This window comes from Maribellus sp. YY47 (genome assembly GCF_023111095.1).
Lineage (GTDB): Bacteria > Bacteroidota > Bacteroidia > Bacteroidales > Prolixibacteraceae > Draconibacterium.
Genome location: NZ_JALGYW010000016.1, coordinates 1 through 57,671 on the forward strand (window position 1 = coordinate 1; position 57,671 = coordinate 57,671).

The window sequence follows — 57,671 nt, forward strand, 5'->3', positions numbered from 1 at the left end:
ACAAACAAGATACCATTAAAATTAAAAGCTATAAAAGAACAGACCGTTTCAAAGCTAGCTTTGAAACGGTCTGTGAATCTATTAACTTAGTCCAATAATCTGTAACGCTTATTTAGGACTAGTCAGTTTTGAAATTTTAGCAATCTCCTGGTTTTCCATCAGCTTTTTCTTTAAACCAACTCATTGGGAACGAGCTTGGACGTTCGATCGGCAAACCGTACAAACGGTCGTAAACCAGCGAAGCCAATACTCCAAGCGATCGCGAAACGCCAAACAGTACCGTGTAAAAGTTGTGTTCCACAATGCCGTAGTGGTTCAGCAGCGAACCGCTGATTGCATCTACGTTTGGCCAAGGATTTTTGATCTTTCCGGTAGCTTCCAGAATAGGAGGGGCAACGCGATAAATCTGGTTCACCACATCAATCGTTTTATCGTGTTTGATGTATTTTTCGGCAAACTGTTGCTGAACCGTAAAGCGCGGGTCAGTGATCCGTAGAACCGCATGTCCGTATCCGGGAACCACACGTCCGTTTTTAAGCGTGTTTTCGATATAATCGGCAATCTGCTCGTCGGTTGGTACGTCGGTGCCGATTTGCTCCAGCATTTCGTTGATCCACGAAATCACTTCCTGGTTGGCAAAACCGTGCAACGGACCTGCAAGTCCTGTCATTCCGGCCCCAAACGAATAGTACGCGTTACTTAGTGCCGAGCCAACCAAATGGGTGGTATGTGCCGAAACGTTTCCTCCTTCATGGTCGGCGTGGATCACCATATACAGACGCAAAAGGCGTTTTACTTCCACCGAGTCGAAACCCATCATGTGGGCAAGGTTACCTGCCCAGTCGAGGTTCGGATTGGGGTCGATGTGTTTGCCATTGTGGTACATGCGGCGGTAAATGTAGGCGGCAATCCTTGGAAGACGGGCAATCAATGTCATCACATCTTCGTACATAAAATCCCAGTAATACTTTTTACCCACACCGGCACGATAGGCTTTCTGGAAAACCGAATCGTACGCCATTGCGATAATCGCTGTAGTGAACTGTGTCATTGGGCGGCTGTTTTTAGGCAGCGCGTCAATCACATCAAAAACGTGTTGTGGCACGTGGGCACGTGTTGCCCAATCTTTTGAAAGGTTTTCCACGTCTTCCTGCGTTGGTATCTCACCGATTAGCATCAGGTAGAATAAACCTTCCGGAAGCGGTTCACCATCAGCGTCGAGCTTTGGCAGTTTTTGCTGCAATTCCTGGATTGAATATCCTCTGAAACGAATCCCTTCGTTGGCATCGAGTTTCGAAGTCTCTGTCAACAAAGCGGGAATTCCTTTCATACCCGATAATACCTGATCGATGGTGACTTGTCCGAGAACGACATCGCCATGGTCTTTTCTGATTCTTTGAAATTCGGCCATACACTTGCTGGCCCTATCGAAAAATCTATTCTTAATGTATTCCATCTGTTATAATATTTGTTTGATTATTATTGATTAATGCATGTTTTTGATAATCTCGTCCGCAAACTCTGAGGTTGTCAGCAAAGTGGCTCCTTCCATCTGAGAATGCAAATCGGATGTTACTTTTCGTTTGGCAAATACGTGCTCCATGGCATCGTAAACATGTTCGGCAGCTTCGTTCCAGCCCAGGTATTCCAGCATCATCACTCCCGAAAGGATCAGCGAGCCGGGATTGGCTTTTCCGGTGCCAGCAATATTTGGCGCCGTTCCGTGAGTGGCTTCAAAAATGGCATAGCCGCTTTGGTAGTTGATGTTTGCACCGGGAGAAATTCCGATTCCGCCAACCATTGCTGCCAACTGATCCGAAATATAGTCTCCGTTCAGGTTCATGGTGGCAATTACCGAGTGGTCCCACGGGTGTAACAGCGATTCCTGTAAAAAAGCGTCGGTGATGCAATCTTTTACGATCACCTTACCGTCTTTCTTGGCTTCATCGAGTGCTTTGTCGGCATCCAGTTGGCCTTTTTCTTTTTTGATCTTTTCGTACTGTCTCCAGGTGAAGGTTTGCAGCTTGAACTCCGTTTCAGCCAGGTCGTAACTCCAGTTTTTGAAAGCTCCTTCGGTGTATTTCATGATGTTCCCTTTGTGAACGATCGTTACCGAAGGCAGTTTTCGCTGAATGGCGTATTCAATGGCCGATTTGGTCAGTCGTACCGAGCCGTCTTTTGAAATCGGTTTTACACCGAAAGAAGAACTTTCCGGAAAACGGATCTTGTCCACACCCATTTCGTTGATCAGGAAATCACGAAACTTTTTACTCTTTTCGTCTCCAGCCATGTATTCGATGCCGGCATAAATATCCTCGGTATTTTCACGGAAAATATGCATGTCGACCATCGACGGGTAGCGAATGGGAGAGGGCACACCTTTGAACCAACGCACCGGGCGAAGGCAAACGTACAAATCCAGCGTTTGGCGTAGTGCAACGTTCAGCGAACGAATTCCTTCCCCAACCGGAGTCTGCAGCGGGCCTTTAATCCCGATTAAATGCTCCTTAAAAGCGTCAAGCGTTTCCTGCGGAAGATAATTTCCGGTTTCCTTGTAGGCTTTTTCCCCGGCCAGCACCTCTTTCCATATCAGTCTTTTCTCATCGCCGTAGGCTTTGGCAACCGCTGCATCGAGCACCCGCTGCGAGGGGCCTGTAATGTCTTTGCCAATTCCGTCTCCTTCAATGAATGGAATCACCGGCTGGTCCGGTACAAAAAGCTTTCCGTTGACTATTTTGGTTTTATTTGTCATCTCATTTCTTTTAAATTTCTCTTTCACGCAGATTACACAGAAAAACGCAGATTTATATATTGTTAGCTATTCGTTGTATTGCACTTGAGATATTATCGGTGTTGAAATTAACCAGTATGCCTAATTTTTTGTCGGCTAATTTCAGGTACGAAACTGTTTGTTTAAAGTACAGTTTATTCATCGTTTCAACCGATTTTATTTCAATTATTACTTTGTTCTCCACCAATATATCAATACGAAATCCTTTTTCCAGGTTTTTACCTTTATAGTTTACTGGTAATTCAACCTGATGATCTACATCATAACCCATTTCCCGGAGTTCATAGATTAGAGCTGCCTCATAAACAGACTCCAACAGACCTGGCCCAAGTGTATTGTAAACTTCAAATATTGCTCCTCTGATGTCGTAAGATATTTGATTTTCACTTAATTCCATAACTAATTTTCACTTAAGTCAGGATAGTTTCTTGTTTTTGTCTGCGTACATCAGCGAAATCCGCGTGCACACTTATTTAATTCAATTTAGCCTGAAGATTTTCATCCAGCGCTTCCAGGAATTGTTCGGTAGTCAGGTAGTGTTCTGCTTTTAATTCTGCACCGTAAACGATCAATGCAAGGTCCTTGGTCATTTTTCCTGATTCCACCGTTTCAATACAAACTTCTTCCAATGCATTGGCAAAATCGATCAACGGCTGGTTGTCATCCAGCTTGCCGCGGAAAGCGAGTCCACGTGTCCAGGCAAAAATCGATGCGATCGGGTTGGTCGAAGTCGGTTTGCCTTGCTGGTGCTGACGGTAGTGGCGCGTAACCGTCCCGTGAGCGGCTTCGGCTTCCATCGTTTTTCCATCCGGAGTAATCAATACGGATGTCATCAGTCCAAGAGAGCCGAATCCCTGCGCAACGGTGTCGCTTTGTACGTCGCCGTCGTAGTTTTTACAAGCCCATACAAAGCCTCCGTCCCATTTCAATGCAGCAGCCACCATGTCATCGATCAAGCGATGTTCGTAGGTAATGCCGGCCGCAGCAAATTTATCCTTGAATTCTTCTTCGTAGATTTTCTGAAAAATATCTTTAAAACGACCATCGTATTTTTTCAGGATGGTGTTTTTGGTTGACATGTACAAAGGCCATCCTTTATCCAGCGCCTGGTTCATACACGAACGGGCAAATCCGGTAATCGATTCGTCGGTGTTGTACATGGCCATGGCCACTCCGTCGCCTTCAAAATCATAAACCTCGTGCGAAACGGTTTCGCCACCGTCTTCCGGTGTAAAGGTGATGGTTAGTTTGCCTCTTCCTTTTGTTACGAAATCAGTTGCTTTGTACTGGTCGCCAAACGCATGACGTCCGATGCAGATAGGCTGTTTCCATCCCGGTACAAGGCGTGGAATATTAGAGATCATAATCGGTTCGCGAAATACCGTTCCTCCCAGAATGTTACGAATGGTACCGTTGGGCGATTTCCACATGTGTTTTAACCCAAACTCTTCCACACGGGCTTCGTCGGGTGTGATAGTGGCACATTTTACGCCCACACCGTATTTTTTGATGGCATTGGCGGCATCCACCGTAATTTGGTCGTCAGTAGCGTCACGACTTTCAACTCCGAGATCGTAATATTTTAAATCGATGTCGAGATAGGGAAGAATTAACTTTTGTTTGATGAAATCCCAAATAACCCTGGTCATTTCATCTCCGTCGAGCTCTACTACCGGGTTTTGAACCTTGATCTTTTGCATGGTCTTAAATTTAATTTACTGATTATTATTGGTTTTTTATGGTGTTCCAATTTATGTTATATCCCCGGGCTTCAGCCCGGGGTTATTTATGTTTAATCCTTTCAGGATTGTTTTTGCTTAATGGTTATTAAGCGTTTTGTTGTTTGATCAAATTAAGCGCTGATCCTGCCTTGAACCATTCAATCTGTTGCTGATTGTAGGTGTGATTCAGTTTAATGCTGTCTTTTGACCCATCGGCGTGAACCACTTCAAGTGTCAGCTGCTTGCCCGGTGCAAAATCAACCAAATCAACAAAGTTGAAGGTATCGTCTTCCTGGATCAAATCGTAGTCGTTCTCGTTGGCAAAGGTTAATCCAAGCATGCCCTGTTTTTTCAGGTTGGTTTCGTGAATACGTGCAAAAGACTTCACAATTACAGCCCGAACGCCCAAATGACGTGGTTCCATCGCTGCATGTTCGCGTGAAGAGCCTTCACCGTAATTCTGGTCTCCAATCACTACTGTCGGGATACCCGCAGCTTTATACTGACGCTGAACTTTTGGGACTTCTTCGTAAGCACCGGTCAGCTGGTTTTTTACCTTGTTGGTTTCCTGGTTGAATGCATTTACTGCACCAATCAGCATATTGTTCGAAATATTGTCGAGGTGTCCGCGGTAACGCAACCATGGTCCGGCCATTGAAATATGGTCGGTGGTACATTTCCCAAATGCTTTGATCAGCAATTTGACGCCAGTAATGTTTTTGCCGTCCCATGCTTCGAAAGGCGACAGTAATTGAAGACGATTTGAATCGGGAGCAACATTTACCACTACGTGTGAACCGTCTTCTGCGGGAGCCTGAAATCCTGCGTCTTCCACATCAAAACCTTTTGGCGGAAGTTCAAAACCCGAAGGTTCATCCAGTTTTACTTCTTCACCATTTTTGTTGGTCAAAGTATCGGTTTGCGGATTAAAGTCGAGACGACCGGCAATGGCCAGCGCTGTTACCATCTCGGGTGAGGTAACAAAAGCATGCGTATTGGGATTGCCGTCGGCACGTTTCGAGAAGTTCCGGTTAAAGGAGTGAACGATGGTGTTCTTTTCCTGCTTGTCGGCTCCTTCGCGCGCCCACTGACCAATACACGGGCCACAGGCATTGGCAAATACTTTTCCACCAATTTTTTCAAACGTATCGATAAATCCGTCGCGTTCGATGGTAAAACGAACCTGCTCCGATCCCGGAGTGATCGTAAATTCTGCTTTGGTGATCAAACCTTTTTCCTCTGCCTGTTTGGCAATCGATGCTGCTCTTGAAATATCTTCGTACGAAGAGTTGGTACAACTTCCGATCAAACCAACCGATATTTCAACCGGCCAGCCGTTTTCTTCGGCCACCTTTTTCATTTCCGAAACCGGTGTTGCACGGTCGGGTGTGAACGGTCCGTTCAAATGCGGCGCCAGTTCCGAAAGGTTGATCTCAATGAGCTGGTCGTAATATTTCTCAGGATTTGCATACACTTCCGGGTCGGCATCCAGCACATCTTTCATCTGGTTAGCGATCGCTGCTACTTCCGATCTTCCGGTTGCGTTCAGGTAGCGCTCCATACTTTCGTCGTAAGCAAAAATACTGGTGGTAGCGCCCACTTCGGCACCCATGTTACAAATGGTTCCTTTTCCGGTGGCAGAAAGCGATTTGGCGCCTTCTCCGAAATATTCGATAATGGCTCCGGTTCCACCTTTTACGGTAAGAATTCCGGCCACCTTTAATATAATGTCTTTAGGTGAAGTCCAACCGCTCAGTTTGCCGGTAAGTTTCACCCCAATCATTTTAGGCATTTTCAGTTCCCAGGCCATTCCGGCCATTACATCCACGGCATCGGCACCACCAACGCCAATGGCCACCATTCCGAGTCCACCTGCGTTTACGGTGTGCGAGTCGGTTCCGATCATCATTCCCCCGGGGAAAGCATAATTTTCCAAAACTACCTGGTGAATAATACCGGCGCCTGGTTTCCAGAATCCGATTCCATATTTGTTGGATACCGATTCCAGAAAATCAAAAACCTCTTTGTTGGCATCTTTTGCCACCGAAAGGTCGGTTTTTCCTTCCACCTGCGCCTGAATAAGGTGGTCGCAGTGAACCGTAGAAGGAACTGCGGTTCTTTTCTTCCCTGAATTTATAAATTGGAGCAGTGCCATTTGTGCTGTTGCATCCTGCATGGCCACCCGGTCGGGTGCAAAATCCACATAATCTGTACCTCTTCCAAAAGCTGCCAGTTCCTGAGTCTCAAAAAGATGTGCATATAAAATCTTTTCGGCATAAGTCATAGGGCGGTTTAAAAGTTCTTTTGCTTTTTGAACTCTTTTCGGTAGCTCTGAATACACTTTTTTGATAAGGTCTGAATCAAACATAAGATATTTAGTTTTTTTGAATATTATCAAGATTTATTCTGTCGCAATTTCTTAACAACAATACGCTATAAATGTTGATGAAAAGCCGATAGAATTTTACTATATTATTTTAGTTAAATCGATTGACTGATCTCATAAATTAAACCATTTTGTAAACAATGGTTTGTAATGTTGGTCACAGTTCTTTCAGCTTTTGTTTTTGCCGTCTGTTTAGCTTTAAAGGGTTTTAATATACTAATTTCTTCCCTTTTCCTGAAACCAATCCCAAACTAAATTTTGAAGGTCAGTATTGCTTTGAAAATGATAGTGAAGCACCCGGATTGAGATGTAAAATGACGGTGGAGAAGCGTCGCTAAAAAACATAAAAAAAGACTGCCGAAACGAGCGACAGCCTTTTTTTCGAGCTTTACTGATCAGTACAAGTCCGGCGTGTTAAAAATCAGTGACCTTATCTTGAACGTATTTCACGACGCATAAATTGCAAATATGCCAGGCCAAAGAAAACCAGAGTTCCGGCCAGTAATGCGGTTATTTGCGGCCACACCAGCATCATGCTTTGTCCCAATGGAAGCGGACTGGGAATGGCACCACTCATTTGTTCCATGGTAAGCGGACCAAGGCTACGCACACCGGGAACAAGCAGGGTAGTGGTGGCATCGTCAAACAACTGTCCCGGGTTAAGGCGCATGATGTTTTGAATCAGTTTCTGAAGCGAAATCAACTGGTTCTCACTGATCATCTGCGCAGGCGAAATGCCTTTGGCAATCACGTTCACAATCATATTATAGAATATGCTGAAGAATAACCAGATGGAAATTCCTGCAAGCGCCGAGGTAGTTGCCTGCCGGAACCTGACAGAAAACAGGATGGACAGGTTCAGCCAGAAAGCGACGTACACAATACTGACAATGGAGAACATCAGGATTCTGAGGACTTCCTCAGCAGTTGGCGGAATGCCTATGATGACGAGTCCAAATCCCAAAACCAGCAGATTTAGCGAGAAAAACAGGATGCTCAACACGATAAGAGATGCCAGAAATTTGGCATTCAATACATAATCGCGGTAAATGGGTTGCGATAAAACGCGGCTAAGCGTTCCCTTGTTTTGTTCTGAGTTGATCGCGTCAAAACCCATGCTGATTCCCAGCAATGGCCCCAGAAAACTGATGAAGACAATAAATGGCGGAAGCGTTCCGTCGGAAATCGTAAACAGTTTCAGGAAGAAAAAGGACTCTTCGGGATCGTTGCCTGGTTTGGCTGATGCAAAACCTGTAAAAGCCGTGTATAGCGAGCCGGTACAGGTAAGCAACACAATGGCCAGCATAATGATAAACCGCCAGCTTTTTATGGTGTCCGAGATCTCCTTGTTCACGATCACCCAAAACGGACGAACGATTGAATAGTTAGTTTGCATAAGCCGTTCCTCCTTCCATTAAATGATTATAAATGGCTTCAATGCCAAATTCCTTTTTATTCAGAAAATTAAGGTTGTAGCCTTCTTCCATGATCTTTTTTGAAAGCACGAGCGAAATATCTTCCGAAGAAAGCACTTTGAACAAGCCATTTTCTTCGCTTACCGAATCAATTTCACTCATGTTGGCAGCCAGGTTTTGAAACCAGCCGAGCGTCAGTTTTTTACCAGCTTCACGTGAATTATCGGCTCCCAGTTCGATCAGGTATCTTCCGCTTGTCAGTAATTTTTCCGACAAAGAGCGAATATCGCCGATAGCCATAAGTTTTCCTTCCAGAAAAATTCCGATACGGTCGCAAACCTGCTGGACATGCTGCAAATCGTGCGACGAAAGCAGAATGCTGATTCCATGCTCGTCGCGGAGTTCAACGACTAAGTTCAGAAAATCCTGCACGCCTTTTGGATCGATTCCGGAAGTAGGTTCATCCAGAATGATCACTTCGGGATCTTTGATCAGCACATCAGCCAGACCGAGTCGTTGCCGCATTCCTTTTGAGAATTTCCCGGTCTTTTTGTTTTTAACTCCTGTTAAGCCCACGCGTTCAATCAGTTCTTCTGCCTTTTTTGTTGCTTCTTTTCTTGGGATTCCGTTTAGCATGGCAGAATAAACCAGGTTTTCAAGAGCCGTCTGATCATCATAAAAACCAACGTCTTCAGCGAGATAACCCACCTTTCTTTTCACCTCTATGGGGTGACTGGTTGAATCGATTCCACACACTTTTACTTCGCCGGCGCTTGGATCGGTCAGTCCCAGCATCATCAAAATGGTGGTTGATTTCCCCGAACCGTTGGGTCCGAGCAATCCAAATATTTCGCCTTTTCCGATGGTCAGGCTGAGATTGTCGACCGCGGTAAAATCGCCGTACTTTTTACTAATGTTTTGTAATTGGATAATTGGTTCGGCCACGGCTTACCTCCTTCCGTATTTTTTAAACAGAATTACAATACCCAGCAGTACCAGCACCACTATTACAATCCCGACCAATCCAACGGTTATCGGAGTTCTGACCGAAACCCGGAACGATGCAGATGAATTTACTTCGGGTGTTTTGGCGTCCATTTGAACCACATAGTCGCCCGGAATCGCTTTTTTAGCGGCTGTGATGGTTGCATAAACCGTTTCGGTTTGTCCCGGACCGATTTTGCTGATTTTGGCCGGCTCAAAAGTTACGCTCCAGTCTTTGGGTTTCGATGCTTTTAATTCCACGTTTTCGAGATCTGTTGTGCCTCCGTTTTTGACCGTCAGTTCTATTTTCTTTTCCGATCCTGCAGTAATGTGCGCACTTAGCAAGCCCGACGGCGTGCTCAGATCCATTTCGTAAGTACCGGTGATCACTACTTCAAATTCCAGGTCGGCAGAGGTGGAACCCGAAACCGCTTTTACCGGAATTTTGTAGGTACCGGCTTTTACTGAAGGCGAAGGTTTTACTTCGTAGCTGATGCTTTTGGTGCCGTTGGCTTCCACTTCGGTGGAGGTGGCCTGCTTGTAATTGGGTTTTATAATCACACTCCAGCCACGCGGGGCATCTGCCATTAACGCATATTGCTGGTTGGTGGCGGTTTTGTTTTTGAGTGTGGTATTAAAGGTAAACGACGAACTTGAAGTTCCCTCCATGTTTCTCTGGTCGCAGGTAAATTCTGTTACGCTCGAACCCGCCGATGAAACATTGATGGTTAAGGGCAAAGAAACACTGCCTGCTTTCGCATAAAAAGTGTAATTGCCTTTCTTTATCTGGTAAGGAACGTCCACTTTCAACGTGAGTGTTTTCTTTTCGCCCGGCAAAGTAGCCAGTTTGTCGATGTTGTAACCTCCTGCGGTGATGCTGTGATCCCAGGAGCGGGGAATGTTACTCGCCGAGATGTCTTCGTTCCGGATCTTTGATCCATTGTTGATCACATCAATCGAGTAGCTAACCGAATTTCCCGGAGAGACTGAAACTTTTGTGTAAGGCGTATAAAGAACCAGGCTGTCGGTTTGTGCCTTACTTTGGCTGAATGAAAAGAACACCAAAAAAGTGCTAACGATAAAAGATTTGAGAAGTAGTAATTTGTTCATGTCACTGATTTTTAGTTTTACATATTTATTGATTCAATAATAGTTTTCCGATGGCCGATAATTGCTTACAAGCAACCTGTATTACTGCGTTAATAAATTGAAATCCGTTTAATAATAATGGAGTGATGGGAGGCGATAAAATGGATTAACAGTGACTGTATGGGGGAGGAAGATCGTAAAAAAGCGGGTGATACATCGTCCTGGTTTTAGCTGCAGGACGATTGGTTGCTAAATTACCTTGAGTGGTTTCAGTGTATCGTTTTACCGGACTTTCGGTAAGTTCAATGTCCGGATTATCGTAATCGTCGGTTCTGAAAGCTGGGGTGTCGATGTTTTCGGAGAAGACATGCCCCGTGTAGACGCCTACATAAACTGTTGAACTATTCCCCTGAATTTTTGAGATACTCTCAACTTCCGATCGGAGAAGAAAGCTAAATGCAAGAAATATTAAAACCAGTTTTTCCATTCAAAATCTCTTTATTAAATCCACAGTTGAACGTAATAATTGCCTTTTTGAAGTGGTACAAATTTATTTAGTTTTTAATCTGAAAAGTGTAAAACAAAGTTAACGCGCGTTAAAAAATCTTGAATATGTTTAGTAGAAATGAGTGGCATATTTTTCATCAAGCAATAAAATGGGCAACAAATGGAGAGCCCTTTCGATGGAAACTCCGATTATTCCTTAATTTGATTACGCATCAGCACAACGCTGAACCTAGATGGTAACAATACACGAATCGGGTAACCAGCCTTTGTTGCCGTCGGCCAATTTAATTTCTTTCCAGTTGTCAAGGCTGTCGGTTACATCAATTTTAACTCCTTCGTAAATCAGGAATAAATCGGTTCCGGTTTGCGATGGCGAGCTTTTCACGGTTACCCGCGGACAAAATACGATGGCCTGGTTACGCTTGTTGATGACCGCTTTCTGATGTGCGGCCCACGAAAACGTAAATCCTGAAAACACAACAGCCAGTATTCCGAACCAAAAGGCAAAACGTTTGGCGGTGGAGTTCTTGCTAAACAAAAACAAACCCAGCAGCAAAAGGAAAAGTATAAAGGCACCAACACTGATGGCCGCCCAGGTATCTGTCGGGTATTTGTTGATGATCGATGATTTCCAGCGCAAAAAGAACGGCTTGGGCAATGCTTCGATTTTGGTTACCACAAACTGGTTGGCAATTTGCAGGTTAAAAGCGATATCTTCATCCTGCGGAGCCAGTTTTTTTGCACGCTCGAAATTTAGTATGGCGTTATTGATATCTCCGGCTTTGTAATACGCATTCCCGAGGTTGAAATACAGCTTGGCCGATTCCTGTCCGTTGGTCAGAATTTGTTCGTAAGCCGAAATGGCCTGTTGGTATTCTTCAGCTGTATAATGATTGTTGGCCTGCTCCCACAGTTCGGTGTTGTTTACCTGGGCGTTCAGGAAAGAGGGGAGAGCAAATAATATGATAGCAATTAACTTCTTCATTTCTTCTGTTGTAAACGGTGAATGAACACTATTTCTTAATTTGTTTCTCGAACCGGCTCATCGTAGCTTCTGCCTTTTTATAAAGCTCATGACGTGCTTCAGAGCCTCCCGACGGTGCATAACGTGCAAATTCGCACTGATCGATCACATCTTCAAAATCAGTGATTACCTGCTGGTCCACATTTTTGTTGATCAGCCCGGCAACGGCGCTTTCGCGGTTCAGATCGGCCACCGGAATGCCCAGCTTGTCGCTGAGGTATCCCCAGAAGGCTTTCAGAATGGCATCGTGGAAAGCTTCGTTGTTGTTTTGCTTCATAAAGCCTGCTGCGGCCTTCAAACGTTTTGTGGCAACGCGGTTGGCCTTTTTGTTACGCACCAGCGCAATGTTGGCGTTTTCGCGTGCTTTCTTCCGGTAGATAATGTATAAGATGACAAACAACAAAGCACTTGCAGCATAGATCAGGTAAAACAATGCACTTCCGTAGAACGTGTCTCCTTTGGCCCGAAGCGACGGATTTCCCTGCTGGATGTAGCGGATGTCTTTGCCAATCAGCTGCAGGTCTTCTTTTCGCAACGAACTAACCACAGTGGCAGATTGCTCTTCCGTTCCCTTTTTCACATGCAGCGTGTATTCTGGCGTAGCTGCCGATTCGTAGCTCCCGGATGCGGGATTATACCAGGTGAACCTGATCGATGGGATGGTGTAATCTCCCTCAAAACGCGGCTGGAACAGGTATTCTATGGTTTTGGTGCCCGATGCTCCGCTGTCGCTGGCTTTTACGTTGTCGGTAGTACGCGGATCATATACTTCAAAGTCGCTGGGCAATTGAAGTTCGGGTGTACGAACCAGGCGGATGTTCCCGCTGCCGTTTATTTTTAGCGTAAGTGTTACCGCATCGTTGGTGGTAACGTTCTCGCTGCTGAGCTGCGAACTGATACTGAAATTACCAACGCCTCCCATAAAATCCTTGGGAGCTGCCGGCAGGTCTTTGACGTTTACCGTTACCTGATCGCTGGTTACATGCGCTTTTACGTTGGTGTAATTATCGAAAAAGTCATCAAAAAAACTGCGTGCTTTTACCCGTTGCCGTACCAAAACCGACAGGCTGAACGGTTTAATCTGTAATTGACCGTTTTGTTGCGGGAACAAGATGGTTTTTTTCAGAATACCGACCTGGTAGATTTTGTTGTTGTATACTTCGCGCGTAAAATTGATCTGCTGCGGAATATCGATATCCTGGGTGTAAAATCCTTCGTAAGTCGGAAGGTTTACTTCGTCAAAATTATAAATCGGGATGTTGGGATCGACATAAAGTTTTACGGTAGAGATGATCTGCTCTCCGCGGTATACGTTTCTTTTGCTGAGTTCAGCACGTACAAATATGTTGTCTTTTCCCAGATCGATATTTTTTGTGGCTTCCTGTTGGGCTTGTCCACCACTGTTTTGTTGCTGTTGTTGCCGGGCAGGCTGCGATTGGGCTTTTACTACCTGTATGGTTAGCGAATTGGATTCAATCACCTTCCCTTTTACCTCAACAGAAGCAGGCCTGATTTCGAAAGTACCTTCTTTTTTGGAACGTAAAATATAGGTGTACGAGTACGTCGTTTCAGAAGTAGTACGTCCGTTTATGCTCTGAATACTGGTCGACTGACCGGTACTTGGCCCCATTAGTATCTGGAAATTATCGCTCAGTCCCGGGGGGAGCTGAAGTTTGTCACCCCGTTCGTTGAGTGTAAAACTTAATCTGAATTGCTGTCCGTTTTCCACGGCATTGGGAGCCGACATGGTAAAACGGGTGTCCTGTGCATGGGCAATTCCAAGTATGCTTACCAGAAAAATGTATGTTATCAGTGTCCTCATTGTCTTGTAAAGCCTACAAAATTATTATTTTTTAGCTACGAGCCTCAAGCTGCGAGCTACGAGCTTTCTTATTTAATACAGGCGCAATTTTCTTTACGTTCCTCGCCTTAGACTTAGCCTTCGCCTTCGCCTTCTCTTCTACCACTCCTTCTCTGTCTGAACTTTTTTTGCCAGAGCAGCTTTTTCTTTTTTTACCTTATCCTGGATCTTACGCTCATCGTTTTGCAGCGCCTGCAGCAACTGTTCAGCATCCTGTCTCGAAATTTTGTTCTGCTGCGGTTGTTGTTGCTGTTGCTGATCTTTATTTTGCTGATCCTTGTTCTGGTCCTGCTTGTTTTGATCCTGGTTTTTATTCTGATCCTGCTGATCTTTATTCTGATCTTGCTGGTCCTTGTTTTGGTCCTTATTCTGATCTTTATTTTGATCCTGCTGATCTTTGTTTTGGTCTTTGTTCTGATCCTGGTTTTGCTGATTTTGTTGTTGCTGCTGTTCCTGTTGTTTTTTCAGCATTTGTGCATAGGCCAGGTTGTATTTTGTTTCCAGATCAGAAGGATTTTCGCGCAGGGCTTTTTTGTACGATTCGATACTTTCATCCAGTTTGTTTTGCATCAGCTGGGTATTTCCCAGGTTGTGGTTGGCAAATGCACGTTCTACCGGTTCTTCCATTTTTTCGGCCAGTTCGCTGAATTTACCTTCCGCATCTTCAAAACGCTGTTGTTTGTACATCGCATCTGCCAGGTTGTAATTCCATTTCAGATCGTTGGGGCGTTCGTTCAGCGCTTTCCGGTATTCGGTTTCGGCATTGCTGAATTTTACCGAATCAATCTTGCTGGTATCCTGCACGGCTTCCATAAACAGCTTGTTGCCGTTACGGATGAATTTCCGCTCGTTCTGTGCAAATACACTGAGCGATATTGCTGTTAACAGTGCTATGAAATAGATTCGTTTCATCATCTTAACTCCTTTCTCTTTTAAACTCAACGATTTTAAACCGCTGATCTTGCTTTTGCCTTTCCTAATTGGTCTTAAACAAATGAATGTTTTTCAGGAATTTGTTCTTCCTTTCGAGGATTACAAATTCGAGTAACAAAAGAAACAGACCCACCGCAAAGAAATACTGGAACTGGTCGTCGTATTCCGAATAGCTGCGCGATTCCATTTCCTGTTTTTCCATTTTATTGATCTCGTCGAAAAGCGAATTCAGTCCCACTTGTGCATTGTTGGCGCGAATGTAGATACCGCCGCCGGCTCCCGAGATTTGTTCCAGCATCTGTTCATTCAGTTTGGTGATCACTACTTTTCCGTCGCGGTCTTTCATGTAGTCGGTTTGCCCGTTCTTCAAAACCGGGATCGGAGAACCGGCCGGTAGTCCCATTCCGATGGTGTGCACTACGATGCCTTCTTCGAGTGCCGATTTGGCAGAGGCAATGGCATCGTCTTCGTGGTTTTCACCATCGGTAATTACGATGATCGCCTTGTTGGCTTTGTCGCCCGGAGTGAACGAACGGTGTGCCAGGTCGATGGCAGCGCCGATGGCTGTCCCTTGCTTGGGAACAATCTGCGTATTTACCGAGTTCAAAAACAATTTGGCTGAATTGTAGTCGGCAGTGATCGGCAGCTGGGTATAAGCATCGCCCGCAAATACGATCAGCCCGATTTTATCGTCTTCCAAACGGTCGATCAAACGTGAGATAGCCCGTTTGGCCCGTTCCAGACGGTTGGGCTGAATGTCTTCGGCCATCATACTGTTCGATACGTCAAGTGCAATGATCAGCTCAACGCCTTCGCGTTTTTCGGTTTTTAATTTTGAACCAAACTGCGGACGGGCAATTCCGGTAATAATGAAAGCCAGCGCCAGCATCAGTATAATAAATTTCACCACCGGACGGGTACGTGAGCTGAAGGGCATCAGTTGCTCCAGCATTTCCCTTTTTCCAAATTTTTTCAATGCCCGGCGGCGTGCAATACGCGACCACGCAAAAAACAGGGTGAGTAGAGGAATGAGTAACAATCCCCATAAATATTCGCTATTTCCAAACCTAAACATTTCCATATTCAATCTTTATTTATGGGATGGTTCTGAAAACCGTAATTCTCAAAAATAAACTCACGATCAAAAACAATGCCCCCAGTAACGCGAACGGCATAAATTCTTCCGATTTGCGGCTAAATTCGCGCACTTCGATCTTGGACTTTTCCAGGGCATCGATCTCCTTGTAAATCTCTTCCAGTTTTGAGTTGCTGGTCGCCCTGAAATATTTTCCGTCGGTAAGCGCCGATATTTTTTGCAGCGTTTCCTCGTCGATTTTTACTTCCATATCGCGCAACTGTACTTGTTCGCCAAAGGGAGTTTGCACGCGGAAAGGGTAGGGTGCGGTTCCTATCGATCCCACACCAACCGTGTAAACGCGTATTCCGAAGGTTTTGGCAATTTCGGCTGCCGTAACCGGAGCAACTTCTCCGCGGTTGTTTTCACCGTCGGTCAGCAGAATGACAACGCGGCTCACAGCTTCGCTGTCTTTCAAACGGGCCACGGCAGTTGCCAGTCCGTTTCCGATAGCAGTACCGTCTTCGATCATATTGCTGTGGATATCCTTGAACAGGTTCAGCAACACGGCGCGGTCGGTGGTCAGCGGACATTGGGTAAACGCCTCGCCGGCAAAAACAACCAGCCCCATGCGGTCGTACTCACGTCCGGAGATAAATTCCATGGCCACATTTTTGGCTGCTTCCAGCCGGTCGGGCTGAAAATCCTGTGCCAGCATACTGCTCGAAATATCGAGTGCCACCACAATGTCGATCCCTTCTGTTTCACTTGTTTCCCAGTTTTTCGACGATTGCGGACGGGCCAGTACCACTACAAAAAAGGCCAGTGCAATTACAAAGCAAACATACACCAGGTGACGCAGGTAATGACGAATCGTCAACGGCGCCTTAAATACAGGTGCTGTAGTTGAAACCTGGATGCTTGCCGTATTTTTTTTCTGCCGGAAAATATACCAGATCGTCATGGGGATCAATACCCACAAAATATGTAACAGTTCCGGGTTCTTAAATGTCAATCCTTCCAACATCCTTCTCTATTTTATTTCAACTTCTTCCACGTTATCATCTTCTTCGCTTTTCTCTTCCGGCTTTTTCGCCACTTCCTTTTTGGTATCGTTAACAAAGAAGTAAGCATTCACCAGAGCCATGTTGTCGTCGTCGGGCAGCGGCTGATATTTTGCAAATTTCACGAGGTCGGCCAGTTGCAGTATTTGCCCCAGGTTGCCCAGCAATTTGTCGTTTAACAGACCTTTCTGTATCCGGAAACTTTCGAGGATTTCATCGGTCACCTGTTCCATGGCACGGATTTCAAAACGATCCTCAATGTACACACGCAGGGCATCGGTGAGTTCGCTGTAATACTGCTTGGTTTTGCCTTGCTGCCATATTTTTTCCGATTTGATGCGGTCGAGCTCGCGAAGCGCCACCACATGCGCGGGTTCCTTTGGCTTTTGCGGCCGGGCAAAAATCGGCTGGTTTTTCTTCTTCCGTTTAATCGAATACAACAGGAAGAAAATAATGGCGCCGATCAAGATGACCCCCAATATATACGGAGTAACCTCCTTCAGGGTCAGCGGAGCATCGTAAGGCATTTTTATATCGGTCGGTCCCTTGGTGGTGTCGATTTCCATCGAATACACATTTAAGGTTACACCGTTGGTGGGTACCGAATCGTTGAGCCCCTCAGTGGCTATTTTAAACCAGTAGGGCGGAATGCGGTAACTTCCACTGTCGAAACAGGTAATGGTGTACGACTGTATCTGTTTGATGTAATCTTCCTGGTCGGCTTCAAAAGTGTCGATGGCCGAGCGGTTCAGCACTTCGATTAATCCTGCAATGGTATCCGGCACCTGCGGAAACTGAACATCCACATCTTTCGGATGATCGATCTGCAGGAAAAGTTTTACCTGGTCTCCCAGCAGGATATTGGTTGAATCGAGGCTGGCAGTGGCTTTTATCCGCTGCGCACTCACCTGACCATTTGCCAGAAAGAAAAGTAAAAGAACAAGCAAACCCGCCCATGAAATCAGCCTTCGACTCCGCTCAGGCTGACGGTCACAGTGAGCGTAGTCGAACTGTGGATTGCTTTTCAGTATTGTTTTTCGTATAGCGTTCATTTCTTCTATTTTAATGCCCGTTTCCGAAACAGGGTCATTAACGATTTCACATAATCTTCGTTGGTATTGATGGCTACATAATCCACGCCGCATTTTTTGAACATTACGTCAAGGCGCGTGGTGTGCTTTCTCCACCAGTCGGAATACATATTTCGGGTTCTGCGCGAACTGCTGTCGACCCACACATAATCGCCGGTTTCGGCATCCTTTAGTTTGATCATCCCGATCGAAGGCAGCTCGGTTTCCCGTTCGTCGAAAATTTTCAGTGCCACCACATCGTGTTTGTTGTTCGCGATCGACAAAGCCATTTCCAGCTCCTTGTTTTCGTCCATAAAATCGGAAATCACAAAGGCCGTGCAACGCTTTTTGATGGCGTTGGTGAGGTAACGAATGGCTTCGGTAATGTCGGTGCCGCGGTCTTCGGGCTGAAAATCGATCAACTCGCGAATGATGCGCAGAATATGGCTTTTCCCTTTTTTCGGCGGAATGAATTTCTCGATTTTGTCCGAGAAAAAGATCACCCCGATTTTATCGTTGTTTTGAATCGCTGAAAACGAAAGCACGGCTGACAATTCGGTGATCACATTCTTTTTGAGTTTTTCAAAAGTTCCAAACTCGCGCGATCCGCTCACGTCGATCAGCAGCATAACCGTAAGTTCGCGTTCTTCTTCAAAAACCTTTACGTAGGGATGGTTGTACCGGGCGGTCACATTCCAGTCGATGTTCCGGATGTCGTCGCCAAACTGGTATTCGCGAACTTCCGAAAAAGCCATACCCCGTCCTTTAAAGGCGCTGTGGTATTCTCCCGCAAAAATATTCCGCGAAAGCCCCCGCGTCTTGATCTCAATCTTCCGTACCTTTTTTAATAAATCCGTTGTTTCCATACCAGAGTTCAAAGTTTAAAGTTCAGCGTTCAACGCAGTGTTTGAACAACTGTTAACTGCGACTGTCAACTGCGACTCGTTACGGAACCTCAACCGTATTCAAAATGTCGGTAATAATTTCTTCCGAAGTAATGTTGTTGGCTTCGGCTTCGTAGCTTAAACCAATACGGTGACGCAACACATCGGGACAAACCGCGCGCACATCTTCCGGAATTACATAACCGCGGCGTTTGATAAACGCATAGGCTTTGGCGGCCTGTGCCAGGCTGATTCCCGCCCTTGGCGAAGCTCCGTACGAAATCATGCTCGCATATTTCTCCAGTTTGTATTCCCTGGGTTCGCGGGTGGCAAACACAATGTCAACAATGTATTTCTGGATTTTTTCGTCCATGTACACATCTTTCACCACGTTGCGGGCTTTGATAATGTCTTCCGGTTTCAGAATGGTACTGGTTTCGGGGAACTGACGCAACAGGTTCTGGTTGATGATCTGGCGTTCTTCTTCCTTTTTCGGGTAGTTGATCACCACTTTCAGCATAAAACGGTCAACCTGTGCTTCGGGCAGCGGGTAAGTACCTTCCTGCTCGATCGGGTTCTGCGTAGCCATTACCAGGAAAGGCTCTTCCAGCTTAAAGGTGTTGTCGCTGATGGTAACCTGGCGTTCCTGCATGGCTTCGAGCAAGGCCGATTGCACTTTGGCGGGCGCACGGTTAATCTCGTCGGCCAAAATAAAGTTGGCAAAGATCGGCCCCTTTTTTATGCTGAATTCTTCTTTTTTCTGACTGTAAATCATGGTTCCCAGCAAGTCGGCAGGCAACAGGTCGGGCGTAAACTGAATACGCGCGAACTTGGCGCTGATGGTTTGTGCCAGCGACTTAATGGCCAGCGTTTTTGCCAGCCCCGGTACACCTTCAAGTAAAATATGGCCGTTCGACAAAAGACCGATCATTAAACTTTCTACCAGGTGTTTCTGACCCACAATTACTTTGTTCATTTCCATGGTAACCATGTCGACAAATGAACTTTCTTTCTGAATCCTTTCGTTCAATTCTTTAATATCAACTGCTTGATTCATATCTGTTTTGTATTAATCTTATTATTTGTTCAGAATTATTTCGAGATTCTTCGGTTAAATGAGTTAAAGACTAAGATCAGCATATTCTTTAGTGTGCAATATCTAAATTTCGGTTGGAACAAGGTGCCGACTGAAATCTCAATATTTCTTCGCCTTTTGCGGGCTCATGACCAAAAAATCGATTCGCCTTTAAATTCGAAGCACGAAAATAAAGTTTTGAATAGATTTATTGTCCCTTATTGTGTTAAAAAGTTTTAAGGATGGCGGTTAACAAAAGAAAGTTAAACACGGATGTTGCCCCCCGGAGTATAGCCTTTGCAGATGACAGTTTAAATTACATTCAAATGTTTCGGAACCTTCTTTTTAGAGGAAAGAAATAATGAAGGTTTTCCTATCTTGGCACGCTGAAAAAATAAGGGGAGGCAGTTTTTTCATTTATTTCTTAATCATAAAAGTAGTGTTGAAATTATTCTTTTCGGTATTTGTTTTTGTTCTATTGAGTGCTGCATGTTGGGCGCAGAGCAGTTTAAACGGCAATGAATCGTATTTCGAAAACAGCTTCTTCGAGGTGGAGCATATGAACGATGTCGATTTGCTTTTCCCCAAAGGATCAGACGATATGGCGTTTACCTCCTCGTTTCTGTTAAAGGGTTTTATTAACCAGAAAGAAAGCCGCAACAGGCTGTTGTCGTTTGGGATCCGCTCCGATTTGTACACCAAAAGAGTGTGGGACAATTATTATTTCGATTATACCGGAAGACTTCATGTAAGCGAATATTTTACCGAAATCAGCACCGCCGAGGTTTCGATGGTGAAATTTTTCAAACGAAATTTTGGTTTACAATTGGCCGGGGGAGTGGGCTTGTTAAACAAAAAGAAAGCCATTCCCGGGTTGGCCTTGTGGATACAGGGCGGAAGCGATGGTGCCGGCGGTTTTCACAAAATCCTGGACAATATGGGAAAACAGCACGGGCAAATTAATGTGGGCCGCGATACCCTGACTGCCTTTGTGGTGTTTAGTCCTTCGGTGGCCTATTACCTGAATGTATTTACCCGGCAGGGGCGTGCCCCGCATACCCTGGTTAGCGAAATCGGCCTGAATGTATGTACGAAACGCAACGGCAACTGGGCCTATTTTAATAACGATTTAAGCCTCCATATGCTGCGCTTTCAGCTTTTAAACCGTTTGTTTATGATGAACCTCACCGGTGCCGGAGATTTTCGCCTTCACCGGGCAGGACTAAAACTCGATGCCCGCATCGGAACAGAGCTTTCATACGGGAGGGTTTCGTTCGGATACGAGATTACCAAACAATACGGCAAGGAAAACATCGACTGGGTGGATTATACCGACGACGAAAATTTGTATAAACTCTACCTCAAAGTACGCTTAGGAAAGCACCGGTCGGCCTATTTCGATCCCGGAAAAGATAAGGCGATGTAGTTTAGAGTTCAGGGTTTAAAGTTCAGAGTTGAGTTCGTGGCGAATTTACAATTTCACAATTTAGCCATTTCTTCGCTCTCTGCTCCATGCTCCATGCCCTTCAAGTTCAAAGTTCAGGGTTTAAAGTTCAGAGTTAGTTCGTGGCGTATTTACAATTTATCAATTTTACAATTTAGCCATTTCTTCGTGTAAAGAGTTGGCTTCGGTCTCCGTCCGTTCGTCAACGGTCGGCTCCCTCGCCATGACGCCCAATACGGGGTGTTCCGGCAGCGGACAGCAGCCGACAATCTCCAGTCACGACACCTTGTGTCCGCTGCCCCATGAAAATAGAAAGGAACGTCTTTGCGATTCGTCGGTCAGCCGACCGGCGGAGAAGCAATCTCATAAGAGCGTGCTGCTTTATTGTGCATACTGCCTGCTTCGCCCTTCGAGTTCAAAGTTCAGGGTTTAAAGTTCAGAGTTAGTTAGTAGCGAATTTACAATTTATCAATTTCACAGTTTAGCCATACTTCGCTTTGCTCTCTGCTCCATGCTCTTCGCCCTTCGAGTTCAAAGTTCAGGGTTTAAAGTTCAGAGTTAGTTCGTGGCGTGTTTGCAATTTATCAATTTCACAATTTAGCCACTGCTTCGCTCTCTGCTCCATGCTCTTTGCCCTTCGAGTTCAAAGTTCAGGGTTTAAAGTTCAGAGTTAGTTCGTGGCGTGTTTGCAATTTATCAATTTTACAATTTAGCCATTGCTTCGCTCTCTGCTCTCTGCTCCATGCTCTTTGCCCTTCGAGTTCAAAGTTCAGGGTTTAAAGTTCAGAGTTAGTTCGTGGCGTGTTTACAATTTATCAATTTTACAATTTAGCCATTTCTTCGCTCTCTGCCCCATGCCCTTCGCTCTCTGCCCTCATCTCCCTGCTCAACAACACTTTATTGCCTATTGCGAGGTTTAAAAAGCTTCGCTACTTTTATAAGCATTAGTTTATCATCTTAACCCGGGCCACAGCAATTGTCGGATTTTTTAGGAGAAGGAGCCCCAACTCGAAACAGTTATTACACTTTTAATGATGAGTAGTATGAATTGTTACCGAATTAATAAAAACACATTATGGAAATTCTAGCTAAACTGAAAGTCTTGTCCGAGAAAATCGACACGATGAAAAATCAAATCCAGACGGAAGAAGCAACCAAAACAGCTTTTACCTTACCTTTTATCAATTTGTTGGGCTACGATATTTTCAACCCGATGGAAGTAGTGCCCGAGTTTACTGCCGACATAGGACTAAAAAAAGGCGAAAAAGTGGATTACGCTATATTTCAGAACGGAGCCCCGATTTTAATCATTGAATGTAAGCACTGGCAGGAAGATTTGAATGTGCACAATTCGCAGCTGTTTCGGTATTTTCATGTCACAAAGGCAAGATTTGCATTGCTGACCAACGGCATTGAATACCGCTTTTATACCGACCTGGAAGAGGCCAATAAAATGGATGAAAAACCATTCCTGGAGTTTAACATCACGCAGCTGAAAGATTCGGTGGTGAGCGAGATTGTAAAGTTTCATAAGTCTAATTTCGATGAAGAGAAGATATTCTCCAACGCCAGTTCGCTGAAATATACCAAAGAGATCCGGAAGGTTTTTAACCAGGAACTGGCCGAACCCAGCGATGAATTTGTACGGTTTTTTGCATCGAAAGTGTACAACGGGAGGCTCACCGAAAAAGTAATGGTACAATTTAAGGAACTGGTGCAAAAAGCCACTAACCAGCAAATAAGCGAGCGGGTTAACGATCGGCTTCAGAGTGCGCTAAACAAGGAAGAAGAAAAACAGACCGAACAGGAAATTCCGGTTGTAGAAGATGAAAACAAAGTAATTACCACCGAGGAGGAAATGGAGGCTTTCAGGATCGTGGTGGCTATTTTAAGAAGAAAGATTGGCAAGGAACGAATTTCTGCACGCGATACCCAGTCGTATTTTGGGGTGCTGCTCGACGATAATAACCGCAAGCCCATCTGCCGGCTGCACTTTAACAGCAGCAACAACTACATCGGTTTATTCGATGCCAACAAAAAGGAAACCCGGCACCCGCTCGGGAGCCTCGACGATATTTACGATTTCGAAAAACAGTTGTTGGAAACGGTTGGGTATTATGAATAGAAAATAATCACTTTCAGATGTTGTGAATCATCTCAAAATAAAAAAACAACGGCATAAAATACAATAACGACCCAAAGCTGCCCGTCATTGAGGCTTCGGAATGGAAAAACGACCCGAAATACCGCCCAGCAAGCGGAAGGAGTGCATGGGAGGCGGAAGGAAAGGATGGGAGGCCGGAAGGAACCGACGGTAGGCGCGAAGGGATGCACGGGAGCGCGAAGGAACGGACGGGAGAACGGAAGGAACGCATGGTAAGTGGGAAGGAACGCACGGGAGGCACGAAGCCGTGCCCCGGAATACTGAAAAGAAGCCGCTTTGCCGCATAGGGCAGGCGGTGCCAGATAAACACTTAAATTAAAACGATTTACTATGGTAACCAACACAAAAACATCGGAAGCGTCGAGCCTCGAACAATGGAGGGTGGCGCTTGAAAATGCAACGCAACAGCCCCAGATCGCTACGCTGATCGGGGAAATGGGGTACGACTCCACCGTTATTGAACAGGGAAAGAACCTGCTGACCGAAACCCGCACCTTGTACGATGCGAACAAAACCGAAGACGACGAAACCACCGAAGCTTCGGAGGCCTTTAAAAACGCGCGTAACGAACTCTCAAAACTTTATACCCGGCACCGGAAAAGAGCCCGGGTGGTTTTCCTCGACGAAGTGGTGCTGCTTCGCCGGCTGGCGCTCGACACAGATGTGCCGCGGCCCTATGTAAAATGGCTGGAAGCGGTTAAGAAATTTTACGCTGAAGCGGCCGATAGAGAAATTCAAACGCGGCTGGCCCTGCTGAAAATAACGCCCGAAGAAATTACGGCGGCTACCGACCTGATTGCCGTGGTGGAAGCCGCCCGCGCCAATTACCTGCGCGAAGCGGGCGAGTCGCAGGATGCCACTAAAATAAAAGACGAGGCGATGAACCGGATGGCCAACTGGATGAGCCGGTTTTATTCCGTGGCACGCATCGCACTCGAAGATAATCCGCAGTTGCTCGAAGTACTCGGCAAACCTGTAAAAAGTTAGTATTTGTTGGGGGTATACATGGGAAAGACCGTGAAAGTGATCCTTTCCGGTCAGCGTTTTCGCTTAAGCCGTCCTTTCCGTTAGGGCGGCTTTTCTTTGCCGCTTCTCAGAGTTCAAAGGGAAAAGTTCAAAGTTCAGGGTTTAAAGTTCAGAGTTAGTTCGTGGCATATTTACAATTTATCAATTTCACAGTTTAGCCATTTTCTCATTCTTCCCGCTTTGCCCTCTGCTCCATGCTCTCTGCTCTCTGCCCTTGTAGTTCAAAGTTCAGGGTTTAAAGTTCAGAGTTAGTTTGTGGCATATTTACAATTTATCAATTTCACAGTTTAGCCATACTTCGCTTTGCCCTCTGCTCCATGCTCCATGCTCCATGCCCTTTGCCCTTCGCCCTCTGCTCTTCTCCCTGCCAATAAAATATTACCTTTGCGCAAAAGCAGGAAAGCATGTCACACCGGTATTTTTTACAACTGAGTTACAACGGCACACGTTACCATGGCTGGCAGATTCAGCCCAATGCGGTGTCGGTGCAGGAAACGATCGAAAAGGCGCTGTCGACACTATTGCGCGAGTCGGTGGCGGTTGTTGGCGCCGGGCGCACCGATACGGGAGTACATGCTTCGTACTTCATCCTGCATTTCGATTTGCAAAAGCCTGTTCCCAGCGGGCACGACCTGGTGTACAAGCTCAACAGCTTTTTGCCCAACGATATTGCGGTACAACGCTGCTGGCCCGTGAGCGAAGAAGCGCACGCCCGTTTTAGCGCCACTTCGCGTACTTATCACTACTTCATAACTACCGAGAAAGATCCTTTCTCCATTGAGACAGCCTATCGTTACACGCTTCCGCTGGATGTGGATAAAATGAATGAAGCGGCAGAAACACTTTTCCAGTACGAAGATTTTACCAGCTTTAGCCGCCTTCACACCGATGTAAAAACCAATAATTGCAAAATTTACCAGGCCGAGTGGAAAAGAGAAGGCACCGGGTTGGTGTTTGTCGTAAAAGCCGACCGCTTTCTCCGGAACATGGTGCGGGCCATTGTGGGCACCCTGCTCGAAGTGGGTAAGGGAAAGCTTTCGGTAGAGGGCTTTCAACAAATCATCGAACTACAGGACCGCGGCGCTGCAGGGGCTTCTGCACCCGCACACGGTTTGTTTTTGGTGGATATTGAATATCCCGAAGCAATGATCAATTCAAAAATGTAGGAATAGCTGCAAGCTATGAGCTTTTGGCCATGAGTCATGAGCTGTAAGTTGCTGACAAACTGCTGTTTTTCATCCTTATTCAATCCTAAGCTATAAATGGTTAGAGCAAAAAGGGTGAAAATCTGTGAAATTAAAAGGCCCGGAAGAGTCAATTCTTTCGGGCCTTTTATTGCATTATTTACTTAGTGCCACCAGATGTTCTTTCCAATGATCCGGAATTTCCGTTAATTGATATATTTGGAGGCTGGTCTGATCTGCCGTTGTATTTTTAGGGGTAAGTGTTTCAGTGATAAAGTCATCATCGAGTTTATACATTGCACCTGTGGCTGGGTCAACAATCAGCATTCCGATAAGTCCGCCAAAAAGAATATTTCCCCAATACCATCCGTCAAGCTTGAAGTAAATAGGGACCACTTTTTCTTCATATCCCGATTTTGAGAATTTAACACTGTAGCTGGCTTTTTTGAAAAAGCCGTCACCTGCCTTAAGATCAACTACAGCAGGAGTGTTTCCATTGTAAACTTCTTTTCCTTTTTCTGAGGTAATAGAAATATTTGCTTCAGACGGGGTGCTGTTAATGCTAACGGAATAGATGCTCTTGCTTACAATACTTGCACAACTGGTAAGTAGCAATACTGCCAGAATAAAGGCTGTTGTTTTTAGTTTCATTTGATTAGGATTAAAATTAATAATAGTGCCTACTCCCGTTTATAGTCTTGTTTCGGCGTTTTTCAGACTTTATATCCTTTGATTTTTTGATGATGCAATGAAAAAGATTGTGTGCTTTAATTGTTGTTTATTGAGTTTTCAATTGCAGGTGAATATAACGAATTTTCCATTCAAAATTTGGCGGATAAACCAGTGTTATGTAACATAGATTTTTACAAATTCACCCCAAACATATAGCCCACAAAGGCTGTCATTCCCATGGCTGCCGTTCCCCAAAAGGTAATACGAAGAATGGCTTTCCAGATTTTAGACCCGCCTGTTCGGGCAGAAACGGCTCCCATGACCGCTAGGAACAATATCGAAAATGCGTAAAGCGAATATTCCATATGTTTCAGGGGGAAAAAGATGGCGACCAGCACGGGCAAAATTCCTCCGGCCAAAAACGACAGGGCCGAAGCCAGTGCAGCCTGAATAGGATTCGCCTGGTTGATTTCATGTATGCCTAGTTCGTCGCGCACATGAGCCGCCAATGCGTCATTTTCTGTCATCTCGGTGGCAACCAGCAGCGCGGTTTCTTTTTTAAGTCCGCGTTTTTCATAAATGGCAGCCAAATAGTTTAATTCTCCAACCGGATCTTCTTCCAACTCCAGTTTTTCGCGCTCTATGTCTGCTTTTTCCAAGTCGGTTTGCGAACTTACCGAAACATACTCGCCGGCAGCCATCGATAAGGCTCCGGCCACCAGTCCTGCAACAGCTGCCAAAACTACAGGTTCGCGGGTACTGCTGGCAGCAGCAACTCCAATGGCAATACTGGCGGTTGATAAAATGCCGTCGTTGGCTCCAAGAACAGCTGCCCTGAGCCAGTTGCTTCGGTGTACAAAATGCGGTGACAAATAATCGTCGAGGTCAAGTTTGATATGCGCCATTTTTCCTTTCAGTTTTGTTGAATCAAAAGTGCAAATATTTTTCATTTCTTAATTCCGGCGGAAACAAAGAATCAGGTTTTATTAACAAAGTATAAGCATTCATATAGAATTGTTTGAGCGGTTTTTCCGGATGAAATGTTTACAATAAACAGCAAAGACCTCAATTATAACAAGCCGGGAAATAAGTTTGATCGCTATATTTGCTTCCGAATTTTGGTTCAAAGCTCATCAATCATGAGCAAGATGAAAAGGGAATCCGGTGCAAAACCGGAGCTGTACCCGCAGCTGTAAATCCCAATCGCTAAATGCGATTCGTGTTGTTGAACTGCAAGCCACTGTCCGTCAGCCGACGGATGGGAAGGCATCAACAACCGGGATAAGCCAGAAGACCTGCCACAATTCTTAGTTGTTAATTAAGCTTCGGGATAAAAGCTTGAGAAATATTCGAAAAGTATTTTTCACCGGTTTATCCAAAGCTCCTTAAAAATGTTTATATGAGGAGGTTTGTAGTATTTTTTCTTTTGCTGGTTTCAGTTTCTGTGTTTTCACAGGATGCGAAACGGATTGTATCGCTTGCTCCGTCGGTAACCGATAATATTTACCTGATCGGAGGAGAAACGAAGTTGGTGGGCTGCACCAGCTATTGCACAAAAGCAGTGAGTGACGGAATTCAACAGGTTGGATCGGCCGTTCAGGTAAATGTTGAAAAGGTTTTTTCACTTCATCCTGATTTGGTTATTACGATGAAACTGACCAAGCCGCAGGATATCGAAAGCCTGCGAAAATTGGGGATAAAGGTGGAAGTGATGGAAACCCCCCGGAGCTTTGAAGAGATTTGTGCGCAAACGATGCACCTGGCCGGTTTGTTGGGATTGACAGCCCAAGCCGGTGAGATTGTTACTGCCGCAAAAAATCGGGTCGCGGAAATCAAGCATGAGTCATGTTCTTTACCGGCCACGAAAGTCTTTTTTCAGATTGGTGCCAACCCGATTTACACGGTACTTCAGCATACGTATTTAAACGACTTTATCACGTTTTGCAATGCACAAAATATTGCTGAGGGGTTAACGGTTGGAACCGTATCGAGGGAAAGTGTTTTACTAAAGGCTCCCGATGTGATCATTATTGCCGAAATGGGCGGTTACGGCAAAACCGAAAAGGAAATATGGGAGACTTATCGTTCGATTCCGGCGGTAAAAAACAAAAAAGTATGTTTGATTTCCTCGGAAACGTCGTGTAGCCCGACTCCCGCAAATTTTGTAAGCGCATTGGAGGATGTTTTTCAATTTATAAACGACTAGGGAAATGGAAAAGGGATTGGTACATATTTACACCGGCGATGGAAAAGGAAAAACAAGTGCAGCGGTTGGTTTGGCTATTCGGGCCTACGGACATGATTTAAACGTTGCTTATGCCTGTTTCCTGAAGCGACCTGGTTTGTACGGTTATAACGAGATAAATGTGCTGCGAAAACTCGGTGCAATGGTATTTGTTTTTACCGAAGGGCATCCGTTTTTTAACCGGAGTATTAACCTGGAAAAATTAAAACAGGATATCGAAATTGCCTTGCAACAACTTCAGTTGCTTATTCATTCAGAAAAGACCGACTTGCTGATTATGGATGAAATACTGGTAGCTGTAAGGGATGGCTTCCTGGAAGAGCAAAGACTAATCGATTTTATCGGGGATAAACCCGCGACCTGCGAACTGGTGCTTACCGGAAGGGGAGCTACACCCGGATTAAAGGAAACGGCGGATTATGTTACAAATTTAACCAAGGAAAAACATCCCTTCGACCGGGGAATCCGTAGCCGGGAAGGAATAGAGTATTGATTGATTTTCAGAATAAAAGATAGCAGGGGATTGGTTTTGCTGACCTTTAAAATTTCGAGTTTTGCCGAATAAAACATTGTTAACAAAAGAAGGAAACAATGAACAATCCTTGCACAGAAGAAAAGTTTGTGTTTATCTTTGTCGGTGAATTTTGGTTCGACTGTTCATGTATCATGAACTCGATGAAAAGGGAATCCGGTGTAAAACCGGAGCTGTACCCGCAGCTGTAAGTTCCAATCGCTAAAAGCGATTTGTGTTGTTGAACTACAAGCCACTTTTCCGTATAAGCGGAGAGGGAAGGCATCAACAACCGGAGCAAGCCAGAAGACCTGCCACAATTCCTGTTAAATAATTAAGCTTCGGGATAAAAGCTTGAGAAATATTCGAAAAAGTATTTTTCACCAGTTTATCCAAAGCTCCTTAAAAAATTTTATATGAGGAGGTTTGTAATTTTTGGGATTTTAATGTTGGCTTCGGTCTGTGTTTTTGGCCAGGGGCTATTTACCGTGTTCGACACGGTTCACATTGGTGAGGTTGTTAGCTACGGGAGTTTGCAAAAGTACCAGTCGGGTGCGAAAATTGAGCAGATCAGTACCCGTCAGTTTGAGCAATCAAAAGACGGAAACCTGGAGCAGCTGCTTTCGCGTACCCTGCCGATTGCGTTTAAGGCCGACGCAGGTGGTTTAGCTACCATTCGTATTCGCGGATCGGCTCCCGATCACACCAGCATCAATTTTGGAGGAATAAACATTAACTCGCTTACCCTTGGTCAGACAAACGTAAGTAACGTTCCGCTTTATTTGTTCGACAACGTAAGCGTTCAGTTTGGCAGCGCCAGTTCTGTCAACGGATCGGGTAGTATTGGCGGTGCCATTCATTTGGGGATTCAAAATAAGTGGACCGATGGTTTTCGGGGAGAAGCCCGTGTATCTCATGGTTCGTTTGGCGAACAATTGTACGGCACAAAATTGTTTTTTGGAAATGGAAAGTTTGAGTCAGGAACACGCTTTTATTATTACGCCAAAAAGAACAATTTCCCGTTTATGAATCCTAACTACCGCGATTTTGAAAACCAGATCTTCGAAATAAAAGACCGGCAGCAAAACGCCAATGTCGAGAATTATGGCCTTTTGCAGGAATTAAACTACCGTTTTAACCGGGATGAATATTTTACTTTCAATATTTGGCTCGAAAAAGACTGGCATTTGATTCAGCAAAATATGCAAACCAATCTTTCCAGTCCCGAAATGAGGGAGGATTTAACTGACGATCATATTCGGGCTTTGGCAGCCTATAAAAACCGGAAGAAGCCATTCAAATTTGAGATTAGTGGCGGTTATGTGTACGATAATTCTGTGAACAATCATAATACCGCCGATACCATTCAAACACAGCGTATTATTGGAGAGGCATTTGCCGAACACGATTTCAGGAAAAATGCGAGCTACAAAGTAGGGGCAAAGGCAACCCGGATTTACCCTACTGTTTATGCTTATTCCGCCTCGCTGGATCACGAGGACAGAATTGACTTTTATGCTTCGTATTACCAGCGCTTTTTTCAGAAACTGACAGCCACGGTAAATCTTCGGCAGGGATTTGTTACGGGTTTCGATGTGCCTTTCACTCCTGCCTTGGGACTGAGTTATCTCGCTTTTTCAAAAGAGAAATATGTTTTGAGCATCAGCGGAAATATCTCGCGCAGCTATCGTGTTCCAACGTTTAACGATCGTTTTTGGGTTCCGGGTGGAGATCCGGATTTAAAGCCTGAAAAAGGAATGAGTTATGAGTTGGGAGCCAAATGGAGTTACTGCACTGCAGGCGTTTCCGGAAATATACAGGTAAATGCCTTTTGGATGGATGTTGATAACTGGTTGCTTTGGAAAAATGGCGGGGCATTCTGGTATGCTGAAAATGTTCAGAAAGTGGAAAGTAAGGGAATCGAATTAATGACCGACTGGCATTACCAAATTTTGGGATTGTCTTTTGAATCGGGGCTGAATTATTCATACAACCCGGCAGAAAGGGTAGAATCGATCAACGAAACAAACGCTTTGAACCGGCAACTGGAATATGTTCCCCTGCACAGCGGAAATATTTATACCACGGCCAACCTCCATTCATTCGATTTTACAATCGACGGAAGATATTCCGATAGCATGTACACCGACGAAGAAGTGAAAAATGTGCTTGATCCCTACTTTCTTTTAAATGCAACAGTCGGATACAAACTCAAAATAAATGATCAAAATAAACTACGTATTTCAGGAATGGTAAGAAACCTGCTTGATACTGCTTATCAAACAAGCTGGGGATATGCTATGCCGGGAATCAATTACAGAATAAGTGTTACATACAATTTTAAATAATCAACCTTTCAATAATTTACGAATAATGAAAAAATTAAATTTTAGAATCTGGGCGCTACTGGTTTTGGCCACAGCATTTTTTACTGCTTGTACCGACGATGACGACCCAAAAGATGTAAAAGCTTGTTTTACTTTTTCTCCTGAAGAAAATATTCGCGTTGGAGATACTGTATATTTCTCCAACTGCTCGCAGGAAGCAACTGAATATGCCTGGAATTTCGGTGGTTCGGAAACTTCAAGCGAAGCCGAACCGTTTCATGTTTTTACTGAACCGGGAAGTTACGAAGTAAGTCTGGTTGCTACAAACGGAAGCCTGCAGAATAAAGCAACTTCCACAATTGAAGTTACTGCTGATCTGGCGTTTATTATCAATGCCGGAAGCTGGTCGGGCGATAAGTCAACCATTACAGCTTATAATAAATACGCTGATGAGGTGATCAACGGCTACTACAAATCGGCCAACGGACTTGACATTGTATCCAACATTCAGTTTGCCTACCATTACAACGGAAATATCTATTTTATGGGGAATGAAGTGGATGAAGTTTTCTATGTGAACGAAAATACTTTTGTGCAAACCAAAAACTCGATTAATGAAAACATTGTATCGCCGCGATATTGCCAGGGAAAAGGCAATTACCTGTATGTTTCGTGTTGGGGCGGAAGTGTTTGGGCCGATCAAAGTGTGTCGTATATCGCAAAAGTTAACGTGACTACCAACACGGTAGAAAAGAAAATTCCAATGGCAGGTGGGCCGGAAGGACTCGCCATTGCCAACAATAAACTGTACGCTGCCCTGAATTACAAAGACAGCGTGGCCGTAATGGATTTGACAACAGAGGCAATTTCATACATTGCTTTACCTGCCGGAAATACACCTTCTTATTTTGAAAAAGATAATCACGATAACCTCTACCTGAACCTGGGAAGAAGATTGTCAGACTACACTACTCAAACCGGATTAGGATACATAAACACCACTACCGATCAGATCGAAGCAACATTTTCGCTGGATGGTGTAAGCAGTACTTCGTATGTGGATGTTATGGCCTTCAATGCCGATTTTTCCAAAATTTATGTGATGACATCGGGTTTTGATGCCAACTGGAATGTGAGCGGGAGTGTGGCCGTTTTTGATGTGGCTACCAAAACTTTTGACGCCAGCAATCTGGTGGAAGGTATTTCAGGAATCAATGGTGTTGGCTTTTACGACGATAAAGTGATGTATTTCGTTGCGCCAAGTGTTACCGGAAACGGAAAAATGGTGGCCTACCGTGAAGATGGAACCAAATTAAAGGAATATGGAACCGGTATTGCTCCGTTTATGATTCTTTCAGCAGAATAAGAATAGTAAAGTTTTTTTTGAAAATCGCAGAAACCGGAATATCGCGGTCGTTCAAGGCCGCTCCCGGTTTTTTAGAATGAAATATTGCGACAAAATTTAAAATATGATTGCTTAATTGGGTACTGAAAAGTACCGGATTGTGAAATTGCCCCCGACAGCGGTCGGGGGCTTTTACTACTGAAGTATGGCTGAAATTATTTTTGTTACAGGCGGGCAACGTTCGGGGAAAAGCAGCTACGGACAAACTTTGGCCGAGCAACGTTCTGATGCTCCGGTTTATCTGGCAACAGCACACATTTGGGACGAAGACTTTCAACAGCGCGTTAACCGTCATAAATCGGATCGCGGACAACAGTGGACCACACTGGAAGAGGAGGTAGAAATAAGTAAGCTGGATCTCGATGGGAAAGTTGTATTGCTCGACTGCATTACGCTTTGGCTCACTAATATTTTTTACCAAAACAACAGCGATGTGAACGGGAGTCTGGAGCTGGCAAAAGCCGAATGGAACCGCTTGCTAAAGCAGGATTTTACCGCCATTGTAGTCAGCAATGAATTGGGGATGGGGGTTCATCCCGAAAATGAACTGGCCCGAAAATTTGCCGACCTGCAGGGCTGGATGAATCAGTACATCGCTTCTTTAGCCAATGAAGTAGTGCTGATGGTTTCAGGAATACCCGTAAAAATCAAAGCCTCCTCCGGCCCCTCCAAAGGAGGGGAGTACGAGACATCACATGTATTTAATTCATAAATGCCAAAATAATAAACCTTATTAAAATGAAAGATAGAACCGAGTATACCGAAATTAGAAACGCACCCGTTTCAAGCGGCGACAGCGGCCAGAACTCTTCCCTTAGGGGAGATTTCGAGGGGCTTCTTCAGCAAAAGATTAATCTTAAAACCAAACCGCTCGGATCACTCGGCCGGCTCGAAGAGCTTGCTTTCCAGACAGGTATGATTCAGCAAACGCTATCGCCGCGCATTTATAATCCGTCAATGGTAGTTTTTGCCGCAGATCACGGCCTGGCCGATGAGGGAATCAGTCCGTACCCCAAGGACGTAACCTGGCAAATGGTGATGAATTTCTGTGCAGGCGGTGCTGCCATCAATGTTTTTTGCAAGCAAAACGGTCTCGAACTGAAAGTTGTGGATGCTGGGGTGGATCATGATTTTCCCGCTGATCTTCCTATTGTTTATGCAAAAATCCGGAAAGGCAGCCGAAACATGTACCGGGAACCTGCAATGACAATGGATGAATGCCGGGAAGCAATGAAGCTCGGTGCCGCAATGGTGGTGACAGAAGCAAAAACCGGCTGTAATACCATCGCTTTTGGTGAAATGGGAATCGGAAATACATCGGCTTCTTCACTGCTGATGCACAAATTTACGGGTATTTCGGTGGAGGAATGTACGGGGCGTGGCGCCGGTCTGGACGATAAGCAGTTGGATAAAAAAGCATGTCTGTTAAAGGAAATAGCGGATAAATACCGGGCAGAAACCCCTGAAGAAATACTGGCTGCTTTTGGCGGATTGGAAATTGCGGCGATGGTGGGTGCATTTTTGGAAGCTAAAAAGCAAAACATGCTTATTTTAGTGGATGGTTTTATTGCTACTGTGGCTGCACTTACTGCTTCAAAAATGAATGCCGAGATGCTTCAGAATTGTATTTTTTGCCATCAATCGGATGAAAAAGGGCATAAACTGTTGCTGGATCATCTGAATGTAAAACCACTTGTAAATCTTGGTTTAAGATTGGGCGAAGGAACCGGTGCAGCTGTTGCTCTTCCGTTGGTTCGCTCGGCAGTTTCGTTCCTGAATGAAATGGCCAGTTTTGAGGATGCCGGAGTGAGTAACAAGTAGTGTTCAGAGGCCAGAGTTCAAAGTTCAAAGTTTAGAGTTCAGAGTTCAGAGCAGTCGCAGTTTACAGGATGTCATCCTGAGCGGAGTCGAAGGATGGGGATGTATTGATTGAAGAATGATGATTAACGATTTACGAGTGAAGAAGTATTGAGTGATCAGTTATAGTTTCAGTATTCAGTCTCAGAACTCAGTAAGGGAATTTAAATAGCGGATTAAAAATGAACCGGCCATTGGCAAATAGCAGTAGGGAAACAGACAAATCTTCAGGAGTTTTAAACCATCTGCTGTGCCCTATGTGCCTGGTGTGGTTCAATAAAACTTCGTTCCTTCGAGTCTTTGTGTTCAGTTTTACAATTTAACAGTTTAACAATTTAGCGATTCATGATAAAAGAGTGGAAAATATTTTTGACAGCCGTGATGTTTTATTCGCGGGTTCCTGTGGGTAACATCGTTGGATGGAACGAGGAATTGCTAAACAAAGCCACGCGCTATTTTCCGCTGGTTGGTTGGATGGTGGGTGCCTTTGGGGCGTTGGTCTTTTGGGCCTCGTCGATGCTGCTTCCGGTATCGCTGGCAGTTTTGCTAAGCATGGTGGCCACGATTTTGTTTACAGGCGCTTTTCACGAAGATGGCTTTGCCGATTTCTGCGATGGTTTTGGTGGCGGGTACACACCCGAGCGTATTCTCGAAATAATGAAAGACAGTCGCATCGGAACCTACGGCTCAATCGGATTAATTTCAATGTTGGGAATTAAATTTCTGGCCTTGTCGCACATCGATGTTATGCGAATTCCCTTCATCCTGATTGCCGGACATGCGGTGAGTCGCATTTTCCCTGTGCTGTTGATTTATTCCTCGGTTTACGCGCGTTTGGATGCCACCAGTAAAACCAAGCCTGTTGGAAAAGCCGATTCCGCTTTATCGCTGCTGATAGCGGTAGTTTTTGGTGCAGTAGCTTTTGTTTTTCTGGGATGGAAAGAGATGGTTATAGTTTTGGCTGTTTTGTTATTGCTTACTTTCTTCTTCCGAAATTACATTACCCGAAAGCTGGGAGGATACACCGGCGATGTGCTGGGGGCACTTCAACAACTCTGTGAGGTGTGTTTTTATCTGGTTGTTTTAGCCATCCAATATTACCAATGAAACTTTACGCAATCCGTCATACCAGTGTAGCCGTTAAACCCGGAATTTGCTACGGGCAAAGCGATGTGGATGTAGCTGAATCATTTCATGAGGAAAGAAAAGCTGTGAAACTGGAGCTGTCCGGACTTCAGTTTGACAAGATTTTTAGCAGCCCATTGCAACGTTGCAGAAAGCTGGCGGAACATCTTTTCCCAAATCAGCCTATCCTTTTTGACAATCGTCTTAAAGAACTAAATTTTGGAGATTGGGAACTAAAAAGCTGGGACGAAATTTACCATTCGCCGGAAGGGAAGAACTGGATGGACGATTATCAGAACTTATCTACGTTGAACGGTGAATCGTATCCGCAGATGCTTGGGCGTATTGCCGAATGGCTAAATGAATTGAAAGTAACAGAAATGGACAAGTCAGTAGTTGTTATTCATGCAGGAGTTATCCGCATCCTAAAACATTTAATTGAAGGACAGCCGATGGATGACTTGTTTGCTTTGTTTAAACCGCCGTATGGGAGTGTTACAATTTTTGATCTGAAAGAAATCAATGGCAAATAAAAAGCAATTCCGCCCGATTATGTTTGTGGGCACAGGTTCCGATGTGGGAAAAAGTGTAATTAACGCTGGTTTTTGTCGCATTTTTAAACAGGATGGATTAACTCCTGCTCCATTTAAGGCGCAAAACATGTCGCTGAATAGTTTCCCGACCCCCGATGGTTTGGAAATTGGCCGGGCTCAGGCAGTTCAGGCAGAAGCCTGCGGAATTCCCTGTCGCGTGGAAATGAATCCGATCCTTTTGAAACCAACCGGATACATGGATTCGCAGATTGTTTTGCATGGAAAACCTTGGGCGAACAAATCGGCAAAAGCCTATTTTAACGAAACAGACCGCGACTTTTTGTTTAATGAGGCAATGAAAGCTTTTTCGAAACTGGAAGCTGAGTTTAATCCGATTGTGGTGGAAGGAGCCGGTAGTATTTCCGAGGTAAACCTGTGGAAAAAAGACATCACCAACATGCGCGTGGCGGTAGAGAAGAATGCTGCTACATATTTGATTGCCGACATTGATAAAGGCGGTGTTTTTGGCAGTGTTTATGGTACCATTTTGCTGCTTCCTGAGAATGAACGAAAACTGATTAAAGGCATTATAATCAATAAATTCAGGGGCGATATTTCGCTGTTTGAAGATGGTGCGCGAAAGCTGGAAGAGTTGTGCGGTGTGTCGGTTGTCGGTATTATTCCGCACTTTCGCGATATTTACATCGACGATGAGGATTCTGTTGTGATTGATAAAAAGCGCTTTTCTTCGGTCGATGGAAAAATCAACATTGCGGTTGTCTTGCTAAAACACATGTCGAATTTCACCGACTTTAATCTGCTGGAACAAATTCCGGAGGTTAATCTTTTTTACGCTGCGACACCAGAAGATTTACACCAGTCGGATATTATCATTTTGCCGGGTTCAAAAAATACGATTTCCGATCTTTTGTTTTTGCAGCGGCAAGGAATGGCGACTGCCATTAAAAAAGCGCATCAACAGGGAAAGGCAGTTTACGGAATCTGCGGCGGTTTTCAAATGATGGGGAAGTGGGTGCGCGATCCCTTTCAGGTGGAAGGCGCTGTTGAAGCTGTTCCCGGGTTGGGGATTTTGCCGGTGGAAACAACCATTACAAATGAAAAAGTGACGGAACAATGTTCTTTCACCTTTCAGAGCGAATTAAAAGGAAGCGGCTATGAAATTCATATGGGAGAAACAGTGGCTGAAAAGAATAGTCCGCTTTGTGTTATTCACGGAAAAAAGAAGGACGGTTATTATTTGAACGACCTTACCTGGGGCACTTACATTCATGGGATTTTCGACAACAGTGAAATTATCAGCGCAATACTGGCGGCTGTTGGAAAAAAGGTGACTGCCGGATTTGATTTTAAAAGCTTTAAAGAAGAACAATACGATAAACTGGCTGCTTTGATCCGCGAAAATGTGGACATGGAATACATTTATAAAAGCATTCAACTTGACTGACTATCCTGATATAATTTATCCTTTATTGGCAGGTTTTTTACTCGATCTGCTGATTGGCGATCCGCACTGGCTGCCGCACCCCATTCGTTGGTTTGGGTGGCTGATCTCCAAAGGCGAAACGCTGCTGAATAAAGGCGACAGAAGAAGATGGAAAGGCGCTTTTTTAACGATTGCATTGGTACTCTTTGTATTTTTTGTGCTTTGGTTTGGACTGATGTTACTACCAGAAAAATCAATCGTTTTTTATGTAATTGCTTCGATTCTTGTTTTTTTCGGACTGGCTAATCGTTCCCTTATTTACGAATCATTGCTGGTAATTCGCAGGTTGAAACAGGAAGGTATCGAAGCCGGCCGAAAACAGTTGAGTAGGATTGTTGGGCGTGACACTTCGAATCTCAACGAACAGCAAATCAGAACGGCAGTACTCGAAACGCTGGCAGAGAATCTAAGCGACGGAGTGATTGCACCGCTTTTTTATTTTGCCATTGGCGGCGTTCCCGGCATGTTTGCCTACAAAATGGTCAACACGCTCGATTCGATGATAGGTTATAAAAACGACCGGTACCGCGAATTTGGCTTTTTTGCTGCCCGCCTCGACGATGTGCTGAATTTTATTCCGGCCCGTTTAACTGCTTTTTTGATGGTGTTGGTAACTCTTCGCAGGAGAGGATTCTCATACCTTTTCAAGTTTGGAAACCAACACAGCAGTCCCAATGCAGGTTACCCGGAAGCTGCTTTGTCAGGAATTTTAAATTGCCGTTTTGGTGGCCCCAACATTTATCACGGAAAACTGGTGAAGAAGCCCTTTATTGGCTTAAATTTCAGAATTTTGAGTGACAGTGATGTGTACAAAAGTTGCGGAATCAATATGGCAGTAGCCTTACTATCCGTTTTTTTGATTTGTGTATTTTTTATGTATAATTTCAGGATACTCTGAATTTCTGTATATCTTTCACCTCTCGATTCAATCTGACCGTTGATTCCGAAAAGAAAGAATCTCTATGAATGCATACCTTTTTATAATAGGCCTTTGTGTCGTAATTATCATTTCGTTTTTTACCAACATCCTGGCAAAACGCACCAACATCCCGAGTGTACTGGTGCTTATTGTAATGGGAATCGGAATTAATCAGCTTTTACTTTCGCTGAATATTGTACCTGGTTTCTTTAGCTCGCTTGAAATTCTGGGAATCGTTGGTTTGATCATGATTGTACTTGAAGCGGCGCTCGATCTGGAGTTAACCCGCGAAAACTGGCCCATTATCTGGAAATCGTTTACCATTGCCGCTTTATCCTTAGTATTCACCTCTTTCACCCTCGCTTTTTTATTGAGGTTCTATATGCCCGAAATGAGTTTTATGAGGGTGTTGGTGTATGCTTTGCCGCTTTCCATTATGAGTAGCGCCATTATCATTCCGAGTGTTGGTAACCTGGTAAAATACAAAAAGGAGTTTCTGATTTACGAAGGCACTTTTTCTGATATCCTGGGGATTATGTTTTTCTACATGATGGTGGAGAATGCTGACGTGGAAGGAATGCGCCAGCTTAGTTTTGTGGTAGTCGGGAATATTTTGCTGACCCTTTCTGTTTCAGTGGTGTTAAGTTATGTGTTGTTGTACATTATTCAGAATATTAGGGGAGAAGCCAAATTTTTCCTGTTTCTGGCCGTGCTGATTATGCTTTATTCGGTGGGGAAACTGTTTCACCTGTCGTCGCTGTTGATTATTTTAATGTTTGGCTTATTGCTTCGGAATCATAAACATTTATTGTTCTGGAAATTAGAAGAATGGCTGAAAGACGACCGGATTGAACGTTTGTACGATCAATTTAAAATGATTACCATCGAGACTTCTTTTGTGGTACGAACATTTTTCTTTGTGGTTTTTGGAATGACCCTTCCTTTATCTTCGCTTCTGAGTTGGCGGGTTTGGCTGATTAGCGCCGTATTTTTGCTGGTTACCTACGCCCTGCGTTTTCTGTTGTTTACAGTCATCGAAAAGAAAGATATACTTCCACAGGTGTTGATCTCGCCGCGTGGTTTAATCTCCATATTGTTGTTTTTTGCCATACCTGATTCGCTAAAAATCGAAGGTTTTGAAAACGGCATCCTTTTCCTTGTGATTATTGCCACCAGTATTATCATGGCATCGGCATTAATTGCCTATCGTAAAAAAGAAACCACAATAGTTGATCAAGGTTTAGCACCAATGGGTGGAGAGATGATGGAGGTAGAAGAATAATCAGAATAAAGGGCATTAAAAAAGGTTGCCTTGACTGACAACCTTTTTTCAAAATTTTTATCCCAGATATGTTTTTAGTAATTTGCTTCGCGATGTATGTCTTAATCGTCTGATAGCTTTTTCTTTTATCTGTCGAACCCTTTCCCGGGTTAATCCAAATCGTTCACCGATCTCTTCTAATGTCATTTCCTGGCACCCTATGCCAAAAAACAGTCTGATGATGTCGCTTTCACGTTCGGTCAATGTCGCTAACGCGCGATGAATCTCCTTTGACAATGATTCCATGATAAGGCTGCGGTCGGCATTGGGCGAGTCGTTGTTTACCAACACGTCGAGCAGACTGTTGTCTTCACCGTCAACAAACGGTGCGTCTACAGATACATGACGTCCGGAAACCCGCAAAGTGTCAGCCACCTTGTCGGCAGGGAGTTCCAGTGAATCGGCCAATTCTTCAGGCGATGGTTTGCGCTCGTGTTCTTGCTCAAATTTCGAAAATGCTTTGTTGATTTTGTTCAACGAACCTACCTGGTTCAATGGCAAACGAACGATACGCGATTGTTCAGCAAGAGCTTGAAGAATCGACTGGCGGATCCACCATACTGCGTAAGAAATAAACTTAAAACCGCGGGTTTCATCGAATTTTTCAGCTGCTTTAATCAAGCCGAGGTTTCCTTCGTTAATAAGGTCCGGTAAGCTAAGTCCCTGATTTTGGTACTGTTTTGCTACCGAAACCACGAAGCGAAGGTTCGCCCTGGTTAATTTTTCCAAAGCAGCCTGATCTCCTTTTTTAATCCGCTGTGCTAACTCTACTTCTTCTTCGACAGTAATTAGTTCTTCCTTACCAATTTCCTGCAAATACTTATCTAAAGAGGCACTCTCACGGTTAGTGATTGACTTTGTGATCTTTAGCTGTCTCATATAATTTTCTTAAAAATCGTGCAAATATAGAACATAAATTATTACCGGTCAAGGAGAAACAAACGATCTATTTGTTGTTAATACAAAGTTAAAGATTGATGCTTCTATTTTCCAACTCCAAATACAAAATAAGCTGGTTCTCCACTAGGATACACTCCTTCAACTAAAATTCCTCCTCTCGCGTTTCCTATCTCTCTCTTAAAATCATTGACTTCATAAATCGGTTTTTTGTTCACGCTGGTAATCACAAATCCTTTTTCAAGTCCGGCATCTTTCAGCTTTCCTTTATCCAGCTTTGAAATCATGATTCCGTGGTCAATATCCAATTTATTCTTCAATTCGTTATCTACTGCGACAAACTCAGCACCCAATACACTTGCGTTATCTCTTACTATTTGCGTGTCGCCATGTCTGTTACGCAAAGTAACTGTAAATTGTTTCTTTTCATTGTTACGCAGGACGTCAACTTTTACATCATCCCCGGGACGGTACTGGCTTATTTTTTCCTGCAACTCGGCCGATGTCTTTACTTTTTCTCCGCCAACGCCAATAATTACATCATCAGCCTTAATTCCGGCTTCTTTTGCAGCACCGTTTTCGGTAACAGCTCCTACATAGACTCCTTCAACACGTTCAAGGTTTAATTTGTTCGCGATTTCTGCATTTACATCACCAATATTTACTCCAAGCAATGCTCTTTGTACTTCACCATACTTCTTCAAATCTTCAACAACCTTTTTTACGATGGTTACCGGTATGGCAAATGAATATCCTGTATATGAGCCTGTTCTGGATGCAATCGCTGCGTTTATTCCTACCAGATTTCCCTGTTGATTTACCAAAGCGCCTCCGCTGTTTCCAGGGTTCACCGCCGCATCGGTTTGGATAAAAGATTCGATGGAATAAGTGTCTTCGTTGATTCCCAGGTTACGGGCACGTGCGCTTACGATTCCGGCAGTAACTGTCGAAGTAAGGTTAAACGGATTCCCAACGGCAAGCACCCATTCGCCTAATTGCAGGTTTTCCGAATTTCCGTAGGTGAGGAAGGGCAGATCTTTAGCATCAATTTTTAATAAAGCAAGGTCGGTTGAAGGATCGGCCCCCACAAGGCGAGCTTCAAATTCACGCTTGTCGTTCAGGATAACTTTTATTTTCTGCGCATCTTGAATAACATGATTATTGGTAACGATAAATCCGTCTTCAGTTAGAATTACTCCCGATCCAAAACCTTGCTGAACTTGTGGTTCGCTTCTTCTGAAACCAAAAAACTCGTCGATAAACGGATTACCGCTCGACCACTGTCCGGTACGAACGGATTGAGTAGCGATGTGTACAACGGTGTGGATGGATTTTTCTGCTGCGAACGTCAAATCGGGTAGTGTCTGTTCACTGTTGGCCGGTAAACTGGCATATCTGATGGCTGGTTCTTCTTTTACTGTTACAACTTGTGGTTCATTGAAGAAGGTGCTGTAAGCCCAAACTGCAACAAATGCACCCGCAATCACAAGTAAAAATGTGAATGATATTCTTCCAAACTTCTTCATGATAGTAAAATTTAATTCATTAAACAATTGCATTCCATGCGATCAAATTTACTGCCAGTTTGTCGTGATGACACCAGGCTTCGATTGTATTTTGCATAATTTAACAACACAACCCCAACATTGTTAAAAATATACAACCGAATTTCGAGTTGGATGAAATATTGTCAGGTTTCAGGCATTGTTGGCTTTTAACCTTATCTGACAAGACTTTGCTTTAAGAATTACAGTTTTGTTTGATTATTTTTCAGGAACAACAAACCACTTAGAGTCCAGCTCAATTTCTTTATAATTTTCGATGTGGTCTATGGCATCTTCAACGTTGGTAGCAACATAATACAATTCGCGGTATATCGGTTTGGCGAATTGTTCGGTGTAGGAAACTTCAAATTGTTTAAAAAGATGGTCGAAGAATCCGTTGGTGTTGATAAATACAATGGGCTTGTGGTGATACGAAAGCTGACGGAGTGTTATTACTTCCAGTATTTCTTCGAGAGTTCCGAAACCACCGGGTAAAGCGATAAATGCATCCGAGAGTTCGCGCATTTGGGCTTTGCGTTCCATCATGTCTTTTGTAACAATTACTTCGTGCGAATTATCCGAGGCAAGCGAACGGCGGATCATCTTTTCCGGAATAATTCCAATCGTTTTTGCTCCCGCTTTGCTGGCCGCGATGGTAACTGCTTCCATTAAACCAACGTTTGCGCCGCCATTGATCAGTACATGCTTGTTTTTCCCAATCAAAGCTCCCAGTTTTTGGGCTTCATCAAAATATATAGTCGAAATGGCATTGCTCGAAGAACAGAAAACGCAAATATTCATTTTTATGAAATTGAGTGTTATGTATTTAGTTTTGAGAAAAGAAAACCGGGATTTACCCGGTTTTCAAAATATCTTGAATGAAATTTTTAGCCTGAATGAGAATTGTCTCACTACTCAGTACTAAAATCTCAGTACTTTATTACGCATCAATATTGGCGTAGGTAGCATGGTCTTCGATGAATTTCCGGCGTGGGGGAACATCATCTCCCATAAGCATCGAGAAGATATGATCGGCTTCAGCAGCATTTTCGATGGTAACCTGTTGAAGTGTCCGGTTTTCCGGATTCATGGTGGTTACCCACAGCTGTTCGGCGTTCATCTCTCCCAAACCTTTGTAGCGTTGCACATGAACACTGCTTTCGTTTCCATCTGCCCATTCTGTGATGTAAGACAGGCGTTGTTGTTCGTTCCAGGCGTATGCCTCTTTTTTACCTTTTTTTACAAGGTAGAGTGGAGGAGCAGCAATGTAAAGGTGTCCGCGTTTGATCAGATCGTTCATGTACCGGAAGAAGAATGTCATAATCAACGTTGCGATGTGGCTTCCGTCCACGTCGGCATCGGTCATGATTACAATCTTGTGGTAACGCAGCTTTTCAAGGTTTAATGCTTTTGAATCTTCATCAGTTCCAATGGTTACCCCCAGAGCTGTAAATATATTTTTGATCTCGTCGCTTTCAAAGATCTTGTGCTGCATCGCTTTTTCCACGTTCAGGATCTTACCGCGAAGTGGAAGAATTGCCTGCGTACGGCGGTCACGACCTTGTTTGGCTGTACCGCCTGCCGAGTCTCCCTCAACCAGGAAAATCTCGCATTTTACCGGATCTTTCTCCGAACAGTCGCTTAGTTTACCCGGTAAACCTCCTCCCGAAAGTGCATTTTTACGTTGAACCATTTCGCGGGCTTTACGCGCTGCGTGACGGGCCTGTGCTGCCAGAATTACCTTGTTAACAATCTGACGGGCTGCTTTGGGATTTTCTTCCAGGTAATATTGCAATGCTTCGCTGGTCGCCTGGTCAACTGAAAGGCTTACTTCCGAGTTCCCCAGTTTGGTTTTGGTCTGGCCTTCAAATTGCGGTTCGGCAACTTTTACCGAAATAATCCCGGTCAAACCTTCCCTGAAGTCATCACCACTGATATCAAACTTCAGCTTGGCCAGCATACCCGACTGGTCAGCATAGTTTTTCAAGGTACGGGTCAAACCTCTGCGGAAACCGGTAAGGTGAGTACCACCTTCAATCGTATTGATGTTGTTTACATACGAGTGAATATTTTCGGAGAACGAAGTGTTGTATTGCAGTGCAATTTCTACCGGAATTCCGTTTTTTTCCGTAGTGATGTGCACTACTTCGTCGATCAGTTTTTCACGTGTTCCATCCAGGTAGTTCACAAATTCTTTTAATCCTTCTTCGGAATAAAACATTTCTGTTTTTAGCGAGCCGTCCTCTTCAACCTGACGTTCGTCGGTAAGATTCAGCCTGATTCCTGCATTCAGAAATGCCAACTCACGCAAACGGGCAGCTAAAATTTCGTACTTATAAACCGTTGACAGGAAGATGCTGTCATCGGGTTTGAAAGTTACGATAGTTCCTGTGTCGTCGGCATCACCGATAATTTTTGCATCGTAAAGCGGTTTCCCGATGCTGTATTCCTGAACCCAAACTTTTCCTTCTCTGTGAATTTCAGCTTTCAAATGTATTGAAAGTGCGTTTACACAAGAAACCCCAACACCGTGCAGACCTCCGGAAACTTTGTACGAATCTTTATCGAATTTACCACCGGCATGAAGAACTGTCATTACCACTTCCAGTGCTGATTTGTTTTCCTTTGTGTGTCTCTCGGTTGGGATTCCCCTTCCGTCGTCTTTTACCGTAATGGAATTATCTTTATGAATGATTACATCGATGTTGCTACAGTAACCGGCAAGTGCTTCATCAATTGAATTATCCACCACCTCGTAAACCAAATGGTGCAATCCTTTTTCGTTTACGTCGCCAATGTACATGGCCGGTCTTTTACGTACAGCTTCCAGACCTTCGAGCACCTGAATACTATCCGCTGAATAGTTTCCGTTACCGTTGCCGTTGTTCCGGACTTCTTTTTTTTCTATTTCGCTCATCTCTTCTGTTTAAATATTTTATCCTTTTCAGGATGCTTTAAAATAAAATAGTTTCCCTGCAGACTTTATGGTTAGTCTCTGAAGGAAACTAGTTGATTTTCAAGTTCTTGTTGTATGTGATAAAAGATTTTGAAATCACCCGTCAAAGATAAAAAAAATACCCGGAATACCATTCTTTTCGAGAGGAATTAAGGGGGTATTTTTTAACAACTTATTAACGTGAAAATGAGTGAAATAAATGCGGGCTGAAGGCAATAAAATAATCCTGATCTCAAGAAAGTACCAACAGGTATGAAAGTGAAGATTTTTACTCCTATCCGGGATTTGTTCTTAATGAAGAATATCTAATGTAGAATTCCCAAATTTCAATTTTCAGGATTTTGTTGGATATTTTTCATTCATTATTGAGAATTGGATATTTTTAAAAATTGACTTTCAAAAAAAAGGGAGCTCGAAGCTCCCTTGTCTATCTGGTTGATGATTTAAAACGCATAACTTATACCGGCTAATGCATTCATGCTTTGAACCGGGTATCCCAGCCATTTTTCGTACTGCTGAAATCCAAAATTATTTAGCTGGGCAAATACCGAAAACTTGCTGGTGAGCTGGTAATTCGCTTTCAGGTTCAGGTCGAATACCGTTTTAAGCGTATTGATTTTATAAACGGCATCGGGAGTTATACCGGGAATGGCCGGATCGAAATCCTGGCTTTGCAAAATCAAGGCCTTGCATTCGCCCATCAGGTAAACATCGGTTGAAACGCTCAACTGATCTGAAATTTTGTACCCAAGAGAAAAAGTGGCATCCCAGTTCGGAAGGTTCCAGGCTTCCTCTTGTTTATCGGTTTTGTATTCATAATAATTCACCGACAACGAGAGGTCTACTTTATCCGACGACGCATGAAAGATCTCGGCATTCAGTTTTAAACGGTCGATATCGTCGTACAGCACCGCAAATGTATTGTCGACGATACGAGGATTTGGATTGATCTCGGTGCTCGGATAGAACGTTTCGTTCAGGTAATACAGGGGCTGATCTCCTGTGATCGAATATTCAGCCGAAAATTTGAAAGCTGTCTTTCTGGAGAACTTGCCATCAAAACCTCCGTAGAACCTGATTTTTTGCATCGAACTTTTTACATCGTGTTCGGGATTCACAAACGGATTTTCGTAAGCAATTTTTGAATAGTAATTGTTGATGTGTTCTCCGTCGATACCGGCGTAAATATTGATGATTTCTTTTACCGGTGCCCAGTTGGCCCTTATTTCAGGAGCAATTTTTGCTTCGGTGTCGGTTGTATTATCCATGATATACCACGCGCCCAGTCCCAGTTTTAAGTTAGCGGTTTCGTTTCCGATGTACCAGGCCGGCTTGGCGAATAAAATAGTCGTTGAATGTTTGTCGAGCGTTGTATCGGCCGGGATAAAGATATTACTGGCCTGTGTGTATTCAAGTCCGGCCTCGAGCATGCCAATTCCCACCTGCATCGGAGCACGGAAATTAGTGGTGAAATTGGCGAAATGTTCTTTTTGTTCGGTTTTGGTGCCAAAAAAGTGGTAGTCGAACGAAAAGCCGAATTCCTGTTCATCGATATCGGCGCCAATATCGTCCAGGTCAATATGAAAGCTTCCCTGGGTAAATGACTGTTTTGTGCCGAAATAATTGATTTGTTGATCGTCGCGTAAAAGCAACTCTTGTACGCCTTCTTCTCCCGGATAACCGTAATAGTTAAAACCGTCGTTTTTTATGGCGCCGTTTACAGATAGTACCGAGGTTTGGATCGTGTGTTTTACAAAAAGCTCCGCTTCGTTGTGCATAAACGGAGCATCCACTTTGTCGCCTCCGGGCAACTCAATGTCTCCGTAGGATGAAAGGTGTTTTCCGTGAATCCCGAAAATGGTATTTTTCGAGTTTACATTATTAAAAAAAACTTCAGCATAAGGCTTGTAATAACTCCCGAAACCTGCGCGAACCAAGCCGTATCCGCGCTGGATCGTTGGAGTGGTTTCAACAGTGGCTGCTTTTAATGGTGAAAACGAGAATGTACTAAAAACCGGCTGACTCTGAATTGAGTATTTGAAAGTTGGCTTTTCAGTTTGTTCTTCATCGATTTCAGGCATGCTGTTTAGTTTGTTGGCATCCGAAATGGTGGGGACAAAGGCACGGGTAACTTCCACTTCCCGTCTCAGTGTGTCGGTTTGTGTTTGCGCCTGCGCCGAAAGACCTGCTCCGGCAATAATGGAAAGAAAAATATATTTGAATGTTCTGTACATGTCTTCCGCTTTTATTTTTGTTTGATTTCCATTTGAAACGAACTGTCAACGGCGTTTTGTTGCTGACGGGCTTCTTTTTTCTGAATGGCTGTCAGTCGCCGGTTGGCCTCAGCTTTTATGCCGTCGTCGTCTTCGTTGTAATTCTCGGCCAGACTTTTTAGTGTATGTTTTGCCTGGAATTGGTCGCCTTTGTCCTCATAAATATTGGACAGCAACAGGAATGCTTTTCCCAGCCAGTAGGTGTATGGCGTTCCTTTTTCAACAAAATCGATGATGGTTTCTTCCGATTTTGCGAGATTTTTGTTTTTGTAATGAATCTCTGCCAGTAAATATTTGGCTTCAGCTCCCTGTTCCAGTTGAGTATTTTTAGCTACATCGTTCAGCGGATCGATCGAAGAACTGAGGTTGCCCAGTTCGTAATTCGATTTTCCAATGGCATAATCAGCTTCATATTTTAAAGCATCGCTGGTCACATCCTGTTTTTTTACTTTCCTGGCCGCTTCGATGGCTTGCTGGAATTGCTTAGCGCGCATGTAACATCTCATTTGACCAACGTTGGCCTTCAGTATGTTCCATTTGCTGTTGGAAACCTTTTCCAGTCGATTGAACATGTTTAGCGCTACTTCGTAGTTTTCGGCGTTAAACTGCATTTCAGAAGCTTTTGAGAGGGCTGGTTCGCTAAACAGATTGTCGGGCTGATTGGCCACCCAGGTATAGTGTTCATTGGCTTCCTGGTAAACTCCGTCTTTGTAGAGCAATTCTGCCAGGTAAAAATGAGCATTTAACAGATAAGCTCCGTTTGGAAATTGTTCGAGGTAGTGACGGAGCTGCGTTCCTGCTTCTGCTTTCCCGTCCATGTAAAGGCGCTCAGCCGCCATATAAGTCAGCTGATCCTGTTCGGTCGCGCTAACGGTAGCTCCGCCTCCCAGGCGGTTAATGTAAGCGAAATATTCGTCCACGTTGTTTAGCTCCACATAGCAGTTTTTGATTCCAGAAAGTGCTGATTCAGCTTCCGGCGTACCGCGGTAATTTTCGGCTACGTCTTTGTATTGCTGCAGGGCTTTGTTGTAATCGCCATTGTTGTAGTTGATCAAACCCAGCTGCAACAAGGCTTTCCGGTAATACGAACTTTCAGGGTAAGTGGCAACCAGTTTCTGGTATTGCTGTACGGCATCGGGGTTTTTACCCAGGCGCTCGTTGGCGCGGCCCAATTCGTAAAGCGCATCGTCGGCATATTCCGATTGCGGAAAATCGCTGAGCAAACGATTCAGGTTGTCAATTTTTTCCTGATGTTTTCTTTGCAACCCCTGGCAAAAGGCAATTTGCAGCAGCGCATAGTCGGCATCAAAAATTCGCATGTTGTAGGCTTGCTGGTAATTTTCCACAGCCTGGTCGTATTTCGCTTTCTGGAAATAATAATCACCCAGTCGGTTGTAGGCATCGGCCTTTTTAGGTTGATCGCTGCCTGAACTTTTTGAAACAAATTGGCTGAATTGTCTGAATGCCGCTTCTTCGTCGTTCATTTTGAGGTAAGCATAACCCAGGTTATAGTTTGCCGTGCCCGATTCGGAAGTGGCAGTTGCTCCCGGTGTTTGTTCAAAACGGTTGTAAGCCAGAATCGCAGCATTGTAATCGCCCGAACGGTAAAGCGCTTCCGATTTCCAGTAAAGTGCACGGGCATTTATGTCGCGACTGTATTTTCCATTGTCGAGCGAGAGGTTGAAATATTCGATGGCTTGTTCAAAATCGCCGGCATTGAAAAGTTCCAATCCGCGGTAGAACGTAACGCGCTGATAGGCTTTTAGTACATCGGGTGTTTTATTCCTGATTTTTTCGATCGATTCGATGGCGTCTTTGTAATTCCGTGTCACCATGTACACATCTACCAAAATCCGGTAAGCTTCTGCATTCCGGTCCGAGTTCGGATATTCGCTGATGTAGCGGTCGAATGCGTTGATGGTTTCGTTAAACGGCGAGTACGAAAGTTCGTAGGTCAGTTTGGCATAGCTGAACAGGGCATCTTCCTTGATTTTTGGATTGAAATCAAACTCTGATGCCGCGTTGAAAGCCGTTTTTGCTTTTTCTTTCTGATCGAGTCGAATGTAGCAGTCGGCCAAATGATAACAGGCGTTCTGCGTTAGTTCGTCTTCGCCGGTTGCTGCTTTTTCGAGCAGGGGAGCGGCGTCGGCGTATTTACCGGTTTGGTAATAACAAAATCCCAGGATGTAGTTTTCTTCCCGCGTTTTAGGCGCAGAGGTTTCAAAATAGGTTTCCAGGTAAGGTATCGCTTTGTTGTATTCTTTCAAATGAAAATACGAATCTCCGATGATTCTCGACAGCTCCGTTTTATGTTCCGTCTCTACCTCGTCGAGAATTGGAACGGTATAGTTCACCACTTCGCTGTATTTTCCCTGTTTGTAATAAATGTGGCTTACATAAATCGGAATCACCTGCGAATACGCCGGGTCGTTGTTCAGGGCTGAGAAACCCTGCAAGGCAGCGTCGTAATTTTCGTTTAAATACTGAATGTGTGCCCAGTAATAACCGGCAGGTTTGCTGTACAGATTGTTGGTGTTCCGGACCGCTTCAAATTCAGCCAGGGCTGCATTGTTGTTTTCCTCCACCAGGTTCGAATATCCGTTTTGGTACTGAAGCTCAATCCGGTCGTTTTCCGAAAGTTCGGCTCTGTCGACATTTTGAAAACTGCGGATTACCTTGGCATATTGGCGTTTTTCGAACTGAACTTTTCCTATTTCGAACCAGGCCGTGTTGATATAAGGGCTTTCCGGATAGGTGGCAATAAAATTGTCCATCATTTTGTCGCCCGAACGGTACCCGGCATGCAGCGCACTGGCTGCTTTGAAAAATTCGGCTTCGGAATAAAATTCCGATTTTTCCTCCACCTTCTTCTGTATTTTTTCAAACTCACGAAATGCCGAAACAAACTTATTTTGCTGGTAAAGCTGTTTTGCAACCGCCACATCTTGTTCGAGTTGCGTGTAATAAGCTGTTTGCTGAGCGTAGGTTAGTGGTTGAAAAATAAGGATGAGCGCGAAGGATAAAATCAATGGTATTGTCTTCATGCTTTATGGTCTCATTTTTAGTGAATTAATCGACTTTTGACGTTTTTTGTCCGATATCAGTCGTATGCATTTTATTGGAAATCTAAGATAGTTAATCTCAATTCTTCGGATGATTACTAATTGTTCGAATTCTTAACAAGAAACTGTTTATTTCTTTTGTTTATTATACCTTCGGACAAATATTTTCCGTTTAATTTGGTACTACAATCATTCCGGATGGACAAAAAAATAGTTATACAACTGGAGCAGGCTGCTGTTTATCAAAGAGAAAATCTCATCCTTCTCGATGTCGATCTTCAGGTGAAAGCCGGAGAGTTTATTTATGTGATCGGAAAGGTGGGAACCGGCAAATCGAGCCTGATAAAAACGCTGAACGCGGAATTGCCCTTGTTCCAGGGAACCGGTGAAGTGCTGGGCTACCAACTGGCGGGAATTAAGCGGCGTGCCGTTTCGCAATTGCGAAGAAAAATGGGTGTTGTATTTCAGGATTTCCGTTTACTTACCGACCGGAACGTTTTTCAGAACCTGGCGTTTGTGTTGCAATCAACCGGCTGGAAACAAAAATCAGCGATAACGGAGCGTGTCATTGAGGTGCTGAATGTGGTTGGAATGCTTCATAAAAAGGATAAAATGCCTTACGAACTAAGTGGGGGCGAGCAACAGCGTGTAGTGATTGCACGGGCAATTCTGAACAATCCGGAAATTATTCTGGCCGACGAACCCACGGGTAATCTCGATCCGGAAACATCGGAAGAAATACTCGATCTTTTTATCCGGCTAAACAACGAAGGAAAAACCATTCTGATGGCGACACACGATTATGCGGTGATTGCCAAGAAACCTGCGCGAACACTGGTTTGTGCCAAGGGTAAATTGTCGGATTCGGATACCATCAAGGAAGAAATCGCTTTTGAAAACCTGCTCGAAGAGAACGGATAGTTTATAGGAAAGGAGCGAACAGTTCCTTCAGAACCTGTTCTTCATTTTCCCAGATAAGATCGGCAGCAGCTACTTTCAGATATGTTTTCCACACTTTTCTTTTGGCCTGATCATTCAACGCATCCAGAATATTTTCGGCCAATACTTTTGGTTCGAGTGAAGGAGTGATCGTTCCAACTTTGTATTGTGTGACAATGGCGGCCATTTCCGGTAAATCGCTTACCAAAACCGGTACCCGGGCCTGGATGTAATCAAAAAGTTTATTGGGAAGTGTATAGCGGTAATTCAGCCCCAGGTCTTCTTCTATCGAAAGTCCCAGATCGGCCTGAACTGTTAGTTTTGAAAGATCTTCCAAAGGTAATCTTCCTTTGAATTCCACTTTGTTTTCGAGCTTTTCTTTGGCTACCAGTTCTTCCAGTTGTGTTCTGATGTCGCCATCGCCTGCAATTACCAGTTTTGCATCATCGATATAATGCATGGCAAGAATCGCCTGTTCCAGTCCGCGACCAACATTGACCGCTCCCTGGTATAAAATCATTCGGGTATCGGAAGAAGTTTGCACTGCTTGCGCCTTTTGTGCTAAAGGCAGGTTACGCAGTACTTTAAAATCTACTCCGTATTTTTTGCGGTAAACATTGGCAATAGAATTACAAACAGTGTAAGCATATTTTACTTTTGGCAATATTTTTCTTTCCACCCATTCCCAAATTTTCTGTGTCGGTGGTCGGTTAACCAGCTCCGGAACCTGGGTAAAATATTCGTGACTGTCATACACCAACGTTTTGGCTTTACAGCGCGAAGCGAGGTAGTTTGCAGGCAGCGAATCAAGATCGTCGGAAAGCAGGATATCGCACTTCGCAAAGAGCAGAAGCAGGAACAACCTGATGTTGTATTCGGCGTAAAAGCCGGGGCCTTTTTTGAAAATAAGTTTTATTCTTCGGGTGGGGTAGTTTCTGATTACATCGGCACTGTGCGGTAATTTCCGGCCTACGAGCAAAACATCGAAGCCCAATTTGTACAGGCTTGTACAAATCTTGTGCACGCGGTTATCGGTAACCAGGTCGTTGGTTACTGAAACTATGATTCGCTTTTTGGTTGATTTTGCCACTTGATAAATAATTCAGGATAAAGATAGAAACTTTACTTCTTCCAAATTACTTTAAGCGGAATTGGATATTGTCTGAAACAGCTACAAAAATTTATCCCGGACAACGTTTTGGATAATGTCTACGGTTTTATCTATTCCGAGAAAAGAAGAGTTCAGGCAAAGATGGTAAGAGCCGGAATCTCCCCAGGTTTTGTTGCTGAAGTAATTGTAATACCCGGCGCGTTTTTTATCCATTTTTTCGATAAACGAAGCTGATTTTTCGGGCGAAAGCTGATGAATTCGGGCCATTCTTTGTATACGGTCTTCAAGGTCAGCACTTATAAATATATTTAAATTGTTTCCGAAGTCTTTCAACACATAGTCGGCACACCTGCCCACAAAAATGCACGATTCCTTTTCGGCCAGTTTGCGAATGATTTCACTCTGGATCTGAAAAAGGTTTTCATTGCTTAGAAAATACCCTGTATATATTTGGTACATCAGCGACGAACGCATGCCGAACATTCCGCCAAATAAGCTGTGGCTGTCTTTTTCGTCGGCCTTTTCAAAAAACTCCTTTCCCAGTCCGCTTTCTTCCGATGCAATCTGAATCAGTTCCCGGTCGTAATAGGTAATGCCCAGTTGTTTAGCCAGTTTTTGGCCAATTTCAAGGCCGCCGCTGCCAATCTGTCGTCCGATGTTGATGTGAAATTTTGCTGACATATCGCGTTTTCCTCCTGTAAATTTATGGTTTGATTTTGTTTTTCCGGTATTCAGCCAAAAGAAGATAACCCGCATTCAGGCTGGCAAGAAAGTCGGCGCTTGGCATGCTCATCCAAACCCCGTTTACGCCAAAAAATGAAGGGAAAATAAGCAGGGCAGGCAGTAGAAACAGTACCTGGCGGGTAAGCGAGAGGTAAATGGCTTTGCCCGGTTTTCCGATGCTTTGGAAAAAGTTGGATGTTACCATCTGGAATCCGACAATTGGGGCAGTAATAAATACAATTCTTAACCCGGTGGCAGCAATGTCAATCAACTCTTTTTCGCGTGTAAATACCGATGCCACTGCATGCGGAAAAAATTCACCTACCAGAAAGCCAAGCAGCATAACGCCGGTTGCCAGAAGTATGGTGTGGTTCAAAACTTTTGTTACCCGTTCTGTTTGTCGCGCTCCGTAATTGTATCCGGCAATGGGTTGCATGCCCTGGTTAAGCCCCAGTACTACCATTGCAAATAAAAACATCACCCGGTTAACGATTCCAAAAGCGCCAACGGCAAGGTCACCGCCATGGCGGGTAAGACTTTGGTTAATAATGATGACGATAACGGATCCGGCAACGTTCATCGAGAAGGGAGAGATCCCGATGGCCAGCGAATCGAGAACAATCCGGCGCTTGAGTTTAAAGGTGTCTTTTTTTAGGTGGACCAGGTTGTTTTTGTTACTGAATATTTTGATTTGCCAAAGCAACATTGAAGTTTGTGCAAATACGGTTGCAATGGCGGCCCCCTGAATTCCCCAGTTCAGTACGAAAATAAAAACAGGGGTTAAAATGGCATTGATGATGACCGACAAAATCGTGGTAGTCATGGCCTTCTTGGGTTGACCGGTAGCCCTGAGCAACGCATTTAATCCGAGGTACATGTGGGTGATCAGGTTGCCGAGCGAAATAATTACCATGTAATCGTGTGCGTATGGAATGGTATCTTCGCTGGCTCCAAAGAAATACAGGATCGGATCGAGAAAGGTTAGCACAACTACAGAATAAAGAATGCCCAGAATTAGGTTTAGTACAAACACGTTTCCCAATATACGGTTGGCCGAAGCATAATCTTTTTGCCCCAACCGCAGCGACATAAGCGTGGAAGCACCAACGCCAACCAGCGAACCGAATGCTGCGCCGAGGTTCATTAACGGAAAGGTAATCGCCAGTCCCGAAATGGCGAGTGCGCCTACTCCCTGGCCTATAAAAACACTGTCGGTGATGTTGTACAGCGATGTGGCGGTCATGGCAATTACCGATGGAATGGCATACTGCAAAAGCAGGCGCCATACATTCTCGGTGCCCAGTGCCGCTGTCGATTTGTTTTGCTCCATATTCTTATTCAGGCTAACTAAATCTGGGAAAAGTTAAGAAAAACAGGTTTAATGTGCCTGCAAAATTACTTTTGTTTTGCCGGAAACCGGGGAAAGGACCGGTTTATTATCAAGTAGAGCTTCTTTTCTTAATATTATCTGTTGTGGAGAACACTTACATACATTCAGAGAAATGAACACCTGTACGTTTGCGAATTAAAAACGGATCGTGCTGCAAAGTTGTGCAATTCGTCTATTTTTGCAGCAAAATACTGATTCATGATTCGCTTTTTTGAAAACTACTCGCTCAAAGACCACAATACTTTTGGGATAGATGCCAAAGCCAAATACTTTTTCGAATTTACAGAGGTTCAGGATCTTGCAGTTTTTTTGCGCGACAATAAAAGCTGGCGCGACGAAAAACTAATCGTATTGGGTGAAGGGAGTAATATTCTCTTTTTGAATGATTTTGACGGTTTGTTGATTCATCCGAAAGTGCCCGGAATTTTTTCGGTACACGAAGACCGGCAGTGCGAATGGATTGAGGCAGGCGCTGGTGAATTGTGGGATGACCTGGTGGAGTACGCTGTTGCCTATGGATTGGGTGGTGTTGAAAATCTTTCGTTGATTCCCGGAAAAGTGGGGGCTGCACCGGTTCAGAATATTGGCGCGTACGGACAGGAAGTTTGTGCAGTAGTGGAAAAAGTAAAAGGTTTTGACCTGGAAAAGGAAGAAATTACTGAATTTAAAGCGGAAGAATGCCGCTTTGCCTACCGCGACAGTGTTTTCAAAAGTCACCTGAAAAACCGTTTTATCATTACTTCGGTGGTTTTCCGGCTCGAGAAGTTTCCCGAATTTAAACTGGGCTACGGCGACCTTGAAGCAAAAGTAAAGGAAAAAGGCGATGTTAATTTGCACACCATTCGCAAAGCGGTAATTGAAATCCGTTCATCAAAATTACCCGATGTAAAAGAGCTGGGTAACGCCGGTAGTTTTTTCAAAAATCCGGTAGTGGAGGCGTCACTGGCAGAACGTTTAAAAGCTGAATTCGAGACGCTCCCCGTGTATCCGGCAGGAGAGGGAAAAGCAAAAATGGCGGCAGGCTGGTTGATTGAACAGGCCGGTTGGAAAGGTGTGCGCGAAGGTAATGTTGGCGTACATGAAAAGCAGGCGCTCGTGCTGGTAAATCATGGAAATGCCACTGGAAAAGAAGTGTGGGATTTCTCGGAAAAAATCAAACAATCGGTTTATGCAAAATTTGGTGTGGAACTGGAGCGCGAAGTGAATTGCGTCTAGTTTTTGCAGATTATTATTGTGTGACGATAAGTTGATTTAAATAAGCAGGTATTTCTTCCAAATCGAGCCTGATATCGGGTTGGGCTGTTCTTAATGCAAACCTTGGCATTGTTGGCGAAATTGCATGACATGGATTTTGAATTATCGTCTTTCCTCCCATTTGTTTGATGATTCTTAGTCCGTTAGCTCCATCCGAATTTGCACCTGTCAGTATAATGCCAATAAGTTGGTTTTTATAGGCCCACGCTGCAGTTTCGAAAAGCACATCAATCGATGGTCTTGAAAAATTCAGCTTTTTTTCTGTCGATAAAGAGAAACAAGAGTTATCCTCAATTTGGAGATGGTAACCCGGGGGGGCAAAGTAAATATAACCAGGAAGTACAGGTTCGTTAGCTTCTGCTTCTTTTACTTCGAGTTCACAGTCTTCATTCAAATGACGAATAAAAAAGTCGTTGCTGTGTTCGCCAATGTGCAATACAACAACTACAGGAATTGGGAAATCCTTTTTTAGTTCCGGCAAAATCGTTTTCAAAGCTTCCAGTCCGCCATGTGAAGTGCCTATGACAATAGCCCGATACATCAGATTATTCTCTTCTTAAATATTTTTTGTCTTTGGTCGATGGTATCAAATTTACTTTCAACCGAGGTAAATTTCAAACTTTCTTTGGTGCCGAGGCATAATATTCCCGATGGTGTCAGGCTTTCGTGAAACAGGTTCAGTACTTTATCCTGTAATTGCTTCTCAAAATAGATCAATACATTCCGGCACATAATCAGGTTTACTTCAGCAAAAACACTGTCGGTTACCAGGTTGTGGTCGGAGAAAACAACGCGGTTGGCAAACATTTTATCAATCATTACCGAACCGTACATCGACTTGTAGTAGTCAGCCAGATTTCTCTTTCCTCCCGATTTTAAGTAGTTGTTCTCATACTGTTGCATGTCCGACAGCTGATAAACACCTTCTTTGGCAATTTTGAGCACCTTTCGGTTAAAATCAGTGGCATAGATCTGGCAGCGATCCAATAGTCCCTCTTCGTAAAGAAGGATTGCCAAAGAATACACTTCCTCGCCGGTAGAACATCCGGCATGCCATATTTTGAAGAAAGTATAGGTTTTTAGTTTCGGAATAATATTTTCACGAAATGAAAGGTAGAACTCAGGATCCCGGAACATTTCAGTGACATTGATCGACAATTCATCCAATAATTCCCGGAAAAGGTCGGGCTCTCTCAGTACCTTGTTTTGTAAATCAGTTACTGTTTCCATATCCTTCAATCCAAGAAAGGCGAGTACCCTTCGTCGGACATGAGCTTTGCTGTAGTTTCTGAAATCATAACCGTATCTCAGGTAGATGCCTTCAAAAAGCAACTTTAGCTCAATGGCCAGTAATTCGGTATTTAATTCATAATAACTATTCATAGTTTACCAGGTACCCGTTTGCC

The 57,671-nt window shown here is 44.2% G+C and carries 48 protein-coding genes and 2 riboswitches (1 of these 50 running past the window's edge); of the genes, 17 read left to right on the forward strand and 31 right to left on the reverse strand.

What is annotated here, in order from left to right:
* Window positions 1-136: 136 nt before the first annotated feature.
* From MR764_RS13875 to MR764_RS13955, 17 genes are all read right to left on the reverse strand, one after another.
* Entirely contained in the window at window positions 137-1,456 is a 1,320-nt protein-coding gene (locus MR764_RS13875; RefSeq protein ID WP_247980032.1) for a citrate (Si)-synthase, read from the reverse strand.
* 30 nt (window positions 1,457-1,486) lie between these two features.
* Window positions 1,487-2,779: an NADP-dependent isocitrate dehydrogenase gene (icd, locus tag MR764_RS13880; protein WP_348773081.1), complete on the reverse strand. Its 1,293-nt coding sequence runs from the start codon at window positions 2,777-2,779 to the stop codon at window positions 1,487-1,489.
* A 25-nt stretch (window positions 2,780-2,804) separates the two neighbouring features.
* Window positions 2,805-3,188, reverse strand: coding sequence for a GxxExxY protein (locus tag MR764_RS13885; RefSeq protein ID WP_247980034.1), 384 nt, complete (start codon window positions 3,186-3,188; stop codon window positions 2,805-2,807).
* Window positions 3,189-3,264: 76 nt separating this feature from the next.
* The gene (locus MR764_RS13890) at window positions 3,265-4,491 is read right to left on the reverse strand and encodes an isocitrate dehydrogenase (NADP(+)) (RefSeq protein WP_247980035.1); all 1,227 of its coding nucleotides are present in this window, start codon (window positions 4,489-4,491) and stop codon (window positions 3,265-3,267) included.
* 127 nt (window positions 4,492-4,618) lie between these two features.
* Window positions 4,619-6,880 carry an aconitate hydratase gene (locus tag MR764_RS13895; protein WP_247980036.1) on the reverse strand — a complete coding sequence of 754 codons (2,262 nt, stop codon included), beginning with the start codon at window positions 6,878-6,880 and terminating at the stop codon, window positions 4,619-4,621.
* 448 nt (window positions 6,881-7,328) lie between these two features.
* Window positions 7,329-8,294 carry an ABC transporter permease subunit gene (locus MR764_RS13900; RefSeq protein WP_247980037.1) on the reverse strand — a complete coding sequence of 322 codons (966 nt, stop codon included), beginning with the start codon at window positions 8,292-8,294 and terminating at the stop codon, window positions 7,329-7,331.
* On the reverse strand, window positions 8,284-9,258 hold the full coding sequence (locus MR764_RS13905; RefSeq protein ID WP_247980038.1) for an ABC transporter ATP-binding protein: 975 nt from the start codon (window positions 9,256-9,258) through the stop codon (window positions 8,284-8,286). The genes MR764_RS13900 and MR764_RS13905 overlap by 11 nt, the downstream gene beginning before the upstream one ends.
* Window positions 9,259-9,261: 3 nt before the next feature.
* Window positions 9,262-10,407, reverse strand: a complete 1,146-nt coding sequence (locus MR764_RS13910) for an NEW3 domain-containing protein (RefSeq protein ID WP_247980039.1) — start codon at window positions 10,405-10,407, stop codon at window positions 9,262-9,264.
* A gap of 145 nt (window positions 10,408-10,552) precedes the next feature.
* Complete coding sequence (locus tag MR764_RS13915) at window positions 10,553-10,873, reverse strand: hypothetical protein (protein ID WP_247980040.1); 321 nt, start codon at window positions 10,871-10,873, stop codon at window positions 10,553-10,555.
* Window positions 10,874-11,122: 249 nt separating this feature from the next.
* Window positions 11,123-11,878: a tetratricopeptide repeat protein gene (locus MR764_RS13920; RefSeq protein ID WP_247980041.1), complete on the reverse strand. Its 756-nt coding sequence runs from the start codon at window positions 11,876-11,878 to the stop codon at window positions 11,123-11,125.
* A 28-nt stretch (window positions 11,879-11,906) separates the two neighbouring features.
* Window positions 11,907-13,739, reverse strand: coding sequence for a BatD family protein (locus tag MR764_RS13925; RefSeq protein WP_247980042.1), 1,833 nt, complete (start codon window positions 13,737-13,739; stop codon window positions 11,907-11,909).
* A 138-nt stretch (window positions 13,740-13,877) separates the two neighbouring features.
* Window positions 13,878-14,693: a tetratricopeptide repeat protein gene (locus tag MR764_RS13930; RefSeq protein ID WP_247980043.1), complete on the reverse strand. Its 816-nt coding sequence runs from the start codon at window positions 14,691-14,693 to the stop codon at window positions 13,878-13,880.
* A gap of 61 nt (window positions 14,694-14,754) precedes the next feature.
* On the reverse strand, window positions 14,755-15,792 hold the full coding sequence (locus MR764_RS13935; protein ID WP_247980044.1) for a VWA domain-containing protein: 1,038 nt from the start codon (window positions 15,790-15,792) through the stop codon (window positions 14,755-14,757).
* A gap of 13 nt (window positions 15,793-15,805) precedes the next feature.
* Window positions 15,806-16,813, reverse strand: a complete 1,008-nt coding sequence (locus tag MR764_RS13940; RefSeq protein WP_247980045.1) for a VWA domain-containing protein — start codon at window positions 16,811-16,813, stop codon at window positions 15,806-15,808.
* A 6-nt stretch (window positions 16,814-16,819) separates the two neighbouring features.
* Window positions 16,820-17,902, reverse strand: a complete 1,083-nt coding sequence (locus MR764_RS13945) for a BatD family protein (RefSeq protein WP_247980046.1) — start codon at window positions 17,900-17,902, stop codon at window positions 16,820-16,822.
* 5 nt (window positions 17,903-17,907) lie between these two features.
* On the reverse strand, window positions 17,908-18,786 hold the full coding sequence (locus MR764_RS13950) for a DUF58 domain-containing protein (RefSeq protein WP_247980047.1): 879 nt from the start codon (window positions 18,784-18,786) through the stop codon (window positions 17,908-17,910).
* 79 nt (window positions 18,787-18,865) lie between these two features.
* Window positions 18,866-19,795: a MoxR family ATPase gene (locus MR764_RS13955; RefSeq protein ID WP_348773082.1), complete on the reverse strand. Its 930-nt coding sequence runs from the start codon at window positions 19,793-19,795 to the stop codon at window positions 18,866-18,868.
* 523 nt (window positions 19,796-20,318) lie between these two features.
* On the opposite strand from MR764_RS13955, the gene MR764_RS13960 reads away from it, so the two are divergent.
* The 4 genes from MR764_RS13960 (at window position 20,319) to truA (ending at window position 25,679) form a co-directional block, all read left to right on the forward strand.
* Window positions 20,319-21,305: a hypothetical protein gene (locus MR764_RS13960; protein WP_247980049.1), complete on the forward strand. Its 987-nt coding sequence runs from the start codon at window positions 20,319-20,321 to the stop codon at window positions 21,303-21,305.
* A 1,141-nt stretch (window positions 21,306-22,446) separates the two neighbouring features.
* Window positions 22,447-23,448 carry a type I restriction endonuclease gene (locus MR764_RS13965; protein ID WP_247980050.1) on the forward strand — a complete coding sequence of 334 codons (1,002 nt, stop codon included), beginning with the start codon at window positions 22,447-22,449 and terminating at the stop codon, window positions 23,446-23,448.
* A 369-nt stretch (window positions 23,449-23,817) separates the two neighbouring features.
* Window positions 23,818-24,474 carry a hypothetical protein gene (locus MR764_RS13970; protein ID WP_247980051.1) on the forward strand — a complete coding sequence of 219 codons (657 nt, stop codon included), beginning with the start codon at window positions 23,818-23,820 and terminating at the stop codon, window positions 24,472-24,474.
* A gap of 443 nt (window positions 24,475-24,917) precedes the next feature.
* Window positions 24,918-25,679, forward strand: coding sequence for a tRNA pseudouridine(38-40) synthase TruA (gene truA, locus MR764_RS13975; RefSeq protein WP_247980052.1), 762 nt, complete (start codon window positions 24,918-24,920; stop codon window positions 25,677-25,679).
* Window positions 25,680-25,853: 174 nt separating this feature from the next.
* Here the strand turns inward: truA and MR764_RS13980 are convergent, their stop codons facing one another.
* Both MR764_RS13980 and MR764_RS13985 read right to left on the reverse strand, forming a co-directional pair.
* Window positions 25,854-26,348, reverse strand: a complete 495-nt coding sequence (locus MR764_RS13980; RefSeq protein WP_247980053.1) for a hypothetical protein — start codon at window positions 26,346-26,348, stop codon at window positions 25,854-25,856.
* Window positions 26,349-26,560: 212 nt separating this feature from the next.
* Entirely contained in the window at window positions 26,561-27,274 is a 714-nt protein-coding gene (locus tag MR764_RS13985; RefSeq protein ID WP_247980054.1) for a VIT family protein, read from the reverse strand.
* Window positions 27,275-27,471: 197 nt separating this feature from the next.
* Window positions 27,472-27,687: riboswitch (cobalamin riboswitch) on the forward strand.
* 81 nt (window positions 27,688-27,768) lie between these two features.
* On the opposite strand from MR764_RS13985, the gene MR764_RS13990 reads away from it, so the two are divergent.
* From MR764_RS13990 to MR764_RS14040, 11 genes are all read left to right on the forward strand, one after another.
* The gene (locus MR764_RS13990) at window positions 27,769-28,575 is read left to right on the forward strand and encodes a helical backbone metal receptor (protein ID WP_247980055.1); all 807 of its coding nucleotides are present in this window, start codon (window positions 27,769-27,771) and stop codon (window positions 28,573-28,575) included.
* 4 nt (window positions 28,576-28,579) lie between these two features.
* Window positions 28,580-29,107: a cob(I)yrinic acid a,c-diamide adenosyltransferase gene (locus MR764_RS13995; RefSeq protein WP_247980056.1), complete on the forward strand. Its 528-nt coding sequence runs from the start codon at window positions 28,580-28,582 to the stop codon at window positions 29,105-29,107.
* Between the two features lie 135 nt (window positions 29,108-29,242).
* Window positions 29,243-29,459, forward strand: a riboswitch (cobalamin riboswitch).
* An 82-nt stretch (window positions 29,460-29,541) separates the two neighbouring features.
* Window positions 29,542-31,473, forward strand: a complete 1,932-nt coding sequence (locus MR764_RS14000) for a TonB-dependent receptor (protein WP_247980057.1) — start codon at window positions 29,542-29,544, stop codon at window positions 31,471-31,473.
* Between the two features lie 25 nt (window positions 31,474-31,498).
* Entirely contained in the window at window positions 31,499-32,818 is a 1,320-nt protein-coding gene (locus tag MR764_RS14005; protein WP_247980058.1) for a PKD domain-containing protein, read from the forward strand.
* Between the two features lie 184 nt (window positions 32,819-33,002).
* Window positions 33,003-33,569, forward strand: coding sequence for a bifunctional adenosylcobinamide kinase/adenosylcobinamide-phosphate guanylyltransferase (cobU, locus tag MR764_RS14010; protein WP_247980059.1), 567 nt, complete (start codon window positions 33,003-33,005; stop codon window positions 33,567-33,569).
* Window positions 33,570-33,595: 26 nt separating this feature from the next.
* Window positions 33,596-34,678, forward strand: a complete 1,083-nt coding sequence (cobT, locus tag MR764_RS14015; RefSeq protein WP_247980060.1) for a nicotinate-nucleotide--dimethylbenzimidazole phosphoribosyltransferase — start codon at window positions 33,596-33,598, stop codon at window positions 34,676-34,678.
* Between the two features lie 381 nt (window positions 34,679-35,059).
* On the forward strand, window positions 35,060-35,821 hold the full coding sequence (locus MR764_RS14020; protein WP_247980061.1) for an adenosylcobinamide-GDP ribazoletransferase: 762 nt from the start codon (window positions 35,060-35,062) through the stop codon (window positions 35,819-35,821).
* Complete coding sequence (gene cobC, locus MR764_RS14025; RefSeq protein WP_247980062.1) at window positions 35,818-36,372, forward strand: alpha-ribazole phosphatase; 555 nt, start codon at window positions 35,818-35,820, stop codon at window positions 36,370-36,372. The genes MR764_RS14020 and cobC overlap by 4 nt, the downstream gene beginning before the upstream one ends.
* Complete coding sequence (locus MR764_RS14030) at window positions 36,362-37,837, forward strand: cobyric acid synthase (protein WP_247980063.1); 1,476 nt, start codon at window positions 36,362-36,364, stop codon at window positions 37,835-37,837. Before cobC ends, MR764_RS14030 begins: the two co-directional genes overlap by 11 nt.
* A complete protein-coding gene (gene cbiB / locus MR764_RS14035; protein WP_247980064.1) occupies window positions 37,830-38,774 on the forward strand; it encodes an adenosylcobinamide-phosphate synthase CbiB in 945 nt (314 codons plus the stop codon). The genes MR764_RS14030 and cbiB overlap by 8 nt, the downstream gene beginning before the upstream one ends.
* A 64-nt stretch (window positions 38,775-38,838) precedes the next feature.
* A complete protein-coding gene (locus tag MR764_RS14040; RefSeq protein WP_247980065.1) occupies window positions 38,839-40,077 on the forward strand; it encodes a cation:proton antiporter in 1,239 nt (412 codons plus the stop codon).
* Window positions 40,078-40,134: 57 nt separating this feature from the next.
* On the opposite strand, the gene MR764_RS14045 is transcribed toward MR764_RS14040, so the two are convergent.
* From MR764_RS14045 to MR764_RS14070, 6 genes are all read right to left on the reverse strand, one after another.
* Window positions 40,135-40,995, reverse strand: a complete 861-nt coding sequence (locus tag MR764_RS14045) for an RNA polymerase sigma factor RpoD/SigA (RefSeq protein WP_247980066.1) — start codon at window positions 40,993-40,995, stop codon at window positions 40,135-40,137.
* Between the two features lie 104 nt (window positions 40,996-41,099).
* Window positions 41,100-42,539 carry a Do family serine endopeptidase gene (locus MR764_RS14050; RefSeq protein WP_247980067.1) on the reverse strand — a complete coding sequence of 480 codons (1,440 nt, stop codon included), beginning with the start codon at window positions 42,537-42,539 and terminating at the stop codon, window positions 41,100-41,102.
* Between the two features lie 237 nt (window positions 42,540-42,776).
* Window positions 42,777-43,358 (reverse strand): TIGR00730 family Rossman fold protein, encoded by a 582-nt coding sequence (locus tag MR764_RS14055; RefSeq protein ID WP_247980068.1) that lies wholly within the window; start codon window positions 43,356-43,358, stop codon window positions 42,777-42,779.
* Window positions 43,359-43,497: 139 nt separating this feature from the next.
* Window positions 43,498-45,474, reverse strand: coding sequence for a DNA topoisomerase (ATP-hydrolyzing) subunit B (gene gyrB, locus MR764_RS14060; protein ID WP_247980069.1), 1,977 nt, complete (start codon window positions 45,472-45,474; stop codon window positions 43,498-43,500).
* A 482-nt stretch (window positions 45,475-45,956) separates the two neighbouring features.
* A complete protein-coding gene (locus tag MR764_RS14065) occupies window positions 45,957-47,747 on the reverse strand; it encodes a hypothetical protein (protein ID WP_247980070.1) in 1,791 nt (596 codons plus the stop codon).
* A gap of 11 nt (window positions 47,748-47,758) precedes the next feature.
* The gene (locus tag MR764_RS14070) at window positions 47,759-50,830 is read right to left on the reverse strand and encodes a tetratricopeptide repeat protein (RefSeq protein WP_247980071.1); all 3,072 of its coding nucleotides are present in this window, start codon (window positions 50,828-50,830) and stop codon (window positions 47,759-47,761) included.
* Window positions 50,831-51,046: 216 nt separating this feature from the next.
* On the opposite strand from MR764_RS14070, the gene MR764_RS14075 reads away from it, so the two are divergent.
* The gene (locus MR764_RS14075) at window positions 51,047-51,769 is read left to right on the forward strand and encodes an ATP-binding cassette domain-containing protein (RefSeq protein ID WP_247980072.1); all 723 of its coding nucleotides are present in this window, start codon (window positions 51,047-51,049) and stop codon (window positions 51,767-51,769) included.
* 1 nt (window position 51,770) lies between these two features.
* On the opposite strand, the gene MR764_RS14080 is transcribed toward MR764_RS14075, so the two are convergent.
* The 3 genes from MR764_RS14080 to MR764_RS14090 all read right to left on the reverse strand — a co-directional run bounded on the left by MR764_RS14080 (window position 51,771) and on the right by MR764_RS14090 (window position 54,951).
* Window positions 51,771-52,877 carry a glycosyltransferase gene (locus tag MR764_RS14080; protein WP_247980073.1) on the reverse strand — a complete coding sequence of 369 codons (1,107 nt, stop codon included), beginning with the start codon at window positions 52,875-52,877 and terminating at the stop codon, window positions 51,771-51,773.
* A gap of 81 nt (window positions 52,878-52,958) precedes the next feature.
* Complete coding sequence (locus tag MR764_RS14085; RefSeq protein ID WP_247980074.1) at window positions 52,959-53,579, reverse strand: cytidylate kinase-like family protein; 621 nt, start codon at window positions 53,577-53,579, stop codon at window positions 52,959-52,961.
* A 22-nt stretch (window positions 53,580-53,601) separates the two neighbouring features.
* A complete protein-coding gene (locus MR764_RS14090; RefSeq protein WP_247980075.1) occupies window positions 53,602-54,951 on the reverse strand; it encodes an MATE family efflux transporter in 1,350 nt (449 codons plus the stop codon).
* A 258-nt stretch (window positions 54,952-55,209) separates the two neighbouring features.
* Here MR764_RS14090 and murB point away from each other — a divergent pair, with 258 nt between their 5' ends.
* On the forward strand, window positions 55,210-56,226 hold the full coding sequence (gene murB / locus MR764_RS14095) for a UDP-N-acetylmuramate dehydrogenase (protein WP_247980076.1): 1,017 nt from the start codon (window positions 55,210-55,212) through the stop codon (window positions 56,224-56,226).
* A gap of 13 nt (window positions 56,227-56,239) precedes the next feature.
* Here murB and MR764_RS14100 read toward each other — a convergent pair whose 3' ends face one another.
* The 3 genes in view from MR764_RS14100 to MR764_RS14110 are tightly spaced (each overlapping or abutting the next) and all read right to left on the reverse strand, a layout consistent with a single transcriptional unit that may run on beyond the window.
* Window positions 56,240-56,806: a chemotaxis protein CheB gene (locus MR764_RS14100; protein ID WP_247980077.1), complete on the reverse strand. Its 567-nt coding sequence runs from the start codon at window positions 56,804-56,806 to the stop codon at window positions 56,240-56,242.
* Window positions 56,806-57,648, reverse strand: a complete 843-nt coding sequence (locus MR764_RS14105) for a protein-glutamate O-methyltransferase CheR (protein WP_247980078.1) — start codon at window positions 57,646-57,648, stop codon at window positions 56,806-56,808. The genes MR764_RS14100 and MR764_RS14105 overlap by 1 nt, the downstream gene beginning before the upstream one ends.
* Window positions 57,641-57,671 carry the final stretch of a response regulator gene (locus MR764_RS14110; protein WP_247980079.1) on the reverse strand. 1,592 nt of this gene lie beyond the right edge of the window, so only the last 31 of its 1,623 coding nucleotides appear in the window; the start codon falls outside the window, past its right edge; its stop codon occupies window positions 57,641-57,643. Before MR764_RS14110 ends, MR764_RS14105 begins: the two co-directional genes overlap by 8 nt.

What these genes read in the sequence shown, in the direction of transcription:
- MR764_RS13875 (WP_247980032.1), bottom strand. Translation starts at nt 1,456, where the DNA reads ATGGAATACATTAAGAATAGATTTTTCGATAGGGCCAGCAAGTGTATG.
- MR764_RS13885 (WP_247980034.1), bottom strand. Translation starts at nt 3,188, where the DNA reads ATGGAATTAAGTGAAAATCAAATATCTTACGACATCAGAGGAGCAATA.
- MR764_RS13890 (WP_247980035.1), bottom strand. Translation starts at nt 4,491, where the DNA reads ATGCAAAAGATCAAGGTTCAAAACCCGGTAGTAGAGCTCGACGGAGAT.
- MR764_RS13895 (WP_247980036.1), bottom strand. Translation starts at nt 6,880, where the DNA reads ATGTTTGATTCAGACCTTATCAAAAAAGTGTATTCAGAGCTACCGAAA.
- MR764_RS13900 (WP_247980037.1), bottom strand. Translation starts at nt 8,294, where the DNA reads ATGCAAACTAACTATTCAATCGTTCGTCCGTTTTGGGTGATCGTGAAC.
- MR764_RS13910 (WP_247980039.1), bottom strand. Translation starts at nt 10,407, where the DNA reads ATGAACAAATTACTACTTCTCAAATCTTTTATCGTTAGCACTTTTTTG.
- MR764_RS13915 (WP_247980040.1), bottom strand. Translation starts at nt 10,873, where the DNA reads ATGGAAAAACTGGTTTTAATATTTCTTGCATTTAGCTTTCTTCTCCGA.
- MR764_RS13920 (WP_247980041.1), bottom strand. Translation starts at nt 11,878, where the DNA reads ATGAAGAAGTTAATTGCTATCATATTATTTGCTCTCCCCTCTTTCCTG.
- MR764_RS13925 (WP_247980042.1), bottom strand. Translation starts at nt 13,739, where the DNA reads ATGAGGACACTGATAACATACATTTTTCTGGTAAGCATACTTGGAATT.
- MR764_RS13930 (WP_247980043.1), bottom strand. Translation starts at nt 14,693, where the DNA reads ATGATGAAACGAATCTATTTCATAGCACTGTTAACAGCAATATCGCTC.
- MR764_RS13935 (WP_247980044.1), bottom strand. Translation starts at nt 15,792, where the DNA reads ATGGAAATGTTTAGGTTTGGAAATAGCGAATATTTATGGGGATTGTTA.
- MR764_RS13940 (WP_247980045.1), bottom strand. Translation starts at nt 16,813, where the DNA reads ATGTTGGAAGGATTGACATTTAAGAACCCGGAACTGTTACATATTTTG.
- MR764_RS13945 (WP_247980046.1), bottom strand. Translation starts at nt 17,902, where the DNA reads ATGAACGCTATACGAAAAACAATACTGAAAAGCAATCCACAGTTCGAC.
- MR764_RS13950 (WP_247980047.1), bottom strand. Translation starts at nt 18,786, where the DNA reads ATGGAAACAACGGATTTATTAAAAAAGGTACGGAAGATTGAGATCAAG.
- MR764_RS13955 (WP_348773082.1), bottom strand. Translation starts at nt 19,795, where the DNA reads ATGGTTACCATGGAAATGAACAAAGTAATTGTGGGTCAGAAACACCTG.
- MR764_RS13965 (WP_247980050.1), top strand. Translation starts at nt 22,447, where the DNA reads ATGAAAAATCAAATCCAGACGGAAGAAGCAACCAAAACAGCTTTTACC.
- MR764_RS13970 (WP_247980051.1), top strand. Translation starts at nt 23,818, where the DNA reads ATGGTAACCAACACAAAAACATCGGAAGCGTCGAGCCTCGAACAATGG.
- truA (WP_247980052.1), top strand. Translation starts at nt 24,918, where the DNA reads ATGTCACACCGGTATTTTTTACAACTGAGTTACAACGGCACACGTTAC.
- MR764_RS13980 (WP_247980053.1), bottom strand. Translation starts at nt 26,348, where the DNA reads ATGAAACTAAAAACAACAGCCTTTATTCTGGCAGTATTGCTACTTACC.
- MR764_RS13985 (WP_247980054.1), bottom strand. Translation starts at nt 27,274, where the DNA reads ATGGCGCATATCAAACTTGACCTCGACGATTATTTGTCACCGCATTTT.
- MR764_RS13990 (WP_247980055.1), top strand. Translation starts at nt 27,769, where the DNA reads ATGAGGAGGTTTGTAGTATTTTTTCTTTTGCTGGTTTCAGTTTCTGTG.
- MR764_RS13995 (WP_247980056.1), top strand. Translation starts at nt 28,580, where the DNA reads ATGGAAAAGGGATTGGTACATATTTACACCGGCGATGGAAAAGGAAAA.
- MR764_RS14000 (WP_247980057.1), top strand. Translation starts at nt 29,542, where the DNA reads ATGAGGAGGTTTGTAATTTTTGGGATTTTAATGTTGGCTTCGGTCTGT.
- MR764_RS14005 (WP_247980058.1), top strand. Translation starts at nt 31,499, where the DNA reads ATGAAAAAATTAAATTTTAGAATCTGGGCGCTACTGGTTTTGGCCACA.
- cobU (WP_247980059.1), top strand. Translation starts at nt 33,003, where the DNA reads ATGGCTGAAATTATTTTTGTTACAGGCGGGCAACGTTCGGGGAAAAGC.
- cobT (WP_247980060.1), top strand. Translation starts at nt 33,596, where the DNA reads ATGAAAGATAGAACCGAGTATACCGAAATTAGAAACGCACCCGTTTCA.
- MR764_RS14020 (WP_247980061.1), top strand. Translation starts at nt 35,060, where the DNA reads ATGATAAAAGAGTGGAAAATATTTTTGACAGCCGTGATGTTTTATTCG.
- cobC (WP_247980062.1), top strand. Translation starts at nt 35,818, where the DNA reads ATGAAACTTTACGCAATCCGTCATACCAGTGTAGCCGTTAAACCCGGA.
- MR764_RS14030 (WP_247980063.1), top strand. Translation starts at nt 36,362, where the DNA reads ATGGCAAATAAAAAGCAATTCCGCCCGATTATGTTTGTGGGCACAGGT.
- MR764_RS14040 (WP_247980065.1), top strand. Translation starts at nt 38,839, where the DNA reads ATGAATGCATACCTTTTTATAATAGGCCTTTGTGTCGTAATTATCATT.
- MR764_RS14045 (WP_247980066.1), bottom strand. Translation starts at nt 40,995, where the DNA reads ATGAGACAGCTAAAGATCACAAAGTCAATCACTAACCGTGAGAGTGCC.
- MR764_RS14050 (WP_247980067.1), bottom strand. Translation starts at nt 42,539, where the DNA reads ATGAAGAAGTTTGGAAGAATATCATTCACATTTTTACTTGTGATTGCG.
- MR764_RS14055 (WP_247980068.1), bottom strand. Translation starts at nt 43,358, where the DNA reads ATGAATATTTGCGTTTTCTGTTCTTCGAGCAATGCCATTTCGACTATA.
- gyrB (WP_247980069.1), bottom strand. Translation starts at nt 45,474, where the DNA reads ATGAGCGAAATAGAAAAAAAAGAAGTCCGGAACAACGGCAACGGTAAC.
- MR764_RS14065 (WP_247980070.1), bottom strand. Translation starts at nt 47,747, where the DNA reads ATGTACAGAACATTCAAATATATTTTTCTTTCCATTATTGCCGGAGCA.
- MR764_RS14070 (WP_247980071.1), bottom strand. Translation starts at nt 50,830, where the DNA reads ATGAAGACAATACCATTGATTTTATCCTTCGCGCTCATCCTTATTTTT.
- MR764_RS14075 (WP_247980072.1), top strand. Translation starts at nt 51,047, where the DNA reads ATGGACAAAAAAATAGTTATACAACTGGAGCAGGCTGCTGTTTATCAA.
- MR764_RS14085 (WP_247980074.1), bottom strand. Translation starts at nt 53,579, where the DNA reads ATGTCAGCAAAATTTCACATCAACATCGGACGACAGATTGGCAGCGGC.
- MR764_RS14090 (WP_247980075.1), bottom strand. Translation starts at nt 54,951, where the DNA reads ATGGAGCAAAACAAATCGACAGCGGCACTGGGCACCGAGAATGTATGG.
- murB (WP_247980076.1), top strand. Translation starts at nt 55,210, where the DNA reads ATGATTCGCTTTTTTGAAAACTACTCGCTCAAAGACCACAATACTTTT.
- MR764_RS14100 (WP_247980077.1), bottom strand. Translation starts at nt 56,806, where the DNA reads ATGTATCGGGCTATTGTCATAGGCACTTCACATGGCGGACTGGAAGCT.
- MR764_RS14105 (WP_247980078.1), bottom strand. Translation starts at nt 57,648, where the DNA reads ATGAATAGTTATTATGAATTAAATACCGAATTACTGGCCATTGAGCTA.